Genomic DNA, 57671 nt, shown 5'->3' with positions numbered 1-57671 from the left:
CGCCGACGTGCTCACCATGACCGAGCACAGCGCCAAGCCGCTGAAGCGGATCGCCTTCGCCTACCTCGGCGACGCCCGCTTCAACATGGGCAACTCCTACCTGGTCACCGGCGCGCTGCTCGGCATGGACGTACGGATCGTTGCCCCGAAGTCGTACTGGCCCGCCGAGGAGATCGTCACCGCCGCCCGCGCGCTCGCCGAGCGGAGCGGTGCGCGCATCACGCTCACCGAGGGGATCGAGGAGGGGGTGGCGGGCGCCGACTTCGTCGTCACCGACGTGTGGGTCTCCATGGGCGAGCCCAAACAGGTCTGGGACGAGCGGATCACGGCCCTCGCGCCGTACGCCGTGACCATGGACGTCCTGCGGGCCACCGGCAACCCGGACGTCAAGTTCCTGCACTGCCTGCCGGCCTTCCACGACCTCGGCACCAAGGTCGGCCGCGAGATATACGAGACCCACGGTCTCGACTCGCTGGAGGTCACGGACGAGGTCTTCGAATCCGCCCACTCGGTCGTCTTCGACCAGGCGGAGAACCGACTGCACACGATCAAGGCCGTGCTCGTGGCCACACTGGCCTGACCGGCGCGTACGCCGCCCGGCGGCCTATCCCGCCGGACGCCACTGCTCCGGTACGACGGGCAGCCTGAACCACACCGCCTTGCCGGACTCGGTCGGGCGGTGGCCGCACGACGAGCTGAGGGCGCGGATCAGCAGCAGGCCGCGCCCGTGCTCCTGCCAGGGGTCGGGGTCCTCCTCGGCGGGCTTGGTCAGAGTCGCGGGCGGCTCCGGGTCGGGGTCGTGCACCTCGACCTGGCAGCCGGTGGGCAGCAGCTCGACCACGAGCTCTATGGGGGCGTCACCGGCGGTGTGCTCCACCGCGTTCGCGACCAGCTCCGCCGTCAGCAGCTCCGCGGTGTCGCTGTCGGCCGTGTACTTCACCTCGGACAGAGCCGTACGGACCAGTGCGCGGGCCACCGGCACGGCCGCGGCGGTGTGCGGCAGTGCGATGCGCCAGGAGGCGGAGGCGGAAGGGCGTTCTTGCAAGGCGGGTCCGTTCATGGAGCAGGCTGTCCTGCTTTCAACTATATGAATGGTACGGCGCCCTTTGTCAGGGTCTCTCGACGGGCACCGCCCGGGACTTTTGGCCCCGTGTCGAGCGGCATACCCCGTTCAACGGGCACTTCCGCACAGCTGCTCCCGTTGTTACCGCGCTATTGACGACTCGTGACGGACGCGACGGCAACAGGTCATTTCGACGGGCTGTTCAGGCCGGGCGCGAGAACGCCCTCGGACCCCGTCAGCAACGGGGTCCGAGGGCGTTCTGCGGGCGAGAGTCAGGCGAGGTCGGCCATCCCCGCGGTGAGCGTCGCGCCGTCCGCCGGGTCGATCACCAGGAACGCGCCCGTGCGGCGCGAGACCGCGTAGTCGTCCAGCGCGAGCGGCTCGGCGGTGCGCAGGGTGATCCGGCCCAGGTCGTTCGCGGTCAGCTCGGCCGCGCCGCTGAGGTCCTTGACGATCGCCTTGACCGTCCGGGTCGTGTGCCGCACCAGCACCCGGTCGCCGACCCGCAGCGGCCGGTCGGCCAGATGGCATACGGCGGCCCGCACGTCCTGGGTGAGCGTGGGCGCGTCGGCCCCGGCGGTGATCATGTCGCCGCGCGCCACGTCCCGTTGATCCGCGAGCCGCAGACCGACCGACTGCGGCGCGTACGCCACCTCGGCCTCGGTGCCGAGCACGGAGATCCCGGTGATCTCGGAAATCTCACCGGAGGGATGCACCGTCACCCGGTCACCGACCCGCAGCGAACCGGACACCAACTGGCCGGCGTACCAACGGACTTCACCGTCCCGGATGACGTACTGCACCGGGAAACGGGCCGGTGCGTCGGACGGGTCCGCGCCGACCGGGACGTCCTCCAGGAACTCCAGCAGCGCCGGACCCTCGTACCAGTCCATGTGCGCCGAACGGTTCACCACGTTGTCGCCGACGAGCGCCGACACCGGGATCGGTGTGAAGGAAGGCAGCCCCAACTCGGCGGCGTGGCCCGCGAATTCCTCGACGATCCGCTCGAACACCGGCTGCCCGTACCCGACCAGGTCCATCTTGTTGACGGCCAGGACGACGTTCGGCACCCGCAGCAGCGCGGCAACCGCGGCGTGCCGCAAGGTCTGTTCGACGATGCCGTTGCGAGCGTCGACCAGGATGATCGCCAACTCGGCAGTGGAGGCGCCGGTGACCATGTTGCGGGTGTACTGCACATGGCCCGGGGTGTCGGCGAGGATGAACCGCCTGCGCGGGGTGGCGAAATAGCGGTACGCCACGTCGATGGTGATGCCCTGTTCCCGCTCGGCGCGCAGCCCGTCCGTGAGGAGGGCGAGGTCGGGAGCGTCCTGACCGCGATCGGCCGACACCCGCTCCACGGCGGCCAGTTGGTCGGTCAGCACCGACTTGGAGTCGTGCAACAGCCGCCCCACGAGCGTGGACTTGCCGTCGTCGACCGAACCGGCCGTCGCGAACCGCAGCGTGTCGATGGTGATGGTGCTCATGGCTAGAAGTACCCCTCGCGCTTACGGTCTTCCATCGCGGCCTCGGACAGCTTGTCGTCGGCGCGGGTGGCGCCGCGCTCGGTGACCCGGGAGGCGGCGATCTCGGCGATGACCTGCTCCAGCGTGGCGGCGTCGGAGTCGACGGCACCGGTGCACGACATGTCACCGACGGTCCGGTACCGCACCTGGCGCTTCTCGACGGTCTCGCCCGCCTTCGGGCCGCCCCACTCACCGGCGGTCAGCCACATGCCGCCGCGCGCGAACACCTCGCGGTAGTGGGCGAAGTAGATCTGCGGGAGGTCGATGCCCTCGCGGGCGATGTACTGCCAGACGTCCAGCTCGGTCCAGTTGGAGAGCGGGAACACGCGGACGTGTTCGCCGGGTGCGTGCCGTCCGTTGTAGAGGTTCCACAGCTCGGGGCGCTGGCGGCGAGGGTCCCACTGCGAGAACTCGTCGCGGAGGCTGAACACCCGCTCCTTGGCGCGCGCCTTCTCCTCGTCGCCGACCGCCACCGAACACGGCGTCGAAGCGCTCGCTCTGGATCGTCTCCGTCAGCGGCACGGTCTGGAGCGGGTTGCGGGTCCCGTCGGGGCGTTCGCGCAGCACACCGCGGTCGATGTAGTCCTGTACGGAAGCCACATGGAGCCGCAACCCATGTGCGGCGACCACACGGTCCCGGTACTCAAGGACCTCGGGGAAGTTGTGTCCCGTGTCCACATGCAGCAGCGAGAACGGCACCGGCGCGGGCGCGAACGCCTTCAACGCGAGGTGCAGCATCACGATCGAGTCCTTGCCGCCGGAGAAGAGGATCACCGGCCGCTCGAACTCACCCGCCACCTCACGGAAGATGTGCACGGCCTCGGACTCAAGAGCGTCCAGGTGGGAGAGCGTGAAGGGTTCTGTGGTCGTCACCGCGCTCATCACACCAACCCCCGCTCGGACAGCACCGCGTACACCGCGTCCGCCGACTCCTGCGGGCTCTGTATCTGCGTCGGCAGGGTGAGCGCCGGGTCCGTGGGTGGTTCGTACGGGTCGTCGACGCCGGTCAGGCCGGTGAGGTGACCCGCGGCCTGGCGGGCGTAGAGGCCCTTCACGTCGCGCTCGCTGCACACTTCGACGGGGGTCGCGACATGCACCTCGATGTACGGCGTCCCGCTCGCCTCGTGGCGCTTGCGGACGGCCTCGCGGCTGTCGGCGTAGGGGGCGATCACCGGGACGACGGAGAGCACGCCGTTGCGCGCGAGCACCTCGGAGACGAGGCCGATGCGCTGGACGTTGGTGTTGCGGTCCTCGCGGGAGAAGCCGAGGCCGGCCGAGAGGAAGCGGCGCACCTCGTCGCCGTCGAGGACCTCCACGCGATGTCCCTCGGCTCTCAGCCGCTCCCCGAGATGCTGGGCGATCGTCGTCTTACCCGCGCTCGGCAGTCCGGTGAGCCAGACGGTGGCTCCCTGAGCCCGTGCCGTGGTGGTCATGCGCAACAGTCCTCTTTCTTACCCGACGAGCGACGCGTCGAAGGCTAGGTAAGAACTCTGAGAGGACCTGCTAAGGAACCTGAGGTTTGGCTGAGTAGCCGCCGTCACACGCCCGCGAACGCCGCCCCCGCGTCCCGCAGCCGCTCGTGCAGCGCGTGGAACACCTCGGCCGAGCGGGCGCCGGGCCAGTCCCGGGGGAGCAGGCTCGCGGGCAGGCCGGGGTCGGCGTAGGGGAGGTGGCGCCAGGAGTCCAGGGTGAGGAGGTAGTCGCGGTAGGCGTCCTCGGGCGGGGTGTCCGCGCGCTGCTCCCAGGCGTGCAGCACGGGCGCGTGGCGGTCCAGGAACGCCTGGTGCTGGGCGGCGATCGCGGGCAGGTCCCACCAGCGGGCCACGGCCTCGGCGGTCGCCGCGAAGCCGAGGTGCTCACCGCGGAAGAAGTCCACGTACGGGTCGAGGCGCAGCCGCTGGAGGATGTGCCGGGTCTCCTCGTACAGCCGGGCGGGTGCGATCCAGACGCCCGGGGCGGCGGTGCCGAAGCCGAGGCCGGACAGGCGGGAGCGCAGGACGTGCCGCTTCTGCCGCTCGGACTCGGGTACGGAGAACACCGCGAGCACCCAGCCCTCGTCCTCCGGGGGCGTGGTCGCGTAGACGCGTCGGTCGCCGTCGTCGAGCAACTGCCGTGCCTCGGGCGAGAGTCGGTACCCGGCGGCGCCTTCCGCCGTACGGGCGGGCACGAGCAGCCCGCGCCGTTTGAGCCGGGACACCGACGAGCGCACGGAGGGCGCGTCGACACCGGCCGCGGCCAGGAGCCGGATCAGTTCCGCGACCGGAACCGGGCCGGGCACGAAGCGGCCGTACGCGCCGTAGAGCGTGACGATGAGAGACCGTGGAGCATGCTGGTCGGACACGTTGATCATCTTAGGCCGACGGCATCGCTGCTGGTCACCTCGGGTGCGTAACCCGAACTCTCACGGTCCGCTGGTCACCGCGAGGGGCGGGAACGGTCAGGCGGCGACGGCGAGTCGGTCCGCCGGGACCCGGTGCGGGGCGACGATCCGGCCGTCGGGGAGAACGGCGCCCAGGTCGTCGAAGACGATCGCGCCGTCGCACAGCAGCGTCCAGCCCTGCTCGGGGTGGGCGGAGACGATGTGCGGGGTGGTCGTGTCGGCGGCGGTCACGGGGCACGAGGACTGGTGGGAACACATGGCGTACCTCCACGTCGGATGCGATCCGTTCCGGCGGCTCCGTCACCGCCCGCATCGCATATACAGACCATCCTCCCGCCGCGAACTCATCGGAACCGCCCGCTGTGAAGCGTGACAACACGCGGACAACACTCGGACGGTTCCACGACGCTCGGTGCGGACCCGCCACCTGAGGAGTGACGATCGAGACGCTCCGTGCGGACTCGCCACCGAAGGAGTGAGGGTCACGGGAGTTGGGCCCGTCGCCCGGTACCAGTGGAGGCCCCGACTCCAGGAGGTACTCCCATGTCCCTGCGTTCCGTCCTCGGCACGGCGGCCGGTGCCGCGCTGCTCCTGCTGGCCGCCGCCCCCGCCGCGACCGCGTCCGCCGCCCCGTACGAGACGGTGACGGTCGACCCCACGGGCACGATCGCCCCGGACGGCACCGTCACCCTCTCCGGCACCTACCGCTGTCTCGGCAACTCGGGTGCCGTCTTTGTCAGTTCCTCCGTCTCCCAGGGCGAATCCCCGGTGCGGCACGGCATCGGCGGCACCCGCGCGGTCTGTGACGGTATGGAGCACACCTGGCAGAACTCGGGCAAGCCGTCGTCCGACCCGCTCACCCCCGGCGCCGCCCAGGTCGAGGCCACCGTGATGGAACTGTCCTCCGGCGGAGGCCTGCCGCTGCCCCGCTTCCACGCGGAGCAGCGCCAGGACATCACCCTCACGAAGAGCTGAACCCACGGTCGGCGGCAGCGGTGCCGGATGCCTCCAGGACGGGTGCGGCGTCCGGCACCGGCCGCCGGTCGGACGTGTACCCATAGTGCCGGGGTGAATGATCCGAAGCGCCATGAGGAGACGGCCGAACTGGCGGGACCGGGCGACCGCTTGAAGGTCTGCCGATGCCATCGCCCGGGGAGGCACGAGGAGTTGGCGCTCCTGCCGACGCTGGCCGTCGACGGCGCGGTGTACGGGGTGACGAAGTCCTGGTGGCTGACCGCGCCGATCGCGGTGCTGGCCCTGGTGGCGTCCTTCAAGGCCCTCCGGCGTATCCCGCCCCGCAAGGGACTGCGCCAAGTCGTCCTCCACGACGGCGGGTTGCTGCCCGCCTACGCCGACAGCCCGCCCCGTATCCGAAGAAGAAGCGGCAGCCCCTGGTGCTGATCCACGTCGTACGGCAGTACGCCCTCGCCAAGGCCGTCGAAGAGGCGCTGCGCCCAGGGCTGTTGGACCGTATGCGCGGCACGCTGGACGCCGAGGGGCGCGTCGGGCCGGGGAGCCTCGCGGTGACCGAGACCGGGCTGGTGCTGCCGGGGCCGGTCCGGGGCGGCGCGGAAATCGCCCTGGAACGAGTCGAGTTGGACGAGACCTGGGCCGACGGCCGCACGAAGGTGTGGATACGTCCGCGGCACGCGAAGGAGTGGCGGGTCGAGGTCCGCAACGCGACCGTCGTGCGTGACTTCATCGAGGAGACCCGGTCGCTGTCCGCCTGGCCGGCCCCGTGCCCGCACCCTCAAGGGGTGCGGGCCGAAGGGGAGTTGGGCTCGGCTCCGTCAGTGCTGGGTGTTGCTGGCCCAGATCGCGGTCGAGCCGCCGGAGTAGATCACCATGTTGCCGTCGCCCTGGAGGCGGAGGATCGAGCCGTCGTGGCCGCCGGTGTTGCTGGCCCAGACGGGCTTGTCGGCGGAGGTGTAGACGACGAGGTTGCCGTCCGCCTGGAACACCGCGTGGTAGTTCGAGCCGAAGGTCATGGTGGCCCAACGGGCCTTGTTGTTCTCGTCGTAGAGGACGAAGTTGCCGTCGGTCTGCATGCGCAGCCGGGCCTTCTTCGCGTTGATGGACTGGCCCGCCTTCAGCACGCGGGTGGCCGTGACGAGGACGTCCGACGGGTACGAGGACTTGGACGTCGTGGTGGTGCTCGACTTCGTCCCGGACTTGGTCGTCGTGGACTTCTTCGTCGCCTTCGCCGTCGGCTTCTTCGTCTTCTTGATCGTCGTCGGCTCGCTCACCGGCTGCGCGACGGTCGTCTTGCCCGACGAGGTCTTGTGCGGTGTGGCGATCTTCGGTGTGCTGTGCCCGGTGGGGGCGGTCGGGGTGCCCGAGGCGTACGCCCCGCCCGGCGTCGACGCGCCGTCGCCGAGGATCGTGCCCGCCTGGTCGGCGACCACCCGGTCGTGGCTCTCCGGCGTCCGGTCCCGGCTCATCAGCAGCCCCGGTACGGCGATCAGCAGCGCGCCGAGCACGGCCGCACCGGCCAGCAGCGGGCGGCCCGGGCGGCCGACGGACGCGGCCGCCGTGCTTCCGGGGGTCGGTCCGTCGCCCTCGGGCACGCTCGCGGCCAGCGCCCCTGCGGGCGCCTCGGCCTCGGCCTCCTGCCGCGCCGCGCGGGCGGCTGCGGATTCCGGGCCGGCCGGTCCCGCGGGTTCGTCCGGCGTACGGCCGCTGCCGGCGAGCGCTTCGGCCTCCGCCGCCGAGATCGCGGGACGGGTCGGCTCCGCCGCGACGGACTCCGCGGAGACGGTCCCGGGAGACCCGAGCGAACCGGCCGCTCCCGAACGGGACTTGGGTGCCCCGCCCGCCGTACTCGCGGCCGATGTCCCGCTCGCCGTGGTGGAGGCTTCCTCGGCGGACGCCGCCGCTGATATCGATGTCGGTGCCGTCGGGTCCGCCGCCGTCGCCTCCCCGGCCGGGGCACCCGTCACGGAATTCGCTGCCGCGTTCTCTGCCGCCGTTTTCCGCGCGGCCGGTCCGGTTCGGTCTGTCATCCGCCCTGTCCGCTCTCATTCGCCCAGCAGTTCGTCGTACGTCTGTGTGCGCAATCCTATTCACGTCTCTTCACGCGTATGCGCCAACAGCGGTTCCTTTCACCGGAGTTAACAATCGTCACGCACAAGCCCCGGCGCTGGTAAGGCCGTTGCGCAACAGCCCATAATTCGCCGTACGGCACTCTTGTGCCGCAGCGCGCGCACCCGTCGCGAACGTTCCGCTTTCCGGACCGGAGTGGGAACGCGCGTGCGGGGACGGCATGATGGGGTTACCGCAACCGACAGGTGCCGACACGAGGAGGTCAGCTGAGTGCGCCAGGTACTGACGGTCTGTCCGGAGGGCACCGGGGACGCCCGGACGATCGGAGAGGCCCTGGCGAGGGCGCGCGGAGGCGCGGTGCTGAGTGTGCGCCCGGGGACCTACGAGGAGAACCTCGTCGTCACCACCCGGGTCACCATCGTCGCCGAACAGGCGCGCGGCACCGTCCGGTTGGCCCCGCGCAAGGGCACCGTGATCTCGCTGCGCGTCGACGCGGTGATGCTGACCGACCTGGTGGTCCAGGGCCACGACGAGGAACACCCGGCCGTGGACGCCTCGCACGGGCAGGTCGCGATGCAGGGCTGCGATCTGTCCGGCGCCTCGTGGACGACCGTACTGGCGCGCAACTCCGGCTCGTTGGCGATGCGCGAGTGCCGGGTGTCGAATCGCACCGGTGCCGGTGTCGTGGTCACCTCGTCCACGGAGAGTTCGCTGGAGTCCTGCACCTTCGAACACTTCGGTACCAGCGGGGTGGTGATCAGTGAGCGCGGCCGGGCCACCCTGCGCGGCTGCACGGTGCGGGACGCGCGCGGCAACGGCGTGCTCGCCAACGGGGATGCGCAAGGCTCCGTCGAGGACTGCGACCTGGCCTCAACGGACAAGCCCTCGCTGGCACTTGAGGAGCGCAGCGCGATACGCGTGCTGCGGACCGTGGTCCGCGACACCTCGATCGGCGTGCACATCACCAGCACCGCCCGCTGCGAGCTGGAGGAGGTGCGGGTCACCGGCTCCAGCGGCCCCGGCATCATCGTCTCGCACGGCTCCGACCCGGTGCTGCGCCGCTGCCGCACCGCCCGCACCACGGGCAACGGCCTGCTGGTGACGGACCGTTCGCGCGGCACGTACGAGGACTGCTGGCTGACCGGCGCCCAGATGGCGGCGCTGCGCGTGGCCGGGGCCTCCTCGCCCACGCTGACCTCGCTCACCGTCCGGGACGGCGAGTCGGACGGCGTGCTGCTGGAAGAGGACGCGGCGGCCGAGCTGGAGCGCGTGGAGATCATCGACGTCAAGGGCGCCGGTGTGGTGATCCGCGGCAACGCCAACCCGCTGGTGCGGCGCGCCAGGATCACCGGGGCCGGTGGCTCCGGCGTGTCGGTGCGCGACGGCGGGCGCGGCCGGGTGGAGGACTGCACGGTGGAGGCACCGGGCGGCGCGGGCGCGGAGGTCGCGGCGGGCGGCAACGTCTATCTCGCCGGATTCCGGGTCAACAACCCCGGCGGTGCCGGTCTGGAGATCGGCGGCGAGGGCACGGCGGCGCTGCGTGACGGCGAGCTGGTCTCGGCCGGCGGCTGCGGTGTACTCGTGGACACCGGCGGGGAGTTGACGGCGAACCGGGTGCGGACCGCCGCGTCCGCCGAGCACGGTTTCCTGGTCCGCGACGGCGGCCGGGCCTCCCTGAACGGCTGCGAGGCGGCCGGCAACGACCGCGACGGCATCCGCGTCGAGTCGGAGGCCCCGGTCTCCGTGGTGGGCTGCACGGTCCGCGACAACAAGGGCGGCGGCCTCGTGCAGGCCAAGGCGGGCGGCCGGCTCGCGGTGGAGAACCTCATCAGCACCGGCAACGAGTCCCGCGACGCCTGGGGCTTCGGCGAGGCCGAGGGCACCGACCCGGCGGGCACCGTGTCCGCCTCGGACGGCCCCGGCCGCCCCGACGGACCGATGGCCGCGCTGGAGAGCCTGATCGGCCTCGACAACGTCAAGGAACAGGTCCGCACCCTCGTCAACCTCACCCAGCTCGCCGCGCGCCGCGCCCAACTCGGCATGTCCGCACCGCCGATGAGCCGCCACCTCGTCTTCGCGGGCCCGCCCGGTACGGGTAAGACCACCGTCGCCCGCCTCTACGGCACGATCCTCGCCGAGCTGGGCGCCCTGCGCTCCGGACACCTCGTCGAGGTCTCCCGCGCCGACCTCGTCGCCCAGGTCATCGGCGGTACGGCCATCAAGACCACCGAGGCCTTCGAACGGGCCCTGGGCGGTGTCCTGTTCGTCGACGAGGCGTACACCCTCACCTCCGACTCCCGTGGTTCCGGGGCCGACTTCGGGCGCGAGGCCGTCGACACCCTGCTGAAGCTGATGGAGGACCACCGCGAGGACGTCGTCGTCGTCGCGGCGGGCTACTCCGACGAGATGCGCAGCTTCCTCGGCTCCAACCCCGGTCTGGCGTCCCGCTTCTCACGCACCGTCGAGTTCGAGAACTACTCGGTGCCGGAGCTGGTCGAGATCATGGAGAGCATGTGCGTACGCCACCAGTACGCACTCGCCGACGAGACCCGACTCGCCCTCGCGGTGCACTTCGAGCGCATACCGAAGGACGCCGGGTTCGGCAACGGCCGTGCCGCACGGCAGGTGTTCGAGGAGATGGTGGACCGGCAGGCCGTACGGCTGTCCGCGCTCACCGACGTCACCGAGCAGGACCTCTCGCTCCTGCTGCCGCAGGACATCAGCGAGGAGGCGGCCCGCACCGCCGCCGACGGCCCGAACGCCGTCGACTCCGGCGACGACGCGCTGAGCAGGCTGGACGCGCTGGTCGGACTGCACGCGGTGAAGCGGGACGTCACCGACCTCGTCAACCTCGTGTCGACGGCCAAGCAGCGCGAGGCCGCCGGACTCCCCGTGCCCCGGCTCAGCCACCACCTCGTCTTCACCGGCCCGCCCGGCACCGGCAAGACCACCGTGGCGCGTCTCTACGGCGAACTCCTCGCCTCCCTGGGCGTGTTGCCGCGCGGCCAGCTCGTCGAGGTGTCCCGCGCCGACCTCGTCGGCCGATACGTGGGCCACACCGCGCAGTTGACCCGCGAGGTCTTCGAACGGGCCCTGGGCGGAGTGCTGTTCGTCGACGAGGCGTACACCCTCACCCCGCGTGAGGCGTCCGGCTCCGACTTCGGCCGGGAGGCCGTGGACACCCTGCTGAAGCTCATGGAGGACCACCGCGACAAGGTGGTCGTCATCGTCGCCGGGTACACCCAGGAGATGGAGAACTTCCTGGCCTCCAACCCGGGCCTGTCCTCCCGCTTCTCGCGCCGGGTCGAGTTCGCCGACTACTCCTCCGACGAGCTGGTCACCATCGTCCGCGAGCACGCCGTACAGCTCGGCTACGAGTGCGCGGCCGGACTGGGACCGGTCCTCCGCCAGTACTTCGACGGGCTGCCCCGCGACCGCTCCTTCGGCAACGCGCGCACCGCCCGCCAGATCCTGGAGCGGATGATGACCCGACAGGCGGGCCGACTCAGCAGACTGGCCGTCCCCAGCCTCGACGACCTGCGGCTGCTCCTCCCGGAGGACCTCGCCGACCCGACGGCCGCCTCCCCGACCTCCAGCGGGGCGGCCCGGGCATGACGACGACCCACCACAAGGCCGTCGCCGCCGGTCTGGCACTGCTGCTGACGGGTGCCGCGAGCGCCGTCGGCGCCGGATCCGCGACGGCGGCCGACGGCACGGTCCAACTCCCCGTACTGGCGTCGCAGTTGGACGCCGACGCGGCCTGCGCGACGGGCTCTGACCAGCGCGCCACCGACGTGCCCTGGGAGCAGGTCTCCCTCCAGCTCAGCCGCACCTGGCCGTTCGCGTCGGGCACCGGGGTGACCGTCGGCGTGGTCGACACCGGGGTCTCGTCCTCCGCACCCGCGCTCAAGGGCCGGATCACCGCGGTCGGCGACGCCGGGACCGACTGTGTGGGACACGGCACCTTCGTGGCCGGGCTGGTCGGCGCGGCCGTAGCGGACGGTGTGCGGTTCGCCGGGGTCGCGCAGCAGGCGCGGATCCTCGCGGTGCGGGGCAGTGACGCGCGGGGGAAGGTCACCGCGGACCGGGTCGCGGAGGGCATCCGGGCCGCCGTGGACGGCGGTGCCGAGGTGGTGACGGTGTCGGCGGCGCTCGCGGCCGACAGTGCCACGCTGCGCTCCGCCGTCGCGCTGGCCGCGAAGAAGGACGTCCTGGTGATCGCGGCGGCCGTACCGGACACACCGGCGACGGCGACCTCGACGGACACTCCGCCCGCCCGCGACTACTACCCGGCCGCCGACGACGGAGTGCTCTCCGTCCTCGACGTCGACGTCTCCGGCAAGCGGCCGACCGGCGCGTACACGACGCCCAGCGCGTCGATCGCCGCGCCCGGGGACGGAGTTGTCGGCATCGGCCCGAAGAAGGCCGGCCACTACATCGGCTCCGGCGCGTCACTGGCCGCCGGTTTCGTGGCGGGGGCGGCGGCGCTGGTGCGCTCCGTCCACCCGGACCTGACGGCCGCCCAGACCGCGACCCTCCTCCGCACCTCCGCCTATCCGGCCGACGTACCTCGCCTCGACCCGTACGCGGCGGTCACCTCGGTCCTGACCGGCACCGCCACCGCACCGTCCCGGGGCGACGCGGGCACCCCGGTCCACCTCCCGGCCGACAAGGCGGCAGGCCCCCTCCGCCGCGCCCTGTGGCCCGCGTCGGCGGGCCTCGCCGTGATCATCGCGGTGGTGTGGCTGGGCTTGATCCTGCCCCGGGGACGCCGCTTGGGCTGGCGCCCGTCGCGGCCGGAGCGTACGGCCGGTCCCGGGCCCGAGGGCGCGGAGAGCCCGGTTCCGGTGGGCACCGGCGCCCAGGGGACCTCGGAGAGCTGACGGCTGGACCGGTCGTCGCGGACACGACGCACAGCGTGAGACGGAACGGCCCCGGGCGACGAACTGTCGCCCGGGGCCGTTCCGTTCGGTGTCGGCGCCTACTCCTCCGCCCCCGCCGCCAGTGCCGTCTGGATGAGGGACGGCTTGCGGCGGACGATGTGGAGGGCTCGGCCCGGGGGGAGGACGCGGGGCTTGACGTTGCCGAAGACGTAGCCCTCGGACGGGGAGCAGGACATCAGGATGCCCGGGGTGTTGACCTCGTCCAGGCGGCGCAGGAACTGGTCGTTCAGGCCGCGGCCGGCGCCGGTGGCGGAGCGGGCTACGACCACGTGCAGGCCCAACTCGTGGCCCAGGGCGAGGTGTTCGAAGAGAGGGGAGAACGGGTGGTCCATGACCGTGCCGCCGCCGACCATGTCGTAGTCGTCGACGAGGACGAACAGGCGGGGGCCCGTCCACCAGTCGGCCTGGCGCATGCGGGCTGGGGTGATCTCCTGGCCGGGGACGCGGGTGCGCAGGGCCTTCGCCGAGCCGCCGACCAGTTGTTTGAGGGCTTCCAGGGCCACCGCGTGGCCCAGGCGGTACTCCTCGGGGACCGCGTCGACCAGGCCGCGGCGGTAGTCCACGACCAGGATGCGGGCCTCGGCGGGGGTGTAGCGGGCCACGACGGAGTCCGCGACCAGCCGTAGGAGGTTGGTCTTGCCGCTCTCCGAGTCGCCGACCGCGACCAGGTGCGGGGTGCGGGAGAAGTCGTGCCAGACCGTGCCGAGGGTCTCCTCGTCCTGGCCGAGCGCGAGCTTGAGGCTGACGCCGTCGCCGAGTTCGGGCTCGGGGAGTTCGGCCGCGGGCAGGCGGTGCGGGAGCATCCGGACCTGGGGGGCGCGTGGGCCGTGCCAGGCGGAGGCGATGCGGTCGACCAGGTCCGCGACGCCCTCGCTGAGGCTCTCGTGGTCGGTGGAACCGTCGCCTCGGGGCAGCGCCGAGAGGAAGTGGAGTTTCGTCTCGACGGTCAGGCCGCGGCCCGGGATCTGGGGCACCGCGCTCGCCTTGCGGATGTCCACGACGGAGTCCATCGTGTCGCCGAGCCGGAGTTCGAGCCGGGTCGCGGACTGGTCGCGGACCGGGGCGGTGAGTTCCAGCCAGCGGGCGGTCGCGACGATGAGGTGGATGCCGTAGTTGAGGCCGCTGGTGGCGATCTGGTTGAACGTGGGGATGAACTGGTCGAAGTTCTGCCGGACCGCCGACCAGCCGTCGATCACCAGGAAGATGTCGCCGTGCGGTTCGTCGGGGAACTCCCCGGCCGCGCGACGGCGCCGGTACGTGGACATCGAGTCGATGCCGTTGTCGAGGAAGAACTGCTCGCGCTGGGTGAGGACGGCGGTGACCTCGGCGACCGTACGGCTGATCCGCTCGGTGTCGAGGCGGGCCGCGACCCCGCCGACATGCGGCAGACCGGTCAGCTGGGAGAGCGTGCCGCCGCCGAAGTCGAGGCAGTAGAACTGGACTTCGCGCGGGGTGTGGGTCAGCGCGAGCGCAAAGATGAGGCTGCGCAGGACGGTGGACTTACCGCTCTGCGAACCGCCCGCGACGGCGACATGGCCGCCCGCCCCGGCGAGGTCCACCACGAGCGGATCACGGCGCTGGTCGAACGGCTTGTCGACCAGGCCGACCGGGACCCGCAGCTTCCCGGCGCCGACCCAGCGGGACGCGCTCAGACCGCGGTCCGGGTCCTCGGCGAGACCACCGAGCAGGACGTCCAGCGGGGACGCGGTGTCCAGCGGCGGCAGCCACACCCGGTGGGCGGGCGGCCCGGAGTCGCGCAGCCGGTCCAGCGCCACCGCCAGCAGGCTCTCGGTGGCCTCCTCCGCCTCGGGCTCCGGCGCCGCGATCGCGGCCGGTGCCGGAGCGCGCGGCACGATGTACCCGGTCGACCAGGGCACCACCTGCGTGGCGACCCGGGCCTGCGCGACCGCACCGCCGCGCCTGCGGTACGGGCCGGAGACGTAGGCGGCACGGAAGCGGGTGAGCGCCTCGATGCCGCTCTTGAGGTAGCCGCTGCCGGGCTGGGACGGCAGTTCGTACGCGTCGGGGACGCCGAGGACACCCCGGGACTCCATCGCGGAGAAGGTGCGCAGACCGATCCGGTACGACAGGTGCGACTCCAACTGGTGCATCCTGCCCTCGTCCAGGCGCTGCGAGGCGAGCAGCAGATGCACGCCCAGCGACCGGCCGAGGCGGCCGATCATCACGAACAGCTCCATGAACTCCCGGTGCGAGGCGAGGAGTTCGCTGAACTCGTCGACGACGACGAACAGGCTGGGCAGCGGAGCGAGATCGGCGCCGCCGGCCCGCGCCTTCTCGTACTCCAGCGCCGAGGTGTAGTTGCCCGCCGACCTCAACAGCTCCTGGCGGCGGATGAGTTCACCGTGCAGCGCGTCCTGCATGCGCTCCACCAGGGCGGCCTCGTCGGCGAGGTTGGTGATGACGGCGGAGGTGTGCGGGAGTTCGTCCAGACCGAGGAAGGTCGCACCGCCCTTGAAGTCCACCAGGACGAAGTTCAGGGTCTCGGAGGAGTTGGTGAGCGCGAGACCGAGGACCAGGGTGCGCAGCAGCTCGGACTTGCCGGAACCGGTGGCGCCGATGAGCATGCCGTGCGGGCCCATGCCGCCCTGCGCGGACTCCTTGATGTCCAGCTCCACGGGCCGGCCGTCCGCGCCGACGGCGACCGGGACGCGCAGCCGGGCGGAGCCGGTGTGCCGCCGCCAGATCGTGTCGGGGTCCAGCCGGTGCAGGTCGGCGATGCCGAGCAGCGTGGTCAACTCCGTGTCGTTCGACAGCGGTTCGACCGCGTCGGAGGAGAGCGTCATCCGGTACGGCGCGATCAGCCGGGCCAGCGCCTCGGCGGCGACCGGGCCGAGCCGGTCGGGGCGGCCCAGGACGGTGGACTGTTCCTTGCGGCTGCGGTCGGTGCGGACCAGGGCGACCGCGTCCGGAGAGACGTCGAGGCGCAGGGTGGTGCGGCCGGGGCGCCAGGTGAGGCTGTCGGAGAGGTCGACGACGACGGCGTTGCGGTAGCCGGGGCCGTCGAAGCGGTGGCCCGCCGGGATGCTCGCGCCGTCCACGATGACGACCACCAGCGGCTCGTCACGGCCGGGCACGGCGTCGGGGTCGAACGCGGGCCGCTCGGAGAACTCGCTGCCGAGCTGGTCCTCCAGATCGGTGAAGGCGGAGGCCACCATGCGCAACGGGCCCGCGCCGTCGGTCTCCTGAGGGTGCTGGTTGTGCGGCAGCCACTTCACCCACTCCCACTCGGCGCGCACCTCGTCAGCGGCGCAGACCGCGATCCACAGCTCCTCCGGCGGGTGGAACAGGGCCAGTTGGGCCAGCGCGGCGCGCAGCATCCCGCGGGCGGCGTCGTGGTCGCCGTGCACCAACACCCGTGACCAGGACCGCAGATACAGCGCGATCGGCTGGCCGGGAACGGTGCTGTAGGCGCGGATGAACCGGCGCAGCGCGTGCGCGCACAGCGGTTCCAGGTCCTCGACGGGCTTGCTGGACACGGGAGTCAGCCGCATCGCGAGCTGCTGGTCGCCGACCGCTATCCGCACCTCGCCGAAGTCGTCGTCCTTGACCCGCCGCTCCCACAGCCGCGTGGTGCGAACCATGGTGCGCAGCACCCGGGGCTCGGGATGCCGCCAGGCCAGCGCGAGCTGCTGCTCGATCACGGCACGCTGCACCGTACGTCGACTTTGCGCCAAGTACCGCAGATAGTCACGGCGTTCGCCGCGCAGCCGCTGCTTGCGGTCGCCGGCCTTGCGCATCACCTGGCCGATCATCATCGCGCCGGCGGCCATCACCATCATGCCGAGCGCGATGTACATGAAGATGCCGCTGGACTGGCCGCCCGACCGCATGAACATCATCATCATCGAGACCGACATCATGGCCATCGGCAGATACGTCCACACCGCGGACGTGTCCGGGACGGTCTCCATGAGGGTCGGCGGTTCCTGGAGGACCAACTCGCCTGCGGGCATGTCGGGTCCACGACGGCGGGCAGGACGACGGAACAGGACCACGCTCAACGCTTGGGGCTCCTAACGGACTTCGCGCACCGCGGCGGCATGTGGGGGCATGCACCGAATTCCGGCCTCGGCACTGGCACGGTGGAGGACGCTGTCAACACCGTTGGTGGGGGCTCCCGTTGACACGAGTCGTAGGGAGTGTCAGTAGTGTGCACCCCGTCAACTCTGTACGTCCATGTCACCCCCCGCTACACCGGCACCCTGTTTCCCTTGTTCCCCCCACCTCCGCACGCCGCGCCGCGTGCCCCCGTTTCGATGTCCCAGGAGACGTGAGCCCCGGTATGACCGACACTTCCGTGACCGGCCTGTGCCATCTGACCGTGCGGGCCCCGGCCCGCACCATCGACCTCGCCGTGCCGTCCGACGTGCCCGTCGCCGACCTGCTGCCCACCGTGCTGCGGTACGCGGGGGAGGAGGCCGAGGAGACCGGTCTCGAACACGACGGCTGGGTGCTCCAGCGCCTCGGCGGCCGGCCGCTCGACGACGAGGCGACCCTCGCCTCGCTCGGGCTGACCGACGGTGAGGCGCTCCATCTCCGGCCGCGCACCGAGGCGTTGCCCGAGGTACGCCTCGACGACCTGGTCGACGGCATCGCCGCGGTCACCCGGGACCGGCTGCACGGCTGGAGCCCCGAGGCGGCCCGGCGCCTGCTGCGCGGCCTGCTCGCGGTGGCCGTACTGGCCGGTCTTGTCCTGCTGGCGCTGCCGGGCGCCCCGGCGTCGCTGCGCGCGGCCACCGCCGTAGGCACCGGTCTGCTGCTGCTGGCCGGGGCCGCGTCGGCGAGCCGGGCGGTGGACGATCCGGCGACCGGCGTGATCCTGGGCCTGCTCGCGTCCCCGGCGCTGGCGCTCGCGGGCTGGCTGGTGCCGGGCGGTGAGCTGAGCGGTCCGCAGGCCCACCAGGTGCTGGGGGCACGGCTGTTGGGGGCGGCGGCGGCCTGGGCGGGCGGCGCGGTCCTCGCCCTCGCGGCCTCCGCGGCCCGTACCCCGCTGTTCCTGGCCTCGGCGCTGGTGGCGCTCGCGGCGGCGGTGGGCGGGGTGCTGATGACGGTGTTCGACGTGCGGGTGGCGGGCGCGGCCGGCGTGGTCGCGGCGCTCACGGTGCTGCTGGGCGGGCTGGTGCCCGCGCTGTCGTTCAAGTTCGCCGGGATGCGCATGCCCGCGCTGCCCACCAACGCCGAACAGCTCCAGGAGGGCATCGAGCCCTACCGGGGCAACGACGTCGCCGTACGCACCGAGCTGGCCGGCGAGTGGATGACCGCGCTCTACGGCGCGACGGGCGTGCTCTCGTCGGCCTGCCTGGTGGCCCTCGCCCGCCGTCCGAGCCTCCCCGCGCTGCTGGTCGCGCTGGTCCTGTCCCTGCTGCTGCTCCTGCACGGCCGGGGCCTGGTGAACACCGCGCAACGGCTGGTGCTGGTGCTGCCGGGCGCGTGGGGTCTGCTGCTGCTGGCGTTCGGCTGGGGGCTGCGGCTGTCCGGCACCGAGCGGATCCTGCTGGTGGGCGGGCTGCTCGCGGTCGGGGCGACACTCACGGTCGCGGTGTGGACCGTACCGGGACGCCGCATGGTCCCGTACTGGGGCCGCGCGGCGGAGATCCTGCACTCCCTGCTGGCGATCGCCCTCCTGCCGCTCACCCTGTGGCTGCTGGGCGTCTTCGGCACCCTGCGCGGCCTGTTCGGCTGACCACGTGCCGGTCCTACGGACGAGAAGCGGGTGAACTGGCTCCCGCCACGGGTCGGTTGGCGACCATCGGTCGCGGACCGGGACGGGAGCCGGAAGCGGAACGCTGGTGTACTCGCCCCCGCCGGTCCGCGACGAGGGTCGGGTGAACCGGCCGCCGCCGCAGGCTGGTTGGGAACTGTCGGTCCGGGCCGGTCCGGGCGCCGCCGGTCCGCGGGCAGGGTCCGGGCCCGCAGAGCGAGACGGGGGCCGGAAGCGGAGTGTGGGCGGATTTGCCTGCCGGTCCGCGACGTGGGTCGGGTGAACTGGCCGTGGTTTCGGGTCGGTTCGGGAACCGTTGGTCCGCGGGCGGGGTCCGGGCCGTGGACCGGGACGGGAGTTGGATGCGGAGTGTGGGTGGATTTGCCTGCCGGTCCGCGACAAGGACCGGGCGAACTGGCCGCCGTTTCGGGCCGGTTCGGGAACCGCCGGTCCGTGAGCGTGGGTCGGGTACGTCGAACGAGAGCGGGAAGCGGACGCGGTGTCACGGGCCGATCGGTCCGTCGGTCCGTGAGCAGGGTCCGGGCACAGCCGGACGAACTAGAAGCCGAACGACCAGCCGGGAGGAAAGCGTGCGGTCGAAGCGCGACCAGGTGCAAGCGCACACGTTCATGATGGGCCGCCTGACCTCGGGCATGCTGCTGGCCGACCCGGACGCACCGGAGAGCCCACTGGGCCGCACCAGCCGGGGCGCCCTCGTCGGTGTGATCGTCGGTGTGCTGTTCTGCGGCGGGGCGCTGGTGTTCGGGCTGCTCAAGCCGGGCGGCAACGACGCGTGGCGCAGCGGCGACACCCTGATCGTCAACAAGGACACCGGCGCCCGCTACCTGTACGCCGACGGCAGACTGCGCCCGGTGCGCAACTACGCGTCGGCCGTGCTGATCGGCGGCGCCGACCTGAAGACCACGTCGGTCGGCTCGAAGTCGCTCGCGGGCACCCCGGTCGGCCGGCCGGTCGGCATCACCGGCGCCCCCGACTCCGTGCCGGGCACCGGTGACCTGGAGTCCTCGCCGTGGGAGGTCTGCTCGACCGGCTCCGGCAGCCAGACGACCCTGGTGCCGGGAGCCCCGGTGGAGACGGACCCGGTCGGCGCGAAGTCGGCGCTGGTGGTCAAGGGCCCTGACAAACACACCTACTTGGTGTGGCAGGGCAGCCGCCTTGAGTTGGACGAGGCCTCGGGCGCCGCGGAGTCCCTCGGCTACGCGCCCGTGACCCCCCGCCCGGTGTCCGCGGCCTTCCTCGACGCCCTGGTGACCGGCCCCGACCTGGCCACCCCGAAGGTCGACGGCCGCGGCACGACCGGCCCCGAACTCGGCGGCCGGGCCACCCGGATCGGCCAGGTGTTCCGCGTGGTCGCGGGCTCCGGCAACCAGGAGTACCTCCTTCAGAAGGACGGCCTGCACCCGGTCACGGACACCCAGTCGGCGCTGCTGCTCGGCGATCCGGACACCCGCAAGAAGGCCTACGACGGAGGGGCGCCGAACGTCGTCACCATCGACGTGTCCGACCTGCGCGCCCACCAGGCACCGGGATCGGCGGGCACCGACCCGTCGGTCGCCGGGCTGCCGGACACTCCGCCGAGCGCACTGGCGCTGGCGGCGGGGGAGTCGGTGTGCGCCCAGGTCGACCCGGCCGACGGACAGGTGCGGGTGACCTCGGTACGGGTCGCGGAGACCGCCCTGTACCCGGCGGCACAGGCGGACCCGACGGCGCTGACCGCGGCCTGCGTGACGGTGGACCGGGTGGTGACCCGGCCCGGACACGGCACGCTGGTACGGGCGTTGGGCGCGGCCGGTGAGACCGTCGGCGACACCACGTTCCTGGTCGGCGACGACGGCGTGAAGTACCGCATCCCGGACGCCGGCGCGCTCGCCGCCCTCGGCTACGGCGGGGCCACGCCGGTGAAGGTGCCGTCCACGCTGCTGTCGATGCTGCCGACCGGACCCGAACTCAGCGCCAGGGCGGCCTCGTCGGACTCCGGCTCGGTGGGCGGGGGCATGGGCGGAGCGGCGGCGCAGTGCGGCACGGGCGCGGGTGCCGGTGCCGGTGGACGCTCCGGCATCGAGGCCGGCCTGCCCGCGATCGCCGGACAGGCCCCGGCGGGCGGCTCCCTCAACTCGGCGGCGGGCGCCGGGAACTGACGGATTCACGCCGATGGAGATCGTGTTCACGCCAAACTGGATTCATTCCAGAACCGCCGACCACGGAACCGCGTGTTCCGGTCAAGTTGCTTACCGGTAAAAGCCTTTGAGCGGAAGCGGTCGGCAACCTCAGATCTTCCTCAGTTCGTTGTCAGCGCAACTTCCGTCAATCTAGGCTCAGTTGCACTCGTACCTCAGATCGACTTACGAAAGGTGGGACGATGGCTGGAGATGGCCAGCAGTCAAGCGAAGGTTCGACCCGGAACGGAATCCAGGCCCTGGAGAGCGCTTTCAGCGGCATCGTGAAGATCCGTCAGGACGTCGACAGCACCCGTTCCACCCTGGGCAGCGGCTACCAGGGCAGCGACGGCGGCCAGTACGGCCAGCTCCTCGCGCAGTGGGACGGCCAGTGCAACGTCATCCTCAAGAACCTTGAGGACGTCATCGACCGGCTGAACCAGAGCCTCGTGGAACACAACAAGACCCAGGGTTCCTCGAACGACTCCATCAACCAGGCGTACAACGCGTCGCAGTCGGCCTTCGACCAGCTCGCCGGCTGACCGACGCCCGCTTCCCCGTGACCTCGCGGTCACGTCCGATCCCCACATCGCGTAAGAGAGGCAAGCTGTGGCAGACAACCTGTCCGACGGTGTCATCTACGTCAGCTACAACCACATGTCGAACGCCGCGGACGACATGGTGGCGCAGACCAAGGCGATCGCCCAGACGCTCTCCAGCCTTGAGCAGGAACTCGGCGAGCTGTCCAAGACGTGGTACGGAAACGACGCCGACACCTACCGCCAGAAGCAGGCGGCCTGGGACGGCGCGGTGCAGAACATGGAGACGCTGCTCACCTCGCACTCGCAGCTCCTCAACGAGATCTCCAGCAGCTACAAGTACAGCGAGAACTCGCTCAGCCAGATGTGGTCCGAGGTCACCATCGGCCGCTGAGCCGGCCGGCCCCCACCGCACCGACCGGTCACCTCGCGGTCGGTGCGGTCGTCCAGGCTCCTTCCCGTTCCGTCGCCGCGCCGTACGCCAGGGCCGGCGCGTTCCGCCCGCGGAGGCATCCATGGCAGATCTGACCCATCTCGACTCGACCGCGTTGAAGAACTTCAAGAACAACGACGTCGCCGACTTCATCAGCGATCTGCTGGCCATCCGCAAGGACAACGCGGGCGTCCGGTCCCTGAAGAACCTGATCGCCGAGACCGGCGCCGGCTCCGCCCAGGGCCTCGCCAAGATCCTGCGCATCGGCCTGATGAACGGCGGCGACAGCTCGGACCCGGTCGGCGGGGCCACGCTCGTCGAGGCGCTCAAGACGCAGGCGACCGGCCTGGACAAGATCCTCACCGGTCAGAAGACGCTCTTCGACGACATCGACGACGCGCTGGACGAGACGATCACCACCCTGCTCAAGACGCAGGGCGACAGTCTCGACTCGATCGACGGCGAGAAGCTGCTGGACATCTTCGACACCGTCGACGGCGACATGAGCGGCAGCGACTCGAAGACCTCCTGAGGCCGGAGCGCGGCCCGCCTGCTCCCGCCGAGCACCGGGCCCCGCACCCTGGACCCCCCCCACCCAGTCCCCCTCCTCCTCCTTCGCAGCGGAGTCCGCCCCATGGCCGAAACCACCACCGGGACCGCCAACTACGACCCGGACGACTACTTCGCCCAGGCCGTCACCGACTTCACCGGCTACACGCTCCCGGCCCGGTCCACGCTGTTCGACAAGCTGAGCAGCTCGTCCAGCGACGGCTTCGCCAACCTCAAGCTGTTCCGGATGGACATCCAGGGCATGAGCATGAGGTCGGTGACCGCGGCCGACTACTCGGCGATCGGCGGCTGGCAGGTCAACAAGGGCGAGGACTACGACCTGGCCTTCTACGACGCCGGCGGGGACGGCGCGCACAACAGCGTGTCGATGAAGAAGGCCCGGATCGTGATGATCGGCGTCACCGTCGACGGGAACGGCCGCGCCACGCTCTGGAGCGGCGGCGAGGTGACCGGCGGCGGTGCGTTCGAGGGCTCGTACTCACACGTCCAGTGGGACTCGGGGCCGATGGCGCAGTACATCTCGGGCAGCAAGCTGGTCCTCGACCACATCCTGGCCTCGCCGTACTCGACGCAGGGCTTCGAGTACAGCGGACTGTCCGTCATCGACGCCAACGCCGTCGACATGCTCTCCTTCGAGACCACCGGACAGTCCTTCGACCGGGTGGTGCAGTTCTTCAAGGACCACTCGGACATCGTCAACAAGTGGATGACCTCGCTCGGCGAGGACCAGGCGGCCTGGAAGGGCAAGGCGGCCAGCCTCTTCTGGCATCTGCTGAACGAGCTGAAGACCAACTACGACGGCTACGTCTCCCAGTTGGGCGGCCGTGACTACACGGCGACCAACACCACCCTCGGCGGCACCGTCCCGAAGTCGAAGCTGAGCGACGCGCTGGCCGCGGCCCAACTGGCCCTGAAGGACGCGATCACCAACCTTCAGGCCGCGTGGACCGACTGGGCGTCGGACGGCCAGCACGACCCGCACTACCACGCGAAGAAGATCCTCGACGAGATCAGTCAGTGGGTCATCAACAACAACATCAACCACGTGCTGACGAAGTCGAGTACCACCAGCAGCCAGTACGGAACCTCCACCTCCACCACCTACTCCACCGACGCCGGGTTCAAGCAGAGCGTCCCCGAGTACGGCGACCTGACCCAGCACACCACCTGGCAGAAGGTCGCCGACGCCGCCGTCAAGAGCTGGTCGGACCACGCGGACTCCAAGCTCAAGCAGCCGTCCATCGACGCGCTCAGCGCCGTGAAGAACGCCTGGGCGGACGTCGAGGACGCCTTCGCCAACGAGGTCACGAACAAGAACAACGAGACGCTCTCCGAGGTCCTCCAGAAGGAGGAGAACGAGATCGCCGAGGACGAGGCGAAGGAGAACAACGACAAGCTCAACGAGAACCTGAACAACCTCGGGAACAACGTCAACAACCTCGGCGACAACCTCAACAACCTCAACGACAACGTGAACGACAACCTCAACAACCTGGGGGACAACCTCAACAACCTGAACGACGGCCTGAACGACAACCTGAACAACATCGGCGACGGCCTCAACAACCTCGGCACGAACCTCAACACCAACCTGAACGACAGCCTCAACAACATCGGCGACGGCCTGAATTCGAGCCTCAACAACCTGAACGACGATCTCGGCAACAGCCTGAACAACGTCGGCAGCGGGCTCGACGACCTCAACAACCTCGGCAACGACAGCCTGCTGAACAACGACGGTACGAACGGCAACGACCCGAGCAACCTCGCCAACGCCGCGCTGAACACCCTCGGCCCTTCGCTCCTGAACTCCGGCAACGACTCCACCAAGGACGGCTCGACCACGCTCAACTCCCCGACCGGGGGCACCACTCAGCTCAACGGCGACGGCAGCCTCACCACGACGTTCCCGGACGGCTCCACCCAGACCATCGACCCGTCGACCGGCCTGGTCACCACCACCAACCCGGACGGCACCACCTCGGTCTCCCAACTCAACCCGGGCAGCACCATCACCAACCCGGACGGCTCGACCACCACGCTCAACGACGACGGCACGCTCACCACCAAGTTCCCGGACGGCACGAGCCAGACCCTCAACCCGGACACCGGCCAGGTCACCACCACGAACCCGGACGGCACCGTCAGCACGTCGACGCTCAACCCGACCGACGGCTCCTTCACCACCCCGGACGGTTCGACGGCCCAGCTCAACTCCGACGGCACGCTGACCACGAAGTTCCCGGACGGCTCCACCGAGACGCTCAACCCGGACACGGGCCAGGTCACCGTCACCGACCCCTCGGGGCACGTCACCACCTCGCATCTCAACCCGGGCGACTCCTTCACCAACCCGGACGGCTCGACCACCACGCTGAACGACAACGGCACGCTGACCACGAAGTTCCCGGACGGCTCCACCCAGACCCTCAATCCGGACACGGGCCAGCTCACCACCACCGACCCGTCGGGCCACACGACCACCACCGACATCGACGGCACCGACCTCCCCTCGTCCTCGATCGACACCAGCGGCCTCAACGGCAACGGCATCGACACCAGCGGCATCGACACGAGCGGGCTGAACAACGGCAGCAGCCTCGACACGAGCGGCCTGAACACGAGCGGCCTCAACAGCGGTGGCCTCAGCAGCGGCAGCCTCAACACGACCGGTGGCGGCCTGGATTCGGGCCTCGACGGCGGCTACGACGACTACGACAGCACCCCCTACACCGGCGGCGCGCTGCGCTCCGACGCCCTCGACACCGCCGCGCTCGACGCCTCCACCCCGGCCCAGGCGTCGAGCGGCACCCCGCTCAACCCGATGGGCATGGGCGGCATGGGCGGCGGCGGTATGGGCGGTATGGGCGGCGGCGGAGGCGGCGGACAGGGCGGCACCAGCGAGCGCACCCGGGCCGTCCTCACCGACCCGTCCAACGGCGCCACCCGGCGCGGCCGGACCAACCGGGCGGCGAACGTGGACGAGGACGAGGACGTCGTGTACACCCGGCCCACCACGTCCAGCGCCCCCTACCCGGTGGGCGGGCCCGGCGGCAACGGCGCCGGACAGAACGGCCGTTCCACCGAGAGCGGCGACCGCGCCCGCGACGCGTGGCTCACCGAGGACGAGGACGTCTGGGGCACCGACGAGGGCGGTTCACCGGCGGTGATCGGCCGATGAACAGCGAGTCGATCGAGCAGCGGCTGGCCAAGGCGGTCGCCGAACTGGAGGCCACCGAGGCCGCGGTGGCCCGCGCCGAGGGCGAACTCGCCCATGCCGAGAGCACGGTGCGCTCCGCGGACCGCGCGGTCGAGGTGACCGTCTCCGCGCAGGGCGACCTGCGCGCGCTGACCTTCCTGGACGACAAGTACCGCACGATGCCCGCCGGTCAGCTCGCCGCGAGCGTGCTGGAGGCGGTGCAGGAGGCGCGGGCGCGGATGGCCCGGCACGTCATGGCCACCTTCGAGCCCTTCACCAAGGCCAACCCCGAGGCACCCGAGATCACCGGCTTCGACGTGGACTGGAACAAGATCTTCGGGCCCGGTGTCCTGGAGGGCCCCAAGGGCGGCCGACGGCGCGGGGCCGGCCGGCTCCGCGACGAGATCAGCGAAGACCCGGAGGACTGAGAAGACGATGTCGTCGAACGCCTACTCCGCCAGCCCGCCCGCGCTCGTCGCCGGCACCCGGCAGATCGAGCAGATCAGCCGGCTGGCCAATGAGATGATCAACGAGTTCATCACGGACGTGTCGTCCACCTCCGGCTGGCCCGGACACGACGACAGCTACGCCGAGCAGATGCTGCCGCAGGAGAAGGAACAACGGGAGGGCTCCATCAAGACCGGCTCGTCCCTCTCCGAGGCGATCGTCAGCATCGGCGACGGCACCCTCACCAACCTCAAGAGCGTGCTGGGCACCCAGAACGGCGTACTGGGCGCCATCCACGACTCCGACATCAACACGGGCGACACCGATGGTGGTTCGCACGGCGGAAAGCACTGACGCAGCGGATCGCCTCTGATGACCATCCACGCGTCGCCCCAGCTGAACAACCTCATGTTCGTGCTCATCGGCGAGAAGTTCCTCCAGGCCGACGAGGACATGGCGTTCGCCAACGGCAAGCCGTACGAGCGGCTCGGCCGGCGGATGCGTGACCTCTCGGACCTGATCGAGCAGACCGCCGGTGGGGTGGGGCGCGCGCTGCCGCCGCAGGTCGGGAACAACTATGTGCGGGCGATGCACATGTTCCTCGACAGCGGCGGCGTCAACTACCTGAAGGACTTCGCCGACCAGCTCGACGGCATCGGACAGTCCCGCACCAAGTCCTCCATGGACATCATGGAGTCGAAGTGGCAGATCATCGCCGAACTGGTGCGGCTGCTCATCGAGTTGCTGGTCATCGCGGTGCTGTCCGCCTTCACCGGGGGTTCCGCCTCCAGCCAGGCCGCGGTGGCGAAGGCCCGCAGCCGGGTCGCCATTCTCACGCTGATGGAATGGCTGATGAAGAAGACGCATCTGATGCCGAGCCTCACCGAGGCGCTCGAAGAGGCGTTCACCACCTTCGCGGTACGGCTGGCCATGATGCTCGGCGCGCCCAAGGGCCGCCGCCCGCACGGGTTCGACTGGTCGCAGATCGTCCAGGACGGCGTCTTCGGCGCGTTCACCGGCCTGTTCCACGGCCTGCTGCACGACTTCGGCAAGGGCCTGAAGAAGAACTTCAAGAACGTCTTCGACACCCACAACCCGTTCAAGGACATCAGCGGCAACGGGAAGAAGTTCAACAACCACAAGTTCGACAACCCCGACGTCAACACCAAGCCGAACCCGAAGCCGACACCGACGCCGAACCCGAAGACCACGCCGAATCCAACGCCGACCCCGCACATCACCCCGACGCCGAACCCGACGCCCACCCCGAAGCCGAAGAGCTTCGGCGACAAGGTGAAGCACGAACTCGGCGAGGACTTCGAGCACTTCCTCACCGAGGGCGGCGCGGAGACGCTCGGCGAGATCGCCACGGCGTCCATCTACGGCTTCCCCATCGACCCCCTGAACACCTTCCTGGGCGCCGGCCTCAGCTCGATGAGCGAACGCCACCTGGGCCAGGGCGCGGGCGCGATCGGCAACAAGTTCAACTTCACCACCCCGCCCCAGGTGAACACCCTCGGCACGGCGAACATCCCGGACGACACCAGCTCCACCTCCACCTCCAACACCAACTCCGGCCCCGACAACGACTCTTCGACGAACGGCCCGTCGACCGACTCGACGACCACGTCAGGCCCGGGCCCTGTCAACACGACGTCGAACACCGGCAGTTCGTCGACCACCACCACTCCCCAACGCACGTCCACGAACACCCCGCCGACCGAGTCCACAGACACCCACGTCGACGACGTGAAGATCGACGGGGGAGACCTCCAGAGCAACGCCCCGCACGGGACGACGAGCACGTCCGGCGGCGGCAACTCGCCGTCTTCCAGCACGCCTACGAGCCATACGCCGACGAGCAGTACGCCCACGAGGTCGCCGGAACAGGTCGATGCGGGCGGTACCGACGAGGCGCAGGGGACCGGCCAGCAGAACGACACCTCGAACACCGGCGGCAGCCCGCACACCACCAACTCCGGAACTCCGGCGCCGGAGCGGACAGTTCAGGAACAGTCGCACAACACCGGTGATGACACGCAGAACACGCCGTCGGACCAGGACACGGAGGAGCCTGCGCCGGAGACCAGTACCGGTCAGCAGGGCGATACCTCGAACACCTCAACTCCGCTGCCCTCGCCGGACGTTCCGGTCGCGAGCGGGTCCAACACCACCGTCGTACCGCCGACCACGAGTACGGGTACGGGCACGAACACGGGCAGTCCGACGTCCGGTTCCGGTACGCCCTCGCACAGCGGTGGCAACCCGCGTACTACGACAACGGGGCGCCCGGAGAACACGACTTCCGACAGCACCAGCACGGACACCGCGGACGGCACCGGCACCTCCCACTCCGATTCCGGCACCGTCAGCAACACCGACACGGGCACGGACACCGGGACCGGGACCGGGACCGGTACCAACACCAGCACCAGCACCAGCACCGAAACGAACACCAGCACCGAAACGAACACCGGCACCGATCTACCCACCCCCGTCGCCACCACCAGCAACACCGCGCCCCCCACGACCAGTTCGGCACCGGACACGACCCCCGTGCCGGAGGCGACCCAGCCGTCCCACTCCGGCACTGCGAGCCCGGCACCGAGTGCGGAGACGACCACCACCAGCTCCTCCGATGTCACCGCCGTACCGGAGCCGAGCAGCACGCCCGCGCCCGTGGCGCCCGTGGATCTCACCCCCTCCGTGACGCCCAACTCCACACCGGAGCCCGGAAGTTTCGAGGACGCTCGGGCCGGGGTGACGCCCTCGGAGCGCAGCCACACCTGGGTCGATCCGGTGTCGAGGCCCCTCGGGGCGGACGGTGCGCGGACTCAGTACGTGGTGCGGGCCGGGTTCGCCGTACGGCGTTTCACCCACGACGGGGCGCCGGTCACCGATCTCACCGTGACCTACCGGCTCACCGGCAACCCGGGGCTGGGGACACAGGTCGACGGGGTCCAGCAGCGGTTGACGGACGGTGTGCAGCGGGTGTTCAACACCCCGGGCCACCAGCTGGGGGACGGGAGCCGGCTGCACGTCACCGTCGTGCCGGCCGCACCCGGTGAGACACCGCACCTCGACGTCACGCTCACCGACCCGGCGGACGGGACACCGGCCACGCATCACTCGTGGCCGTCGGACATCTCCGACTCCGACCTGGCCCACGAGATCGGCCACCAGGTCGGCCTGCGCGACGAGAGCGGCTTCGACTCCGCCGCCCCGCAACGCGGCGGTACGGCCAGCCTGATGGGCGACCCCACACGGTTCACGCCCGCGTCGGACCCGACGTACGCATCGGGTGGGCTGCGGCCCCGTCACCTCGCACTGATCGGCACCCTCGTCGGCGATCCCGCGGACGACCACCGGGGTCCCGGACGCCGGGGACCGGTCAAGGGCGCGCCCGGCGCGGACCCGCCCGCCCCGCTCACCCCCACCGTCGATCAGGGCGACACCGCACCGACCCCGGTGGCCACCACGTCCACGCCCGTGCCGGGGCTCCACGACACGGACTCGCTGGAGATCGATCCGGCGGACACGCATACGGACCCGGAGACCGTTCCCGCGGTCGTGCCGGTCCCTGACATCACCCTGACCTCCCCGGAGGGCGACACCACCTCGACGACCGGGTCGATGGTCGGCGGTGGGCGTCGTGGCGGCTCCTACCTCGGTGGCTACGGGCGGCGGCACGACGGCCAGTTGGGGCTCGTGCACGTGGAGCCGTTCGCGCCGGACGTGGTCGACGGGCTGCACCGCCAGGTGCTCACGGCGCTCGGCCGGCCCGCTCCGGAACCGAACGACCCCGTGCTCGCGCAGCTCCAGGACGTGCTGTCGGCGGAGCAGATGGCGCTGAACATGCCGTATCTGCGCAGTCTCGGCGGTCACCGGATCGTCCTGGACGTCGGCGGCGTCGACCACGACGTGGACGTACGCCTCACGCTCGACGACAGGCGGCCGTCCGTCCGGCAGGGCGCGCTCGACACGAGCGATCCCGACAAGCACGTGGAGCGGCGCGGCCAGGGCACCCGGGAGATCGTCTCGGCGCAGCCGTCCGGCACGTTCTCGACGATCCCGGTGCCGTGGACCGGGTCGATACCGGTCGGAGCGGTGGGCCCGGTCCGCGGGGTGGACATCGCGCTGGGCGCGACCGTCACCCACAACCAGGCGGACGGTTCGACCACCGTCACCCAGGTCGTGCAGACCACCAGCGCCCAGCGCAGCAACGAGCCCTCCCGCGCCTACGACTTCACCGACAACTGGCAGGTCCGCGTGGACGCGCCGGCCCCGGACACGGACGTAGCGGATGCGGGGGAGACAACAGACACGACGGATACGACCGACACGACCGACACGACCGACCCAACTGGCGTGACGGACACGGCCGTTGTCGTCGCGAACCCCGATCCCGATCCCGCCCCCGACTGGAGTCCGGCCGAGCAGCACGGGTCGGTCACCATCTGGTTCCCGCAGCACCTCGTGGACGCCGACAGCGATCCCGGGCAGGAGCTGCCGGAACCCGCCGACATCAGGACGCTGCCGATCTACGGCGTGGACTCGGTGCTGCATCCGCGGCGGCTGTACGAGGGGGCCGCGGCGAACTTCAGCGAGGACCTGGACGAGACATCGTCGGCCCAACTCGCGGACTTCCTTGCTGAACCGATCCTGCGGGGCACGCTGCCGATGCAGGTCGAGGGCGGGCTGTACTCGCCGGTGCTCACCGACGCGCACGGACGCGCGGTCGGCATGATGCGGCTGGACGCGACGGTCCGGGGGACCACCCCGGTGGCCAAGAGCCTCGACAAGAAGATCAACCTCGAAAGCCATGTCGTCAACTCGGTGAAGAACGACCAGAACACGTCGTTCAACAGCGGGGTGACCTTCACCGGCAGCGTCGGCCCGACCTTCACGATCGACCACCGCGCGGGACACCCGGACGCATCCCACGGCATCGGCGGCACCGTCAACGGCAAGGGCACCGCCAGTCTCGCGGCGCAGAACGTGTTCGGCACCAGCAACCTCGCGGGCACCATGCACGCGGTGCGCACCAACCGCAGCCATCTGCTGACCGAGGCGGACGTCGAGTACACCCTCACCCTGATCCGGCCCGACGGCTCCATCTCCACCTATGCGCCCGGGACGTGGACCCACGCGCTCGATCTGCGGGTGCTCAGCGCCGAGGACGCGGCGGGGCACGCACCGGAGCCGGACGAAGTGCGAGTGCTGCCGCCGGAGTTGGAGAACCTGGAGTCGATCGGCCAGTCCATCGCGCCGCTCGGGGTGGACGAGACCGACGCGGATCCGCTGTTCGACGACGCGGAGACCTGGCTGCGGAACCGCGGCTTCCTGCCTCCGCCGGAGGACACCCCGCGCCGGGGCCGACTGCCCGACGAGACGCTGGTGCAGGCCCAGTTGAACAACCTGCGGCGGCTGGAGGAACTGCGTTCCCCGCTCGGGCTGCGCGCGGCGACGGACTCCATGGTGGACGGCGGTCACTCGCTGTTCCTGGAGATCCCCTCCGTGACGGGGCGGCGCCGGGTACGGCTGGAGCTGGGCGCGCGGCGCGACCCGAACCGGCCCGTGGAGCACCGCACGGTGCTGCCCAACATCCAGGTCATGGGCCTGGCCCAGGCGGCGGGCGGCGGCACCGCCCGGCTCGGCAACACCTACGGCCTGGGCGCCGGGTTCGGCGGCGGGCTCACCGTGCCCACCCCGCACGGCGGCGCGTGGACCCTGAGCGCCACCGGCGACTACCAGTACGTCGGCCAGGCCACGCTCGGCAACACCACCGGCACCACGCTCGGCCACGACCAGTTCTTCATCGGCACCGGGCAGGACACCCACGAGTTCGGGGTACCGGCCCGCCTCACGCTCGACCTGTACGAGGGCTCGGGTCAGGAACCGGTGGCCCGGTTCGGCGAGGTGGCACCGACCGCCCAACACGCCCAGTCCGACCCGGAGTCGGGCCTGGACGCACCCCAGGAGCGGGGGGTCGCGGGCACGATCCGGCTGGCCGTGCCGCACGAGCGCACACTGGCCGAGGTCGAGGCCGACGCGGAGCCCGCGCCGGACGCTGAGCCGTTCACCGTACGGCGGGTCACGCAGGAGGACCGGGACCGGCTGGCCATGACGGACCCGGCCACCGGCGATCCGCACCCGGACGTCGTCCGCGTCCCGGACGACGCGCTGATCGACGTGGTGCGCGGTTCGGGGGCGCTCCAGGACGCCTTCCGGCGGATCGTCACGGGCGACCGTGTCGACAGCGACAGCGACAGCGACAGCGACAGCGACTCCAGCACCGGTGACGACACCGACACCAACGCCGGTGATGACATCGACACCGGCGGCGATCCGGCCGTCCCTCCCGTCCCGCCCGTCACTGTCACCGCCCCCGACACCGTTGCCGAGACCGTCACCGCCCCTGCTCCGGACACCGACACGGTCACCGTTTCCACCACGGACCCGGCGCCCGCTCCCGCCCCCGTCGCCCCCGCCCCACCCGGCCGCGTCGCGAGGCTGGTGGGCGGCGTCACCGGGTTCCTGAGCAGTTCGCTGGTGGGGAGTCCGTTCGGCGACACCACGACGGTGAGCGCCGAGTCCCGTATCACCGCGCTCTCACCCGGTTCGCTGGTCGGCCGCGGGCACCAGATCTTCAGCGGCACCTACGTGGTGGAGGGTCTGACGCTGCCCGGGCTCGGTGCCGACGGCCAGCTCGCGATCGAGATCCAGGCCGTCGCCCACACGCCCCGGCTGACGCAGAGCGTGAACCAGTACCTGGAGACCGGCGTCTCCGCCGCCGACTCGGCGCAGCAGCTCAAGGGCCTAGGAAAAACACACCAGTTCGGGATGGGCGGCTCGGCGACCCAGAACAACCCGCCGAGTTCCAGCCCGAGTTCGCAGCCCGCCGACTCCCCGGCACCCACGCCCTCCACGCCGTCCCGCTTCAACCCGTCCGGGCGCTACCAGTACGACCGCAAGAGCGACAAGTCCGACACCCTCACCAGCGGCACCGGCACCAACCGGACGCCCACCCAGTCGGGCCTCCAGCACCGGATCACCGCCGACGTCACCTACCTGATCACCGTGCGGTCCGGACACCGCAACGTGGTCGCCAACTCCCTCGGGTACGGGCCCGGGGAGACCGTCACACTCGCCGTGGACGTGCCGCGCGGGCTCCAGTTCCTCATGACGGAGAGTCAACTCCGGCGCGACGGACGGTGGATGGGCGCCCTGCCCGAGCGTCCGGACGACCCGTCGACGATCGATCTGACGAGCCCGTCCCTGCCCGACCGGTACGTCCACGACGGCACCCTCGGCCTGGCCGCGGTCAACTCGGTCACCGAGTTCTCCGACCCGGGCACGGGCCAGACGCCGACCCCGCCGATCGAGCAGCGTTCCCGACTCCACGACGACGTACGGCAGTTGGTGGACCGCTACGCCCCGGGCGTGACCACTCCCGGCCACGCCTCCTACCTGCCCGGTGTCGCCGCGCTGATCGCCGACAACACCGGTGTCGCCGGGAAGCGGGCGCTGATCGGGCGCGGCGGCGGACAGACCAGGTTCAGTTTCCGGCACCACCGGTTCGGCGGCGCGGCGCTGGTCGAGGTGACGTTCTCGGCCCGTCCCACGAGCACCCCCGCGGACCGGGGCGCCGTGCGGGGCACCGCCGTACCGGGCGACAAGTCCGGTATCGAGCAGTGGGGTTCACACACGGCGGAGGGGCGTTCGCTCTCCTCCTCGGTGGGCCGGACACACCGTCTCACCGGCAACCCGACGGCCCGTTTCAGCCGCCCCGACACCGACGACCGCACGGACCGGCTCGGGCCCTCCACCAACGTGGTCACCTCGTCCAGCAAGGTCGACAAGCAGGGCCGCACCGCCGAGGACCGGTACTGGCTGCGCACCGACAGCGCCGCCGACTTCGACGGCCTGGACTACGAGTTGGTCGCCACCGTCCGCTCCACCCTGGTCGTCGACTGGCCGCCGAACGTGGTGGGCGCGCTGGTGCAGCGCGGTGTCATCGCCTGGGACGACGCCGACCCGCAGACCCGTTCCTGGCTGAGCCGCACCCTCTCCGGTGAACTCGGCGGCCAGGTCCGGGTACCGGCCCTGGTCAGCCTGCGCTTCACCGGCAGCGAGACGGACGGCACCCGACCCCCGCTGCCCGCACCCGCGCCGCCCTCGCTGTCCCGGATCGACCCCCGCCAACTGCCCGCCGCACACCCCGCGTTGCGGGACGACCACCTGTTCCACCCGACCGGCTCCGCCCCGGTCTACGGCTTCGACGCGTGGAGCGAGCTGTACACGGCCCTCGACCAGGTGGCCCCGGACACCGGGAGCGGCTGGCGCTCGGTGCCGGCCTCGACCTCCGAGGAGAACGCGTCGGTACGGCTCGGCGAACTCATCCAGGCCGGCACGATCTCGCTGGACACGCCCCGCCAGGTCGGTGGCATGCTGCCGGCGATGCCGGGCGCGTTCCCCTTGCGGAACGGCCCGGACCAACGGCCCACCCTCACCGTCTCGTTGTACCGCCCGCGGGTGGTCACCGACGGCGGCGACGTGACCCTCGACCGGCTGCGGATCAGCACACAGAGCAGCAGCACGGTCTCCGGCACCGACACCACCCTCGGGATGTCGCTGCCGTTCGTCCTGAGCGCCGACGACCCCGACCGTAACCTCCTCGGCGCGACCCCGCCGGTGCTCCAACGGCCCGTGGACGCCAGCAACTTCGGCAGCGGAGTCTCCGGCGGCCGCCGCGACTGGCTCAAGACCGGCAGCACCAGCCTGCCCGCCGAGGGCCGCGGCACCCGCAGCTACGAGGTGCGGGCCGACGTCCACATCGAGGTCACCGGCCCCGAGGGCGTCCGCCATGTCACCGGTACGGCCACGATCCGCATCGAGGAGCGCGACGCCCTCGGCCACGGCATCACCGAGCCCAATCCGGTGCCCCAGGTCTACGACCTCCCGGCCCTCCTCACCGACGGCACCAACACCGCGCCGGAGGACTGGGCGACGACCCGGCTCGGGGACGTACGGAACAACCTCGGCGCGGGCGTCGACCCCACGGACGACGGCTTCCAGCTCTGGGTGGCCACCGGCCCCGACCCGGACGGCTCCCGCCTGACCCTGGCGCTCTACGCGGCGTCGCGGGCGGCCCGCGACAACGGGCGCCCGGTGGAACTCGTCACCCGGGGCCCGGAGGGCCTGCGTATCTGGTCCTTCGACCCGGACGGCACGCTCACGGCTCCGCCGGGTACGGGCGGCACGGAGCCGGGTTCCACCACCGGTGTCGTGTCCCTGGACCAGGCTTGGGAGGACTTCGAGCGCGAGGCCGCCGCGTTCGACCGGGCCCAGGACGACCACACGGCGGCGCTCGACGACGAGCACGAGCAAAGGGGGTTGCGGCCCGACGCGCAGGAAGCCCTGAACGACGCGGCCACCGCGCTGACGGACGCGGCGAACGAGGCCCACCGGACCGACACGGCCGCGACCACCGCCGAGCAGAACGCGGACCAGGCCGAACAGGACCTCCGTGACCTCGTCGACCGCGAGAAGACCCTGACCGGCGGGATCTCCGGGGCCCGCCGCGCGATCGGCCCGCTCACCGACGCGGTCTCGGAGGGCGAACGCCAGGAGATACGCCTCAGCGCCCGGACCAAGACCGCGCGACGCCAACTGTCCAACCTCACGGCCCGCGCCGCCGAGGCCACGAACACGCGGGCCTCCGGCTCCGGTTCCGGCGACACGGAGAACACTCCGGTGCCGGGCCCGTCCGGGACGGATGGCGCTACGACGGTCGAGAGCACGACGCCGGGCGCGATCACGTCGGACACCGTCGCGCCGGACACGGTCGTAGAACCAGCGCAGGACACGGTCGTAGAGCCTGCCCCCGCCGTGGACCCCCGTCTCACCCGGCAGATCGACGAAGTCACCGCCGAGGTCGGCAAGTTGGACGCCGACCTCGCCGAGGTGCGGGCCGGTCTTGAGCGGGACCGTGCCGCGCTCCGGGACACCCAGGCCGGTCTGGACCGCGACGTGGCGGCCCAGCGTGAGGCGCGGGCGCAGCTCCCCGGCGTACGGGACACGGCCGACACCCGGCGTTCGGAGGCCGACACGGCTCGTGGGCTCGCCGAGGGCGCGGCCCTGGTCCACGAGGACGCTCGCGAGAACCATGGGCGGGCGGCGCAGGCGCTCGGCGAGATCGACACGCGGATCGGCAACGCGCTCGGCAGGCGCGACGACGCCGCGGCCCGCCGGGCGGTGGCGGAGACCGCGCTGCCCGGCGCGACCGGCCCGGTGCTGGCCTCCGGCCCCTCGACACTGCCCACCTCACGCACGACGCTGGCCTCGGTCGCCCCGCGCCGGCCGGGCTCGGGCCGCCCCCGCACGGCGGGTCCCTCCACCGACAACTCACCCCTCCCCGGCGACGACCTCACCTCCGGGACCGACAACTCGACCACCGGGGACGAGGATTCGGGGGACTCGGATGCAGGGGGCGACGACCATTCGGACGCGGACACCGAACTGACCACTCCCGACCCGGCGTCCCTCGTCCCGCCGAAGGACCCCCCACCGACCGGTGACGACGACACCACCGGCGGGGACCAAGGCGGCACATCCGGCGACCCCGGTACGACCTCCGCCCAGGACAGCGCGTTCGACGCCCTGGTCGGCAAGACCGACACCACCGCCACGTCCACCGACCCACACAGTGCACCGGCGGACACGGACACCGACACACCCAAGACCGACGCACCCAAGACCGAGGACAAGGGCAAGGCCCCCGCCCAGGACGACACCGACGGCACGTCGTCCACCCCCACCGCACCCCGGCCCGCCGCGTTCCAACGGCGGGCGCCACGAGGCAGTCTGGTCCCGACGCGCGGCGACGGCCGGTGCATGCTCTACACGTTCATCGGCACCGACCCGGAGCGGGTCCGCGACCGGCTGCCCGGACTGCGTACCGAGGCCCCGGAGACCTACGCCTGGCTCGGCCGGCCGGACCAGGTCCGCGCCGGGCTGGCCGAGTTCGCCCAGTGGCAGCGGGGCACCTCCCCGATGCCCCGGGCCGGCCGCCATCTGATGCTCGCGGCAGACCGGCTGCGCATCCTCGCCGAGGACCGACTCCTCACCGCGCGCGGCGAACGCCCGTTGCCGCACGAGGTGGTGGGCCAGGTACGGCAGACGCTCGCGCGGTGGTTCGAGGGCGGCACGGCGACCATGGACCGGCCCGAACTCCTGGCGACGCTCGGCGAGTACGGCATCGAAGGAGTGACGGAGCCGGACCAGCTGGACGATCTCGACACGCGCTACATCGACGCGCTGACCCGGGACGACGTGATCGGCCCGGCGGAGCCCGGAGTCCGGGACATGTTCGCGTATCTGCGCGACACCGACCGGCTGCCCACGCTCGACGAGCTCTCCGACGACCAGCTCCGCAGGCTGCTCGGGCACGGATACACCGACAGCGCCGCCCAGTTCACCGACGCCGAACTGGCCCACGCGCTCGACGCCGTCCAGAACTGGTCACAGGCATGGGAGGGCAACCAGGGCGAGATGTTCCTCCCGCTGCTGGCGGACACCCTGGACGTGGCCGTCGAGGTGCTGCGGCCGGACCCGTCGAACGGCCTCGCCACCGTCACCCGCGTCGGCTCACCCGCCGCCACCCGGGTCCTGGAGGTCCACTACACGGGCCTGAACCACTACAACGCCACCGACGCGGGGCCCCTCACCGTCGACCCGACCACCATCACCCCGGCGCCGGCACCCCGGGGTCCCGAGGACGCCAACAGCGTTCAGCCGGACGGGCGTTACCGTCCCGCGCCGCCCCGTGACGCCGACGACGAGCGGCCCGCGTCCCGTGTCGTTGGCCCGGCTCCGAAGGACACGTGGCACGGTCTGCGCCCGTATGCCCGTCCTGCCGTGCATTCGACCGAGCGGTTCGATCCGCACGCGGATCAGTCCAACTCGCCCCGGCCCGGGGTCCTCAGCGGTGCGACGACGCTCGTCCGTGCCACCATCCGTCGTATCCAGGCGCCCAACGGTCAGTGGATACGGGACTACACGCTCAACCTCCCGGTCACCGCCACCGACCCGGCGCTGACCACCCAACTCCAGGACCGCATCACCCGTCTCCTGGACACGCACCTCAACTCCGGTCTGGCGCTGCCCAGTTCGGGCGATCAGTTGCACATCAACCTGAACCTGATCGCCGACCCGGACCACCCCGAGACGATCACCCTCACCGACACCGCCAAGCCGTCCCGAGCCGACCAACTCCACCTGGACGCCAACCACTCCGACGAGGATCTCCTCCACGAAGTCCTGCACTACCTCGGCCTGCCGGACGAACAGCGCGACAACGACTTCCTGTTGCGCAACCACCCGAACAGCACCACCGTCCGGACCACCGGCGTCATGGCCACCACACAGACGCCCGTTCACATTCCCCGCCGCTATCTCCGCACGATCGAGAACGTCACCTCCGCGGGCCCTCAACTCCACGACCACGCGGGCCAGAACACCACCACTCCGGCCCTGGACCCCGACACGACTCCCATCCCCACCGAGGACTCGCTCACCTGGCCCACCTCCCAGGCCCCGACCGCACAGCCGTCCCCGCGGGGCCGACCCCGGTCCACCTATGTGACCTCCTACGGCGCGCTCCCGGACGGGACGGTCGGGCTGGTGTACCCGGAGCCGTTCTCCGACGAGGTGATCGCGGGGCTGCACCGTCAGGTCTACGAGGCGCTCGGTGTGGCAGTCGACAACCCGCCCGAGTCGGTGCGCGAGCAGGTGCGGGACGGGCTGAGCCGGGAGAACCTCGCGCTCCAACTCCCGTACCTCCGCTCGAACGGCGGTCACCGCATCACCGTCCAGGTCGGCGGACACGACCGCACGGTCGACGTACAGCTGACGCTGTCCGATGCCCGGACCTCGTTGCGGCAGGGGCGCTTCGACCCGCGTGACCCGGACAAGCATGTCGAGCGGCGCGGGTTCGGCACGCGGGAGAACTTCTCCAGCCAGCCGTCGGGGACCTATCGCACGATCCAGGCGCCGTGGACCGGTACGTTCCCGATCACCGCGCCCACCGCGGTGCGGGCGCTGGACGGGTCGGTGACGCTGTCCGTCACGCACAACCAGGCCGGCGACGCGACCACCGTCACGCAGGCCGTCCAGACCACGTCCTCCCAACGCTCCAACGAGCCCTCGGATCCAGTGGAGTTCACCACCCACTGGCGCGTGCGCGTCGACGGCCCCGCGGTCACCGCGGCGCCCACCGCGCCCACCGCGCCCGCCACCGCCCCGGCGACGGACGGGTGGAGCGACCCGGTGTCGCACGGCTCCACCACGATCTGGTTCCCGCGGCACCTCACCACCGCCGATCCGGCGCGGGGTTCGCTGCCCGCGCCCGCCGTGACGGACGCTCTCCCGCTCTACGGCGTCGACTCCGTGATCGACCCGAGGGCCCTGTACGAGCATGTCCACCAGGCGTTCGACACCCACCTGGACGCCACCGCCGCCGGGCAGGTCGCGGACTTCCTCTCCGAACAGGTGCTGCGCGGCACGCTGCCGATGCAGATCCACGACGGGCTCTACTCGCCCGTGATCACCGACGCCCACGGCAACGCGGTCGGCATGCTGCACCTGGTCACCACGCCCGGGACCAGCACCCCGCAGCGGCAGAGCACCGCGGGCCAGATCAACCTGGAGAGCCATCTGGTCAACACCGCGAAGGTGGACCTCTCCTCGAAGTACACCAGCGGTATCGGCGTCAGCGGCACCGCCGCCGTCGCCCTCACCGGCGACCACGGCCAGGGTCATCCCGACGCGTCGAGGACCATCGGCGGCAGCCTCGGCCTGCGCCTCCAGGGGCAGATGACCGTCACCAACACCTACAGCGCGAGCAGTTCCGCCGGCACGATGCACGCCATCCGCACCAACCAGAGCCATCTGCTCGCCCCCACCGAGGTCACCTACCAGGTCACCCTGATCCAGCCGGACGGCAACCATCTGCAGGCGCCCGCGCTCCACCGGCCCCACGGCATGGATCTACGGCTTCTGAGCGGGACGACCGCCGCCGGGCGCGCGCCGACCATCGCCGAGAGGCGTGCACTCCCGCACTCGCTTGAGCGCTTGGACGGCATCGGGCTGAGCGCCGCCCCCCTCGGCGTCACCGGTACGCACGAGCTGTTCAACGAGGCCGAGACGTGGCTGCGCCGCGAGGGTTTCCTGCCACCCGACCCAACAGCCCCGGCCCCCACCGGAGTCGGCGGCCGGGTGCGGCAGACGGCGCGCAACCACGAGCCCGAGCACCAGATCCGGCTGCACGCCCAGCTCAACAACCTGCGCCGGCTGAAGGAAGCCCGTTCCCGCACGGGGCTGCGCGCCGCCACCGACGCGATGGTCGACGGCGGACACGCTCTGCACTTCGAGGTGCCCAACACCACCGACACGGGCGTCCGTCGGGTCCGCCTGCTGCTCACCGCCGACCGTGACACCGGGCAGCCCAGCATCCATGACCGCGTCCTGCCGGGCATCCAGGTCATGGGTCTGGCCCAGATGGCGGGCAGCGACGCCGAGCAGCGCGGTGAGTCGTACAGCGGCGCGTTCGGAGTGCTGGGCAGTCTCGGCGGGCCGCTGGGCGACTGGGGGGGCATCGCGTTCGGGGGCGACTACCAGTACGGCGGGCAGATCACGCACGGCGACACCGTGGGCGGCGCCACCGGCCACGACCAGTTCTTCATCGCCACCAACCAGGACAGCCACGCGTTCGACGTGCCGGTGCGGTTGGCCCTGGACCTGTACGCGGACGACGGGGTCGAGCCGAGCGAGCGGTTCGGGCGGCACGCGAACCAGGCGGACCAAGCGGCCCAGGCCGCCAATCTGGCCCCAACTGTCCCTGGTGCGCCGCCTGTTGCGATCGTGCCGCCCGTCGCCCCGGCGCCGACGGTCACCGGTTCGCTGCGGCTGGCGGTGCCGGGCGGTCGTACCCTCGCGCCCTCGACGTCCCCCGCACGGGCCGACGGAGCGCCGCGCGACGTGAACGCGACCGACACGGACCGTCTCGACGCGACCGACGACCAGGGCACCCCGCGTCCCGGTCTGGTGCGGATACCGGACGACGCGCTGATCGACACCGTGCGCGGCTCCGCGGCCATCGAGTCGGTCTTCCGGCGAGCCGCCCGGGAGATCCGCCACCAGGCCCGGCAGGCGGCGCCGGTCATCCCGGCCAACGGCCCGATCCTCCCGGTCGCCGCCCCGGCCGTCCCCGCCGAGCCGCAGCGGGCGAGCCTCTTCCCGCTCGCCGGGCAGGGGCTGTTGGACAGCAGGACGCGCGCCGCCGAGACCCGGCACGCGGCGATCACGCCGGGCAGTCTCGTCGCCCACGGGCACGAACTGTTCAAGAACTCCTATGTAGTTGAGGGTCTGAGCCTGCCGGGGACCTTCGCGGACGGTCAGTACTCGCTGGAGATCCAGGCCGTCGCACACCGGCCCCGACTGCTGGACACGACCCGGCAGTACCTGGAGACGGGCGTCTCGGCCACCGACAACGCGCAACAGCTCAAGTCCCTCGGAAAGTCGGACCAGTTCGGCGGAACGGGGTCGGCCACCCAGAACTCGTCCACACCGGCGGCGCAGGGCACCTCCGAGCCGAACAAGAACCAGCTCAGCCCGGCGGTACGGCTCAACAAGGTGTCCCGCACCGACATCTCCGACACGCTCGCCGCCAGTACGGGCGTCAACCGCACCCCCACCGAGAGCGGCACCCTGCACCGGGTGGTCGCCGACGTCACCTACGTGGTCACGGTCCGGGCCGGCTCCCGCACGCTGGGCAACGGGATCCGTGACCTCGGCACGATCGACCCCGTCACCTTCGCGGTGGACGTTCCCGACGGGGTCCAGTTCCTGATGACACAGGGCCAACTCGACCGTGACGCACGGTGGATGGGCTCGGTGAACGGTCTCACCCCGGCGCCCGTCCAGGGCCAGGCTCCGCTGCCGGGGGCGTACGTGCGCAACCGGCAACTGGGCCTCGGCGGCGTCCTCTCGGTCAGCGAGTACGAGAACGTCCCCGCCCCCGCACCCGCCGCGGCCCCCGCACCGGCCGCCGGCGCCCCGATCCCGTTGGCGCAGCTCAACAACGAGGTGGAGCGGCGCGGGCAGGTAGGGCGCCGGCTGCGGGCCCTGGTCGAGACCGAGGCACCGGGAGTGTTCACCCCGGGGCACGCCGGCCACCAGCCCGGTGTACTCAGCCGGATCACCCAGCTCACCTCCACCGCCGGACTGCGCTCCCTGCCCGGACGTGGCCGGGACGGCACTCCGCGCCGGGCCACCACCCGCTTCCACTTCCGTCACCACGGGTACGGCGGTGAGCGGCTGGTCGAGGTCATGCTGAGGGCGACGCCCCGGCGGGCCCAGAACCTGGCCGCCGTCCGGGGCATCTCGACCCCCGGTTCGGGTCTCGAACAGTGGCAGTCGCACACCGCCGCGGGCCGCTCCGTCACCCGCGCCTCGGCCGGGCAGGCGCAGCTCCCGGTCACGCCGGGGGTCCGCTATCTCCGTCCGGACCAGGGTCCCGATCCCCTGACGACGGACCGCGCGGAGCTGGGGTTCACCCCGCAGTCGGCCGACAGCGTCTCGGCCCGGCGGGCGACCACGGCCGACAACCGGTTCTGGCTGCGTACCGACAACGGTGCCGACTTCGACGACCTGAGGTACGACTACGACCTGACGGTCCGTTCCGCGCTGGTCGTCGACTGGCCGCCGAACGTCATCGGCGGTTTCATCCAGCACGGTGTCATCGCCTGGTCCGACGCGGACGGGGACGTACGCCAGTGGATCGACAGGCTGCTGGCGGGCGGCAATGAACGCACCGACACCGTCCCGGTCCGGCTGGCGCTGCGGTTCACCGGCACCGAGACCAACGTGCCCGTACCGACGGCCGCGATGACCGCCGCGTTCGCCGAGTCCGCCGAGTCCGGTACCGACCCGCGCAACTTCCTGCGCCCGGCCGGGCCGTATCTCGCCGACGCGCACATGTTTCATCCGGTGGGGCCGACCCCGGCGTTCCACTTCGACAGCTGGGCGCACCTGGAGACGGCGCTGAACAACGTCGCGCCGCGCCGCCTCGGAGGCTGGCACGAGCAGATCACGTCCGTCTCGGTGGAGGGACAGGCCGTCCGGCTCGGCCAGTTGATCCAGGCCGGGCGGGTCTCGCTCGACCGTCCCCGGCTGGTCGCCGACCTCACCAGCACCATGCCGGGCACCGCGCCCTTCGAAGGGGCGCCCGGCCAGGCCCCGTCGATCGCGGTGACGCTCTACAACCCGCGCCGCTCCACCCACGCCGACGACGTCACCCTCGACCAGCTCCACAACACCACCGACACGGTGAGCACCGCGGCCGGCGCCGACCACTCCCTCGCGACCTCGTTCACGTACCGCCTGAGCGGTGAGGACAACAACCGCCAGCTCGGCGGGATCAACGTCCCGCTCGCGCAGCGGCAGACCCTGCCCTCGGCCTTCGGCGGCACCACCACCGGCAGCCGCCGCGACTGGCTGAAGTCCGGCAGCACGTCGGCGCCCGCCAACGGGGCGCGCGGGACCCGGAGTTACGTCGTCGACGCCGATGTCCATCTGCTCGTAGAGGGACCGCAGGGCACCCGCCATGTCACCGGTACGGTCACCCTCCGCATCGAAGAACGCGACCTCCTCGGCCACGGTCTCCTCGCCCCGGGGGAGACCCCGCCGAACCTCCACGACCTGCCCGCGCTCGTCCCCGACTGGGCCACCGCCGAGCCGCACACCCTGCCCGAACGCCTCAACTCCGCGATCCCCGCGGGCAGTCACGGCGTGCAGGTCTGGGTGGCCCTCGGCGCCGACCCGCAGGGCACGCGGCTCGGCCAGGCGCTCTACGGAGCCTCGCGTGCGGCCGTGCTCGGCAACCGCCCGCTGGAGCTGATGACCCGTGACCCCCAGGGCATCCGCCGCTGGGAGTTCACCCCCGACGGTGCCCTCGCCACGTCCGACCCCGACCTGACCATCGCGTGGGACGCCTTCGACGCCCAGGCCGAACTCCTGTACACAGCCACCGAAGTCCTCGCCGACACCCCGCAGTTGCTGAACGTCCTCACCACGTCCCGTCGGGAGGCCATCCAGGAGTACACGGACGTCGCGGAGACCCACCAGGAGGCGCAGCGCGCGCTCAAGAACGCGACCGACGCCCACAAGCAGGCGCAGAAGACGGCCGTCGGCTCCGCCGCGGCCGAGCGCGAGGCCGGGGCACGGGTCGTACGGCTGACGCAGGAGCTCGCGGAGGCCCGGCGGACCGCCACGACCCTGCCGCCGGTCATCGAGCGGCACGAGCGGGACGAGACCCAGGGCCGGCACGACCTTCAGACGGCCCTGACCGAGCTGACGCGGGCCGAGAACGCCGCACGCGCCGCCGCCCGACAGGCCGCCGACAACGGGCAGTCGAGTACGGACGCCCCCGCCCCCGCCGCATCCGGAGCCCCGCGCCTCCACACCCCCGCGGCCGATGTCGCCGCCGACCCCGGCGTCCAGGCCGCGCTCCCGGCGATCACCGCCGCCGACAACGCGATCCGGCAGGCCACCACCGCGCTCACCGCGGCCCGGTCGGCGCTCACGGAGGCGCGGACGGCCGTCGCCGACCGGCCGGCCGAGATCAGCACGGCGCGGGAGGACCACGGGAAGGCCGTGGAGAAGGCGGACGAGGACGCGGCAGCCGAGGTCGCCGCGGCCGACGACCTCCAGACCGCCACGCGGGACGAGACCGACGCCCGGGACCGGGTGACCGAGGCCCAGGACGAAGTCGCCCGCCAGAACGGTCTTGTCGCCGCCGCCGTCACCGCGCAACAGCGGGCCGCCACCGACCAGATGGCGGCCACCGACGCGCTGGGGGACCTGTCCGGCGACGTCCACGACAGCGCCCCGACCCCCGAACAGTCCCTGCGGACCACCTTCGCCACCACCCCGCCCCGCTGGCCCGCCCCCGACGGTCGCGCCGCGCCCCTTCCGGCAGGCGGTCAGACCCACACCCCGGCGCCCGCGACCACCACGAACGCCGGGACCACGGGGACGACCCCGACCCCGACAACGTCGCAGCCGCAGCCGAAGAAGAGCGGGCCGTCCAAGTCCGGTACGAGCAACGCCAAGACGGACAAGGGCAAGGACAACAAGGGCAAGAAGCCTGCCACCGGCAAGAGCACGGCCCTCGACAAGGGCAAGGCCAAGTCCCCGCTCGTCCAGTCGCCCCCGCGCACCGGCACGAGCCCGGCCGCCCCGCAGTCTCCCTACGTGGCCCCCGCCGGCCGCGTCGTCGCGACCCCCGGCGACGGCTACTGCCTCCTCTACGCCGTCATCGGCAGCGCGCCGGACCTGGTCAGCACCCGCCTGCGGCAGGCCGACCCGTCCTTCCCCGCGGGCACCGCCTTCTGGCTCGCCCGGCCCGACGACGTACAGAACACCCTCAGGACACTCACGGGGCGACCGCAGACCTCCAACCGGGGAACAGGCCATCTGCGGGCCGCGCGGCAGGGGTTGCAGAACCTGGTCCGGGCCCGGCTGGCGGCGGCACGCGACGGCGGCCGCCCGCTCCCGCCGCAGGTGCTCGGCCAGCTCCGGGGCGTCCTCGTCGGCCAGTTCGCGAGGACGGTGGAGAACGCGACCGACGCCGCCGTCACCAACCAACTGAACGTGTACGGCATCCAGGGCGTCACCCGCACCGAGGACCTGGACCCGCTCGACCTCCAGATCCGCTACACACAAGCCATCACGGCACCCGACGCACCGCCCCCACTGATCGGCAACCCACCGAGCAACCGGCGGATGTTCGCCTATCTGCGTTCGGCGGGCGCGCTGCCGACGCCCGCCGACATGACACCGGCCGAACGCCGGTGGCTGCTGACCGCCGGCTATCACCGGAGCACCGTCCCCCTCACCCAGGGCGAGGCGCTCCTGCTCGACAGCGCGGTGGACACCTGGTCGGACTCGTGGGCGGACCCGGTCGGCGACACCTTCCTGCCGCTGCTCGCCGACACCCTCGAAGCCCCGATCCACGTCTTCGAACCGGTGACCGACACAACCGCCGGCCCCCGTGGCATCGTGCTGCGCTACGGCCCGACGAACACCAACACGCCCGCGCTGGAGGTCCGTTACACGGGCCTGAACCACTACAGCGCGAGCGACGCGAACGCGGCGAACATCACCCCGGCGCCGGCACCCCGGGGTCCTGAGGACGTCAACAGCGTTCAGCCGGACGGGCGTTACCGTCCCGCGCCGGCCCGTGATGCCGGTGACGAGCGGCCCGCGTCCCGTGTGGTCGACCCGGCTCCGAAGGACACGTGGCACGGCCTGCGTTCCCACGCGCGCCCTGCCGTTCACTCGACCGAGCGGTTCGATCCGCACGCGGATCAGTCCAACTCGCCCCGGCCCGGGGTCCTCAGCGGTGCGACGACGCTCGTCCGTGCCACCGTCCGTCGTATCCAGGCGCCCAACGGTCAGTGGATACGGGACTACACGCTCAACCTCCCGGTCACCACGACGGACCCGGCGCTGACCCCCCAACTCAACGAGCGCATCTCGGGTCTTCTGGACACGCACCTCAACTCCGGTCTGGCGCTGCCCAGTTCAGGCGACCAGCTGCACATCAACCTGAACCTGATCGCCGACCCGGACCACCCCGAGACGATCGCCCTCACCGACACCCCAAAGCCAGCCCGCGCCGACCAACTCCACCTGGACGCCAACCACTCGGACGAGGACCTGCTCCATGAGGTCCTGCACTACCTCGGTCTGCCCGACGAGCAGCGCGACAACGACTTCCTGTTGCGCAACCACCCGAACAGCACGACGGTCCGCACCACCGGCGTCATGGCCGGCACCCAAGACCCCGTGCACATCCCGCACCGCTACCTCCGCACCATCGAGAACGTCACCGCCGCCGGACCCCAACTCCACGACCACACAGGCCAGGACGAGACGACGCCTGTCCGCGACCCCGACACCACGCCCATCCCCGCGGACGCGCCCCTCACCTGGCCCACCGCGAACGCCCCGACCGCACAGCCGCCCGCGCAGGTCCAACTCCCTTCCACCTACGTGAACTCCTACGGCGCGCTTCCCGACGGGACCGTCGGGCTGGTGTACGCGGAGCCGTTCTCGGACGAGGTGATCGCGGGGCTGCACGGTCAGGTCTACGAGGCGCTCGGGCTGGATGCCGAGAACCCGCCCGAGTCGGTGCGCGAGCAGGTGCGGGGCGAGTTGAGCCGGGAGAATCTCGCGCTCCAACTGCCGTATCTGCGCTCGAACGGTGGTCTCCGCATCACCGTCCGGGTCGGTGGCCGTGATCGTACGGTCGATGTTCAGCTGACGCTGTCCGATGCGCGGACCTCGTTGCGGCAGGGGCGCTTCGATCCGCGTGACGCGGACAAGCATGTCGAGCGGCGCGGGTTCGGTACGCGGGAGAACTTCTCCGGTCAGCCGTCGGGGACGTACCGGACGTTCCAGGTGCCGTGGACCGGCTCGTGGCCGATCACCGCGCCCACCGCGGTGCGGGCGGTGGACGGATCACTGACGGCGGCGATCACCCACAACCAGGCCAGTGACGCGACGACCGTCACCCAGGCCGTGCAGACCACGTCCTCCCAGCGCTCCAACGAGCCTTCCGATCCTGTGGAGTTCAGCACCCGATGGCGCGTGCGTGTCGACGCGCCCGCCGTCACCGCGCCCACCACCACGACCACCCCGGCACCGGACGGGTGGGGCACGGCGGAGTCCCACGGCCCCACCACGATCTGGTTCCCCCGGCACCTCACCACCCCCGACCCGGCGCCGGGTTCGCTGCCCGCGCCCGCCGCCATGGCCGATCTGCCGCTCTACGGCGTCGACTCGGTGATCGACCCGAGGGCCCTGTACGAGCACGTCCACCAGACGTTCCACGCCGATCTGGACGACACCGCCGCCGGGCAGGTCTCGGACTTCCTCTCGGAGCAGGTGCTGCGGGGCACGTTGCCCATGCAGGTGGACGGCGGGATCTACTCTCCGGTGGTCACCGACGCCGACGGCAACGCGGTCGGCATGCTGCACCTGGTCACCACGCCCGCCGTCGGCATCCCGCTGCGGCAGAGCACCCCCGGCCAGATCAACCTGGAGAGCCATCTGGTCAACACCGCGAAGGTGGACCTCTCCTCGAAGTACACCAGCGGTATCGGCGTCAGCGGGAGTGGTGCCGCCGCTCTCACCGGTGACCACAGTCAGGGACATCCGGACGCCTCCAGCACCATCGGCGGCAGCCTCGGCCTGCGTGGGCAGACCCAGGCGACCGTCACCAACACCTACAGCGCGAGCAGTTCCGCCGGCACGATGCACGCCGTCCGCACCAACCGCGGCCACCTCCTCACGCCCTCGGGCGTCACCTACCAGGTCACCCTGATCCGGCCCGACGGCACCGAGACGCGGGCCCCGGCGCTCACCCGGACGCACGGCATGGATCTACGGGTCCTGAGCAAGGCGGACGCGACCGGGCACACGCCGACCGCCGCCGAGACGCGTGAACTCCCGGACTCCCTCGAACGGTTGGACGGCATCGGGCTGAGCGCCGCCCCGCTCGACGTCACCGGCACGGACGGCCTGTTCGACGAGGCCGAGACGTGGCTGCGCCGTGAGGGTTTCCTGCCGCCGAGCCCAACGGCCCCGGCCCCCACCGGAGTCGGCGCGCGGCTGAAGCAGGCCGTGCGCGACCACGAGCCCGAGCACCAGATCCGGTTGCACGCCCAGCTCAACAACCTGCGCCGGCTGAGGGAGGCGCGCTCCCGTACCGGGCTGCGTGCCGCCACCGACGCGATGGTCGACGGCGGACACTCCCTGCACTTCGAGGTGCCCAACAGCAGTGACACCGGCGTCCGTCGGGTCCGGCTGTTGCTCACCGCCGACCGTGACACCGGGCAGGCCAGCACCCATCACCTGGTCCTGCCGGGCATCCAGGTCATGGGCCTGGCCCAGATGGCGGGCAGCGACGCCGAGCAGCGGGGCGAGTCGTACGGCGGCGCGCTCGGGCCGATGGCCAGTGTCAGCGGGCCGACGGGGAGTTGGGGGTCCATCGGGTTCGGGGCCGACTATCAGTACGGCCACCAGGTCACCCACGGCGACACCGTGGGCGGCGCGACCTCGCACGACCAGTTCTACATCGGCACCGGTCAGGACAGTCACGAGTTCAGGGTGCCGGTGCGGTTGGCCCTGGACCTGTACGCGGACGACGGGGACCAGCCGAGCGAGCGGTTCGGGCGGAACGTGAACCAGGCCCTCGCCCCGGCCGCCGCCCCGGCCCCAACTGTCCCCGGTGCGCCGCCTGTTGCCCCCGCGCTGCCCGTCGCCCCGGCGCCGACGGTCACCGGTTCCCTGCGCCTGGCGGTACCGGACGGCCGTACCCACGCGCCCTCGGCGACTCCCGCTGCGCCCGCCGCACGGGCCGACGGGGCGCCGCGCCGGCCCAACGCGGCCGACAGGGCACGGCTCGACGCGACCGACGCCACCGGCACCCCGCGCCCGGAGTTGGTGCGGATACCGGACGACGCGCTGATCGACACCGTGCGCGGCTCCGCCGCCATCGAGTCGGTCTTCCAGCGGGCCGCCACGGTCATCCGCAACCAGGCCCAGCCGACGCCACCCGCCACCACCGGCACGGGCCCGATCCTCCCGGTCACCGCCCCCGCGACCACCGGTACGGCACCGGCGACCACCGGAACCGCCCCCGCCCCACCCCCGCGCGACGGCATCTCACCCCTCGCCGGGCGCGGGCTCACGGACAGCAGGACGCGCGCCACAGAGACCCGGCACGCGGCGATCACGCCGGGCAGTCTTGTCGCGCACGGGCACGAACTGTTCAAGAATTCCTATGTGGTCGAGGGACTGAGCCTGCCGGGGACCTTCGCGGACGGTCAGTACTCGCTGGAGATCCAGGCCGTCGCGCACCGGCCCCGACTGCTGGACACGACCCGGCAGTATCTGGAGACGGGCGTCTCGGCCACCGACAACGCGCAACAGCTCAAGTCCCTCGGAAAGTCGCACCAGTTCGGCGGCAGCGGGGTGCTCACCCAGAACCCGCCCCCGCAGCCGGCCGGACAGGGCAACACCGGTCCGGAGTCGGACGGTTCGGTCTCCACCAGCCAGACCAGCGGCACGTCGTACAAGGGCCTCTTCAACCCCTCGGCACGGCTCGGCTACGTCGCCCGCACCGACACCTCCGACACCCTCGCCGCCAGTACGGGCGTCAACCGCACCCCCACCGAGAGCGGCACCCTGCACCGCGTGGTCGCCGACGTCACCTACCTCGTCACGGTCCGCGCGGGCTCCCGCACGCTGCTCAACGGCGTCGGCGAACCCGGCACGGTCGACCCCGTCACCTTCGCGGTGGACGTCCCGGACGGGCTCCAGTTCCTCATGACGCAGGGCCAACTCGCCCGCGACGCACGGTGGATGGGCTCGGTGCAGGGCCTCACGCCCGCGCCCGCCCCGGCCCTGACGGCGGCCCTCCCGGCGCCGTACACCCGCAACCGGGAACTGGGCCTCGGCGGTGTCCTCTCGGTCATCGAGTACGACCGGCCCGTCGCGGCCCCCGTCCCGACGACCGGGCCCACCGCAGGCCAGGTCCCGCTGGGGCCGGTCAACCCGAGGGAGCGGCGCGGGCAGGTCGGGCGCGAACTGCTGGCGCTGGTGGAGGCCGAGGCACCCGGAGCGGTCACCCCGGGGCACTCCGGATACCAGCAGGGCGTGCACAGTCGCGTCGCGCAGCTCACCTCGTCCGCCGGACTGCGCTCGCTGCCCGGACGCGGCCCGGACGGCACCCCGCGCCGGGCCACCACCCGCTTCCACTTCCGCCACCACGGCCACGGTGGTGAGCGGTTGGTCGAGGTCACGCTCACGGCACGGCCCCGGCGGACCCAGAACCTGGCCGGTGTCCGGGGTTCCTCGACGCCCGGCTCGGGTCTCGAACAGTGGCAGTCGCACACCTCGGCGGGCCGCACCACCACCCGCGCCTCGGTCCGGCAGAAGCAACTCCCGGTCACCCTGACCACGCGCTATCTCCGCCCGAACCAGGGCCTCGACCCGGCCAAGACGGACCGCGCGGCACCGGTGTTCACCCCGCAGGCGGCCACCAGCATCTCCGCCCGGCGGGCCACCACCGCCGACAACCGCTTCTGGCTGCGCACCGACAACGGCGCCGACTTCGACGGCCTCCAGTACGACTACGAGCTGTCCGTCCGCTCCGCGCTGGTCACCGACTGGCCGCCCAACGTCATCGGCGGTCTCATCCAGAACGGCGTCATCGCGTGGTCCGACGCCGACGGCGACGTACGCCGCTGGATAGACGAACTGATGGCCCGGGGCAACCCGCGCACCAGCACGGTCCCGGTCCGGCTCACGCTGCGGTTCACCGGCACCGAGACCGCCCTGCCCGGCGTCGGCGGCCCCGTTCCGGTGAACGCCCCGTCCGTCGTCTCCGGCGCCGACCCGCGCAACACGGTGCGGCCGGCCGGTCCCGCCGCCGGGCCGTATCTCGCCGACGCGCAGATGTTCCACCCGGTGGGCCCGACTCCGGCGTTCCACTTCGACGGCTGGGCGCACCTGGAGACGGCCCTCAACGACGTCGCTCCGCGCGGCGGACGCGGCTGGCATTCACAGATCACGTCCGTCTCGGTGGAGGGACAGGCCGTCCGGCTCGGCCAGTTGATCCAGGCCGGGCGGGTCTCCCTCGACCGTCCCCGGCTGGCCGCCGACCTCACTCGCAAGATGCCGGGCACCACGCCCTTCGAAGGGGCGCCGGATCAGCCCCCGTCGATCGCGGTGACGCTGTACAACCCGCGCCGTTCCACCCACGCCGACGACGTCACCCTCGATCAACTCCACAACACCACCGACACGGTGAGCACCGCGGCCGGCGCGGACCACTCCCTCGCGACCTCGTTCACGGAACTCCTCAGTGGCGACGACGACAACCACGAGATCGCCGGGATCAGCGTCCCGCTCGCGCAGCGGCAGACCCAGCCTTCGACCTTCGGCGGCACCACCACCGGCAGCCGTCGCGACTGGCTGAAGTCCGGCAGCACCGCCGCCCCCGCCAACGGGGCGCGGGGGACGCGGAGTTACGTCGTCGACGCGGATGCCCATCTGCTTGTAGAGGGACCTGAAGGCACCCGTCACGTCACCGGTACGGTCACCCTCCGCATCGAGGAACGCGACCTCCTCGGCCACGGACTCCTCACCCCGGGGGAGACCCCGCCGAACCTCCACGACTTGCCCGCGCTCGTCCCCGACTGGGCCACGGCCGAGCCGCACACCCTGCCCGAACGCCTCAACTCCGCGATCCCGGCGGGCAGTCACGGCGTGCAGGTCTGGGTGGCTCTCGGCGCCGACCCGCAGGGCGAACACCTCGGCCAGGCGCTCTACGCCGCGTCCCGCACCGCCGTGCTCGGGAACCGCCCGCTGGAGCTGATGACCCGTGACCCGCAGGGCATCCGGCGCTGGGAGTTCACCCCTGAGGGCGCCCTCGTCACCGCCGACCCCGATCTCGCGACCGCGTGGAACGCCTTCGATGCCCAGGCCGAACTGCTGCACACCGCCACCGACACCCTTGCCGACACCCCGCAGCGGCTGAACCTCCTCACCGGCGCCCTCCAGCAGGCCAACCGGGCACACACGGCCGCCGTAGCAGCCCACGGGAAGGCGCGACTCGCGGTCAAGAACGCGACCGACGCCCACACGGACGCGAAGATGGCGGCCGCCGACGCCGCCGAGGCCGCGCGCAAGGCCGAGGCGCTGGTCGCGCGGCTGAAGCGGGATCTCGCGGAGGCCCGCAACACCGTCACGACCCTGCCGTCGGTCATCGAGCGGCACGAGCGGGACGAGACGAAGGGCCACCACGACCTCCGGACGGCCCTGGCAGCGCTGACGCGGGCCGAGAACACCGTGCGCGAAGAGCGTGCCGCCGCAGCACGGGCCGCCGCTCAACAGGGCGCGCGGAACGGGCAGTTGAGTGCTACCCCCGCTCCCGTCGCACCCGGTGCCCCGCGCTCCCACACCCCCGCGGCCGATGTCGCCGCCGACCCCCGCGTCCAGGCCGCGCTCCCGGCGATCACCGCCGCCGACAACGCGATCCAGCAGGCCACCACCGCGCTCACCACCGCCCGGCCGGTACTGGCACGGGCGGAGCACATCGTCGAGGTCGGACCGGATCGCATCAGCGAGGAGGAGGACAACCACGAGGAGGCCGTGGAGGAGGCGCAGGAGGCCGCGGCAGCCGAGGTCGACGCGGCCGACGGACTGCGGGTCGCCCAGCGGATCGAGACCGCGGCCCAGGCCCGGGTGACAGCGGCCGAGACCGAGGTCGCCCGCCGCAACGGTCTGGTCGCCGCCGCCGTCACCGCCCAGTTGCAGGCCGCCGCCGACCAGATGTCGGCCGCCGCCGCGCTGCCCGGCCTGTCCAGCGACGTCCAGGACAGTGCCCCGACGCCCGAACAGTCCCTGCGGACCACCTTCGCCACCACCCCGCCCCGCTGGCCCGCCCCCGACGGCCGCGCGGCGCCCCTTCTGGCCGGCGGTCAGACGCACACCCCGGCGCCCGCGACCACCACCGGTACCACCACGAACGCCGGGACCACGGGGACGACCCCGACCTCGACCACGCCGAAGCCGAAGCCGAAGAAGAGCGGGCCGCCCAAGTCCGGTACGAGCAACGCCCAGACGGACAACACGGGCAAGGCAGGCAAGGACAAGAAGACAGGCCTCGACAAGGGCAAGGCCAAGGCAACGACCTCGCCGCCCGGCACGACCCCCGCCGCCCCGCCGACCCCCTACGTCGACCCCACTGGCAACGCCGTCCAGACCCCCGGCGACGGTAACTGCCTCCTGTACGCCGTCATCGGCAGCGCGCCGCACCTGGTCCGCACCCGCCTCCAGCAGGCCGCCGCCACCGGTACCGTCCCGGCCCTCGCCCCGGCCACCGCCGCCTGGCTCGCCCGTCCCGACGACGTACAACGGGCCCTCACGACGATGGCGCGGAACCCGCAGGCCAACGACCGGGGATCCAATCAACTGCGGGCCGCACGGCAGGAGTTGCAGGACCTGGTGCTGGCCCGGCTGGCGGCCGCACAGAACGGCAGCCGACCCCTCCCGCCGCAGGTTCTCGGCCAACTCCGCGGCGTCCTGGTCACCCCCTTCACCGGCGCGGTCCAGAACATGACCGCCGCCCAGATCGACAACGAACTGGTCCGCTACGGCATCCAGGGCGTGACCCACGCCGAGGACCTGGACCCGGTCGACCTCCAGACCCGCTATCTGCAAGCCCTCTCGGCACCGGGCGCACCGCCCGCGCTGACCGGCGCCGCGCCCAGCAACCGCCGGATGTTCGCCTACCTGCGTGCGGTGAACGGACTGCCGACGCCCGCCACCATGACCACGGACGAACGCCGGTCGCTGCTGATCGCCGGTTACCACCGGAGCACCGCCCCCCTCAGCCAGGACGAGGCGAACATGCTCGGCAGCGCGGTGGGCAACTGGTCCGCCGCGTGGGCGAATCCGATCGGCGACACCTTCCTGCCGCTGCTCGCCGACACCCTCGACGCCCCGATCCACGTCTTCCAGCCGATGCCCGCCCCGCTCGCCGGCACCACCGCGAACGGCGGCCCCCGAGGCATCGCGCTGCGTTACGGCCCGACCACCAACACGCCCGCGCTGGAGGTCCATTACACGGGCCTGAACCACTACAGCGCGAGCGCCGCGAACGCGAGCATCACCACGTCCCAGGCGCCTCGGGGTCCCGGGGACGCCAACAGCGTTCAACCGGACGGGCGTTACCGTCCCGCGCCGGCCCGTGACGCCGACGACGAGCGGCCCGCGTCCCGTGTGGTCGATCTGGCTCCGAAGGACTCCTGGCACGGTCTGCGTCCACATGCCCGTCCTGCCGTGCACTCGACCGAGCGGTTCGATGCGCACGCGGATCAGTCCAACTCGCCCCGCCCGGGGGTCCTCAGTGGTGCGACGACGCTCGTCCGTGCCACCATCCGTCGTATCCAGGCGCCCAACGGTCAGTGGATACGGGACTACACGCTCAACCTCCCGGTCACCGCCACCGACCCCGCCCTCGCCACCCAACTCCAGGACCGCATCACCCGTCTCCTGGACACGCACCTCAACTCCGGTCTGGCGTTGCCCAGTTCAGGCGATCAGTTGCACATCAACCTGAACCTGGTCGCCGACCCCGATCACTCAGAGACGATCACTCTCACCGACTCCGCGAAGCCGTCCCGCGCCGACCAACTCCACCTGGACATCAACCACTCCGACGAGGATCTCCTCCACGAAGTCCTCCACTACCTCGGTCTCCCGGACGAACAGCGCGACAACGACTTCCTCCTCCGCAACCACCCGAACAGCACCACCGTTCAGACGACCGGCGTCATGGCCACCACCCAAGACCCCGTCCACATCCCGCACCGCTACCTCCGCACCATCGAGAACGTCACCGCCGCCGGCCCCCAACTCCACGACCACACAGGCCAGGACGTGACCACCGCGGCCCAGGACCCGGACACCACCCCGATCCCCACGGACACCCCCCTCACCTGGCCCACCTCCAACGCGCCGGTGGCGGCGCCCTCTTCGACGTACGTCCGCGACTACGGCCTTCAACAGGACGGCAACGTAGGCCTGGTGCTCCTCGAACCGCTGTCGGCGGACGTCGTGCGCGGGCTGCACCAGCAGGTGATGACGGCGCTCGGGCTGGGGAACGCGCCCGACACGCACCCGGTGCGGGAGCAGCTGCGGACGGTGGCGAGTGCCGAGGCGCTGGTGCTCAACCTGCCGTATCTGCGCGGGAGTCTGGGTTTCCGGATCAGGGTGACCGTGGACGGCCGGGAGCGGGACGTGGACCTGCGGATGGGACTCTCGGACCCGCGGGCGGCGGCCCGGTACGGGCAGGCCGAGGGGGCCGTGCGGGACGTACGGGTGGAGCGGCGCGGCATCGGTTCGCAGGAGTCCGTGTCGTCGGAGGTGTCCGGCAACATCCGTACGGTGATGCTGCCCTGGACCGCGCTGTTCCCGGTGGGCAGGGCGATCCCGGTGCGCGGTGTCGATGCCGCGCTGACCCTCGCGCTGACCTTGAACCAGCTCTCGTCGAGCGCGTCGGTGGCGTCGGTGGTGACGTCGACTACGGCGCAGCGCAGCAACGAGCCTTCGGAACCGTACGACTTCACCGCCGGATGGGAGGTGCGGGTCGACACTCCGGCGCTGGCCGCGCCCCTCAACTGGTCGCCGGAGCAGTCGCACGGGCCGGTGACCCTCTGGTTCCCGCAGCATCTGGCGCGGGACGAGGACGGCGAACTGCCCGAGGCGGCGCATCCGGACGCGCTGCCGATCTGGGGCGTGGACACGGTGAGGGAGCCGGGGCGGCTGCTCGCGGAGACGTTGCGGCACTTCGCCGGCCCGCTGCGGAATCTGGGCAAGGACTCCCTGGCGGAGCTGGAGACGTTCCTGTCGGAGCCGTTGCTGCGGGGCACTCTGCCGATGCAGCGGGAGACGGGCGTCTTCTCTCCGGTGCTGCTCGACAGGTCGGGGCGCGCGCTCGGCATGTTCCAGTTGCGGACCGACGTGGTGGTGGGGGAGCCGCTGAGGCAGACCGTCGACGGGAAGGTCAACCTGGAGAGCCACCTCACGCAGTCGGTGAAGATCGACGCCCAGTCGAAGTTCAGCAGCGGTGCGTCCCTGTCCGGGAGTGTCGGTCCGGCGCTCACCGGCGACCACAGCGAGGGCCACCCGGCGGCGACGCGGCGGGTCGGCGGCGGTGTGCTGGGGCGGGTCTCGGTCCAGGCGGGGACGAGTGACGCGCTGAACCAGAGCGCCGGCGCGTCGCTGATGCACGAGGTGCGCACCAAGCGCGGTCACCTGCTGGCGCCGGCCTCGGTGGAGCACACGCTGGTGTTCCACCGGCCGGGCGGCGGGCGGGACACCTTCGAGCCGGGCGAGTGGCGGGCCGGCATGCATCTGCGGGTGATGACCGCCGAGGACGCCCGGGGTCATGTTCCGACGCCGGAGGAACTGCGGCGGCTCCCGGCCGAGTTGGAGCATCTGCGGTCGATCGGCGCCAGCGCCACACCGCTGGCCGTGGAGGACGCCGAACGCCTCTTCGTGCCCGCCGAGAACTGGCTGCGCCGCGAGGGCTTCCTGCCCGCCGACGACAACGCCCGCAACCGGGTACTGCCCGACGAGGCGTTGGTGCAGGCCCAGTTGAACAACCTGCGCCGGTTCGAGCAGACCCGGTCGCAGATCGGGCTGCGGGCCGCGGTGGACGCCATGCTGGACGGCGGCCACTCGCTCTTCCTGGAGATCCCGACCCTGACCGGCAGCCGCCGGGTACGGCTGGTGCTCAGCGCGGAGCGCGGCGAGGGCGAGAGCACGCACACCAGGGTGCTGCCGCACGTGGAGACCATCGGCCTGGTCTCGCTGTCGACGGTCGCCACCGACCAGAACGGCTCGCAGTACGGGGTGTCGTACGGCGCCGGCGGTTCGTTCGGCATACCGGTGCACGACGGCGCGTGGACCCTCGGCGGCACCGCCGACCATG

The 57671-nt window shown here is 71.7% G+C and carries 21 protein-coding genes and 1 pseudogene (2 of these 22 cut by a window edge); 14 read left to right on the top strand and 8 right to left on the bottom strand.

Going from position 1 to position 57671, the window contains the following annotated elements:
- Positions 1–580, top strand: partial view of an ornithine carbamoyltransferase gene (gene argF / locus OG194_RS11030; protein ID WP_327400690.1) — the 3' portion only. Its footprint begins 428 nt before the window's first position; only the last 580 of its 1008 coding nucleotides appear in the window; the start codon falls outside the window, past its left edge; its stop codon occupies positions 578–580.
- Positions 581–604: 24 nt separating this feature from the next.
- On the opposite strand, the gene OG194_RS11025 is transcribed toward argF, so the two are convergent.
- The 6 genes and pseudogenes from OG194_RS11025 to OG194_RS11000 all read right to left on the bottom strand — a co-directional run bounded on the left by OG194_RS11025 (position 605) and on the right by OG194_RS11000 (position 5224).
- Positions 605–1060, bottom strand: coding sequence for an ATP-binding protein (locus OG194_RS11025; protein ID WP_327400689.1), 456 nt, complete (start codon positions 1058–1060; stop codon positions 605–607).
- 275 nt (positions 1061–1335) lie between these two features.
- Positions 1336–2547, bottom strand: a complete 1212-nt coding sequence (locus OG194_RS11020) for a sulfate adenylyltransferase subunit 1 (protein ID WP_327400688.1) — start codon at positions 2545–2547, stop codon at positions 1336–1338.
- 2 nt (positions 2548–2549) lie between these two features.
- Positions 2550–3468 (bottom strand): annotated as a pseudogene (gene cysD / locus OG194_RS11015) (sulfate adenylyltransferase subunit CysD).
- The gene (gene cysC / locus OG194_RS11010; protein WP_327400687.1) at positions 3468–4019 is read right to left on the bottom strand and encodes an adenylyl-sulfate kinase; all 552 of its coding nucleotides are present in this window, start codon (positions 4017–4019) and stop codon (positions 3468–3470) included. Before cysC ends, cysD begins: the two are co-directional and overlap by 1 nt.
- A 104-nt stretch (positions 4020–4123) precedes the next feature.
- Positions 4124–4936: a PaaX family transcriptional regulator gene (locus OG194_RS11005; RefSeq protein ID WP_327400686.1), complete on the bottom strand. Its 813-nt coding sequence runs from the start codon at positions 4934–4936 to the stop codon at positions 4124–4126.
- A gap of 87 nt (positions 4937–5023) precedes the next feature.
- Complete coding sequence (locus OG194_RS11000; RefSeq protein ID WP_019065069.1) at positions 5024–5224, bottom strand: DUF5999 family protein; 201 nt, start codon at positions 5222–5224, stop codon at positions 5024–5026.
- Between the two features lie 285 nt (positions 5225–5509).
- Here OG194_RS11000 and OG194_RS10995 point away from each other — a divergent pair, with 285 nt between their 5' ends.
- The gene (locus OG194_RS10995; RefSeq protein WP_327400685.1) at positions 5510–5941 is read left to right on the top strand and encodes a DUF6299 family protein; all 432 of its coding nucleotides are present in this window, start codon (positions 5510–5512) and stop codon (positions 5939–5941) included.
- A 93-nt stretch (positions 5942–6034) separates the two neighbouring features.
- Positions 6035–6367, top strand: a complete 333-nt coding sequence (locus OG194_RS10990) for a hypothetical protein (RefSeq protein ID WP_327400684.1) — start codon at positions 6035–6037, stop codon at positions 6365–6367.
- Between the two features lie 389 nt (positions 6368–6756).
- Here the strand turns inward: OG194_RS10990 and OG194_RS10985 are convergent, their stop codons facing one another.
- Positions 6757–7968 carry a hypothetical protein gene (locus OG194_RS10985; RefSeq protein ID WP_327400683.1) on the bottom strand — a complete coding sequence of 404 codons (1212 nt, stop codon included), beginning with the start codon at positions 7966–7968 and terminating at the stop codon, positions 6757–6759.
- 310 nt (positions 7969–8278) lie between these two features.
- Here OG194_RS10985 and OG194_RS10980 point away from each other — a divergent pair, with 310 nt between their 5' ends.
- Complete coding sequence (locus OG194_RS10980; protein WP_327400682.1) at positions 8279–11623, top strand: right-handed parallel beta-helix repeat-containing protein; 3345 nt, start codon at positions 8279–8281, stop codon at positions 11621–11623.
- A complete protein-coding gene (locus OG194_RS10975) occupies positions 11620–12891 on the top strand; it encodes a S8 family serine peptidase (protein WP_327400681.1) in 1272 nt (423 codons plus the stop codon). Before OG194_RS10980 ends, OG194_RS10975 begins: the two co-directional genes overlap by 4 nt.
- A 98-nt stretch (positions 12892–12989) precedes the next feature.
- Here the strand turns inward: OG194_RS10975 and eccCa are convergent, their stop codons facing one another.
- On the bottom strand, positions 12990–16925 hold the full coding sequence (gene eccCa / locus OG194_RS10970) for a type VII secretion protein EccCa (RefSeq protein WP_327400680.1): 3936 nt from the start codon (positions 16923–16925) through the stop codon (positions 12990–12992).
- A gap of 329 nt (positions 16926–17254) precedes the next feature.
- On the opposite strand from eccCa, the gene eccD reads away from it, so the two are divergent.
- From eccD to OG194_RS10925, 9 genes are all read left to right on the top strand, one after another.
- Complete coding sequence (gene eccD, locus OG194_RS10965) at positions 17255–18655, top strand: type VII secretion integral membrane protein EccD (protein WP_327400679.1); 1401 nt, start codon at positions 17255–17257, stop codon at positions 18653–18655.
- A gap of 608 nt (positions 18656–19263) precedes the next feature.
- Positions 19264–20832: a type VII secretion protein EccB gene (gene eccB / locus OG194_RS10960; protein WP_327400678.1), complete on the top strand. Its 1569-nt coding sequence runs from the start codon at positions 19264–19266 to the stop codon at positions 20830–20832.
- A 221-nt stretch (positions 20833–21053) separates the two neighbouring features.
- Positions 21054–21392 (top strand): hypothetical protein, encoded by a 339-nt coding sequence (locus OG194_RS10955; protein WP_019065061.1) that lies wholly within the window; start codon positions 21054–21056, stop codon positions 21390–21392.
- Positions 21393–21459: 67 nt separating this feature from the next.
- Positions 21460–21783 (top strand): WXG100 family type VII secretion target, encoded by a 324-nt coding sequence (locus OG194_RS10950; protein ID WP_019065060.1) that lies wholly within the window; start codon positions 21460–21462, stop codon positions 21781–21783.
- 121 nt (positions 21784–21904) lie between these two features.
- A complete protein-coding gene (locus OG194_RS10945) occupies positions 21905–22354 on the top strand; it encodes a type VII secretion system-associated protein (RefSeq protein WP_327400677.1) in 450 nt (149 codons plus the stop codon).
- Positions 22355–22456: 102 nt separating this feature from the next.
- Positions 22457–25573 (top strand): AAWKG family protein, encoded by a 3117-nt coding sequence (locus tag OG194_RS10940; protein WP_327400676.1) that lies wholly within the window; start codon positions 22457–22459, stop codon positions 25571–25573.
- Complete coding sequence (locus OG194_RS10935; protein WP_327400675.1) at positions 25570–26019, top strand: YbaB/EbfC family nucleoid-associated protein; 450 nt, start codon at positions 25570–25572, stop codon at positions 26017–26019. Before OG194_RS10940 ends, OG194_RS10935 begins: the two co-directional genes overlap by 4 nt.
- A gap of 7 nt (positions 26020–26026) precedes the next feature.
- Positions 26027–26392, top strand: coding sequence for a hypothetical protein (locus OG194_RS10930; protein WP_327400674.1), 366 nt, complete (start codon positions 26027–26029; stop codon positions 26390–26392).
- Between the two features lie 18 nt (positions 26393–26410).
- Positions 26411–57671: the 5' portion of a hypothetical protein gene (locus OG194_RS10925; RefSeq protein WP_327400673.1), read on the top strand. It continues 5603 nt past the right edge of the window; only the first 31261 of its 36864 coding nucleotides appear in the window; it begins with the start codon at positions 26411–26413; its stop codon lies beyond the right edge, outside the window.

The organism is Streptomyces sp. NBC_01288 (genome assembly GCF_035982055.1).
Classification (GTDB): Bacteria; Actinomycetota; Actinomycetes; order Streptomycetales; family Streptomycetaceae; genus Streptomyces.
This window is presented reverse-complemented; position numbering and strand designations above follow the sequence as displayed.

Excerpts from the sequence above, each read along its gene's own strand:
- OG194_RS11025 (WP_327400689.1), bottom strand. The coding sequence starts at position 1,060 with ATGAACGGACCCGCCTTGCAAGAACGCCCTTCCGCCTCCGCCTCCTGG.
- OG194_RS11020 (WP_327400688.1), bottom strand. The coding sequence starts at position 2,547 with ATGAGCACCATCACCATCGACACGCTGCGGTTCGCGACGGCCGGTTCG.
- cysC (WP_327400687.1), bottom strand. The coding sequence starts at position 4,019 with ATGACCACCACGGCACGGGCTCAGGGAGCCACCGTCTGGCTCACCGGA.
- OG194_RS11005 (WP_327400686.1), bottom strand. The coding sequence starts at position 4,936 with ATGATCAACGTGTCCGACCAGCATGCTCCACGGTCTCTCATCGTCACG.
- OG194_RS11000 (WP_019065069.1), bottom strand. The coding sequence starts at position 5,224 with ATGTGTTCCCACCAGTCCTCGTGCCCCGTGACCGCCGCCGACACGACC.
- OG194_RS10995 (WP_327400685.1), top strand. The coding sequence starts at position 5,510 with ATGTCCCTGCGTTCCGTCCTCGGCACGGCGGCCGGTGCCGCGCTGCTC.
- OG194_RS10985 (WP_327400683.1), bottom strand. The coding sequence starts at position 7,968 with ATGACAGACCGAACCGGACCGGCCGCGCGGAAAACGGCGGCAGAGAAC.
- OG194_RS10975 (WP_327400681.1), top strand. The coding sequence starts at position 11,620 with ATGACGACGACCCACCACAAGGCCGTCGCCGCCGGTCTGGCACTGCTG.
- eccCa (WP_327400680.1), bottom strand. The coding sequence starts at position 16,925 with ATGCCCGCAGGCGAGTTGGTCCTCCAGGAACCGCCGACCCTCATGGAG.
- eccD (WP_327400679.1), top strand. The coding sequence starts at position 17,255 with ATGACCGACACTTCCGTGACCGGCCTGTGCCATCTGACCGTGCGGGCC.
- OG194_RS10955 (WP_019065061.1), top strand. The coding sequence starts at position 21,054 with ATGGCTGGAGATGGCCAGCAGTCAAGCGAAGGTTCGACCCGGAACGGA.
- OG194_RS10945 (WP_327400677.1), top strand. The coding sequence starts at position 21,905 with ATGGCAGATCTGACCCATCTCGACTCGACCGCGTTGAAGAACTTCAAG.
- OG194_RS10940 (WP_327400676.1), top strand. The coding sequence starts at position 22,457 with ATGGCCGAAACCACCACCGGGACCGCCAACTACGACCCGGACGACTAC.
- OG194_RS10935 (WP_327400675.1), top strand. The coding sequence starts at position 25,570 with ATGAACAGCGAGTCGATCGAGCAGCGGCTGGCCAAGGCGGTCGCCGAA.
- OG194_RS10930 (WP_327400674.1), top strand. The coding sequence starts at position 26,027 with ATGTCGTCGAACGCCTACTCCGCCAGCCCGCCCGCGCTCGTCGCCGGC.